Here is a 57671-nt window from a genome sequence, read left to right as displayed (position 1 = left end):
AAACCCGCCATCATCTTTCACGCCGCGGCGCTCAAGCACGTGCCGCTGCTGGAAGAGAACTGGGAAGCGGCGATCGAGACCAATGTCTTCGGCACGCTCGCCTGCGCCGAGGTCGCGGCCGAATGCGGGGTGCCGCAGTTCCTGCTGATTTCCAGCGACAAGGCCGTCGACCCGAGCTCGGTGCTTGGCGTCACCAAGCGCGCGGCCGAGCAGATCGTCTCCTCGCTGCATGAAACGCACGCCGCGCCGTCGCCTTTCCCTGCCGGCGGGCTGAACGGCCGCCATGCCGGCACCCCAACTGTGCATCGTCCCGGCACCAAGTTCATCGCCGTGCGCTTCGGCAACGTCTTCGGCTCCAACGGCTCGGTGGCGACCATCTTCCAAGCGCAGATCGAGGCCGGCGGGCCGGTCACCATCACCGACCGGCGCATGACGCGCTATTTCATGACGGTGGCCGAGGCCGTCGATCTCGTCATCATGTCGGCCGCCGATGCCGAGCGGCGCCAGGGCAGGGACGACTACGCCATCTACATGCTCGACATGGGCAAGCCCGTGCCGATCCTCGAAGTCGCCGAAACCATGATCCGCATGGCCGGCAAAAGCCCCTATACCGACATTCCGATCCGCTTCACCGGCATCAGGCCCGGCGAGAAGCTGCACGAAGCGCTGCATGGCGAAGGCGAGGAGGTCGTCAAGCTCGACATCGCCAAGATCTTCGGCCTGAGGACCGAGGTCGTGGAGTGGCCGAGGATCGAGGCCGCGCTGCCGGCGCTGGTGGCCGCCATACGGGACCAGGACAAGGCCGCGGCCCTCGCGATCCTGGCCGGGCTCAACCGGGCAGGGCAAGGCATTGGCGGCGCGCCCCAGCGGGCGGTGCCGAAAGCGGCTGGACAGATCGGTTAGGCCTGTGCCGTCCTCCCGCAATTGGCTATTGAAGCCTGTTCGAATGCCCTGCAGGTTCTGAAACAGTGACCGGGAAAGATCAGCGCGTGGCCGTTCTCATGGGCACGAGGGATGGCGCCGCCTTTATCGGCGAGCAGTTGCAGTCCTTGCTCGACCAGTCGTGGCCCCATGTCGATCTCTGGGTTTCCGACGACGGCTCGACGGACGCCACGCTTGCGATCCTCGAGGCGTGGCGGTCCCGCTGGAACAAGGGCTCCCTTACGCTGGTGCAGGGTCCGCGAAACGGCTTCGCCGCCAACTTCCGCTCGATGATCATCGAGCCGCGCGTCGATGCCGATTACTACGCCTTTTGCGACCAGGACGATGTCTGGGAGCCGGACCGGCTGGAGAGCGCCATTCGCTGGATGGAGAAAGAGGATATGGCAATGCCGCTCCTGTTCTGCTCGCGCACGGTGACCATTTCCGAGACCGGCGTCCCGGCCGGCCATTCGCCGCTGTTCCGCCGCCCGCCGTCCTTCCGCAACGCCCTTGTGCAGAGCATCGCCGGCGGCAACACCATGCTCTTCAACCGCGCGGCGCGCGACCTTCTGGCGAAGGCCTCGTCAAGAACCGAATTCGTCAGCCATGACTGGTGGGCCTATCTCGTCGTCACCGCCGCCGGCGGCACGGTCCGCTACGAGCCGCGGCCGCTGGTCAAATACCGGCAGCACGGGGCGAACCTGGTGGGCGCCAACGTCTCCTGGAGGGCAAGGCTTTCGAGGCTCGGGCGGCTGTTCCAGGGCCAGTTCGCCACCTGGACGGACAGCAATCTCAGAGGCCTTGCCGTCAACCGCGACCTCGTTACACGCGATGCAGCACGTTGCCTTCGCCTGTTCATCAGGGCGCGCAAGGGCAGTGCTCTCAGGCGCTTCAGCCTGCTCGGCAAAAGCGGCGTCTACCGGCAGACCCTGATGGGCACGCTCGGCCTCTACCTTGCCTTTCTTTGGCGGCGGATCTGAGCCGTGACGGCAAAGCGGGCTTTCGACCTGACTATCGCGGCCGTCATGCTGGCGGTTACGTCGCCCGTTGTGCTGATCGCCATGCTGGCGGTCAGGGCGACATCGCCCGGACCGGCCATCTTTTCGCAGCTGCGCGTCGGGCGGGGCGGCGCTGTCTTTGCCTGCCACAAGCTGCGCACCATGCATCGCAACACCCCGTCCTTGCCAACGCACGAGGCGCCTGCTGGGTCGGTCACCGCGGTCGGCAGGGTGCTGCGCGCGACCAAGATCGATGAGCTGCCGCAGCTCTGGAACGTGCTCAAGAGCGAGATGAGCCTTGTCGGTCCCCGTCCGTGCCTGCCGACGCAAACGGAGTTGATCGGCCACCGGCAGCGGCTGGGCGTGCTTTCGGCGCTTCCGGGCATCACCGGGCTGGCGCAGATCAAGGGCATCGACATGTCCGATCCGAAACTCTGCGCCGAGACCGACGCAGCCTATCTGAAGGCCGCTTCGATCGGCCTCGACCTCAGAATATTGCTGGGGACATTCTACCGGGCCTGAGCGGCCTTCTTTCGCGCCAGTTCCTCAAGCCGGCCGAGCGTATCGGTTTCCGGCATCCAACCTTCCGAGGCCAGCAGCGACGGATCGCAGATCTGGGTCGCGGTCAAGGCTTGCCACGATGCCTGCATGCCGAGCAGCCTTGCCGCCAGCCGCAGCGGCATCGCGGGCATGGGAAAAAGCCGCGGCGGACGGCCGAAACCACGCCGGAACGCGGCAATGATTTCCGACATCGCCAGCGGAACTGAGTTGCCCGCGACATAGGCCGGGTGGAGCGGTCCTGGACGGCTGACAAGGTGCAGCACCGCGCCCGCCGCCGTGTCGGACGCGATCAGCGAACGCACACCTGCCAGCGCGCCGGCCGGCAGCGGCAGGGCGGTGTCGGCAAGCCGCATCAGCGATGCCATGTTGCCCCTCATGCCCTCGCCATAGACGGGCGGCAGGCGCAGCGCCGTGGCATCCGGGCGACCGGCGTAAGCCTCGATCATCCTGATCTCGCCGTCGCGTTTGGAGCGGCCATAGGCGCATTGCGGAGCAGGGGGCGTCGCCTCGTTGATCGTGCCGCTGAAGCCGGGACCGGCGACGGCCCGGATCGAGGAGAGAAAGATGAAGCGCCCGCCGCAACGTGCAGCCGTGGCCTTGGCCAGCCGCGCGGTCAGCATCGCATTGGCGGCCTGGTAGTCGGCGTCGCTGGCGTTCCGATCGTTGTTCAGCGCCGCGCAGTGGACGACATGGCTCACGCCGCGCATCAGTGCCAGGAAGGCGTCGTCCGGCGCATCGGCGCCAGGCAGCGCAAAGACATCGCCCGCAGCCTGCAGTCGTTCTGGCCGGCGGGACACAATGCGTATGTCGAAGCCGGCCTGACGCAGCCGGCCGGTCATCTGGCGTCCGATCAGCCCCGTCGCCCCGGTGACCAGGACCTTCATGTTCGCCGGCCGGCGGCCGAAGGAATGGCGGCGCTCTTGCCGGTCGGCGGCACCGTTCGTCCGCAAGCCAGATAGGTTCCCGAAACCAGGAACACCATCAGCGTCGAATCGAGAAGGTCCTGGCCGACCAGGATACCGGTCAGCCCGCCTATGAGATAGGTGACGACCGTGACGATGATCATCGTTGCGCCGAACCGTTCCGCTGGGCCGGCGCTGCGGCGCAGCGCCCTTGCCGCGTTCCAGGCCGCGACGACGAAGATCGCCGCCAAGGCGAACGCCCCTAACAAACCGGCCTGCACCGCCGCGGTCAGAAAACCGTTGTGGTAATGGTTGTAGCCTGCGTCCATGCCGAATTGATCGTGAAAACCCTGTTTCATCAGCGCCCGGCTGCCTGTGATGCCATGTCCGAAAATCGGAGCCTCGTGAAACGCGTTCGTGCCGATCTCCCACATCGCCACCCGCAGCCCAAGCGCCGTCGTATGGTCGTTCTTGGTGGTCAGCGCATCCAAGTCGCTGAAAAGGAAGTCAGCGCGATTGGCAATGACGGGAAACGCGATCGCGGCGAGCAGCAGGCAGGCGCCGCCGGCAATCAGCGCAATGCGCGCCAGTTTCAACCCGCTGAGCCGGCGCCGGTTGATCGAGAGCACGGCCATGCCCGCCAGCAGCAGCGCCAGCCAGATGATGCGGGAGCCCGAATAAAGCACCGCCAAGCTGCCCGCAAGCGCAGCGAGGGTCAGCAGCTTCCAGCGCTTCTCGATCCCCGAAAGCGCGCCTGCGAGGCTCATCGCCGCGGCAAGGCAGGTCACCGTCGCGAATACGATTGCGTTCCCGGCACCGCCTTCGGCCCTGGTGCCGATCCAGTAATACTGAACGACGGCGAGCAGCAGCGCACCGAAACATGCCGCGGCGCTCGCCAGCACGACGATGCGGACAAGCACGGTCTTTTCCGTGATGCTCCAGGTCGAATAGGAGATCGGAAAGAAGAGGAAAGTGATCAGCGGCAGGAACAACCGCAGATCCGCCGCCAGCGTGCCGTTGACGATCGAAGCAAGGACGATGGCCGCGCAATAGGCACAGATCGCCACCGTCGTGGCCAGCATCGACCGGTCGATGTTGAACCGCCGCCGTTTGATGGCGAGCAGAACCACGGACCAAAGCGCGCCGCCGTTGAAAACGAAGCTGACCACCGATCCCAGCACCGGCGGCGAGAAGAAGCAGACGATCGAGAAGTAGATGTTGATCTGTGTCGGCGTGAGATGTCGCCGAAGCGATGTAAACGGGTTCAATGCCTTGCTTCGCAATCTTCCAGGTTGTGCGCAGACCCGCCGGAGTACCGAACAATTGGCCTTGACCGATCCCGTTCTGCCGCGCCTCGCCCGCTCCCGCGCCGGTATAGCGGCTGGCTCCGATCTCCGATAGGGCGACCGAAGGATGTCCAGCCAAAAATCGGCGGCGTGGACGAAAGCTCTTGGAAGTCAACCTAGCCGATCGAAGCAAATAGGTTTGTTCAGCCCCTTTCAATTGCTCGGCTTGTCTGGGAGAATTTTCCGACTTATCAAGCTCACTTGGAAAATTCATTCCCAAAGCGCTGTGCCCGGCGCGGGTCTTGCATTGTTATGGGCGATGGCGATCTGCTAGAACGCCCGCGACAAGGGTCCAGGGCTTGACGGGCTGTTTTAGCAAACCGCGCCAATCGCCTGCTGCAAGGCCTGGCCGGCACGAAAGAACGCTCAATAGCTTATGAACATCGCGCTCACCCATCTGCAGCGGCTAGAGGCCGAATCCATCCATATCTTCCGTGAGGTTGCGGCCTCTTTCGCCAAGCCGGTGATGCTCTATTCGGTCGGCAAGGATTCCTCGGTGCTGATGCATCTGGCGATGAAGGCCTTCTATCCCGCCAAGCCGCCATTTCCCTTCCTGCATGTCGACACGACCTGGAAGTTCCGTGAGATGATCGCCTTTCGCGATCAGATGGCGCAGAAGCTCGGCTTCGACCTGCTTGTTCATGTCAACGAAGACGGCGTGCGCGACGGCATCAACCCCTTCGATCACGGCTCGAACACCCACACCCATGTGATGAAGACGGTGGCGCTGCGCCAGGCGCTCGACAAATACGGCTTCGACGCAGCCTTCGGCGGCGCCCGTCGCGACGAGGAGAAGTCGCGCGCCAAGGAGCGCATCTTTTCCTTCCGCAATGCCCAGCATGCCTGGGATCCCAAGAACCAGCGGCCGGAAATGTGGAAGATCTTCAACACCCGGATCGCGCCGGGTGAATCGATCCGCGTCTTTCCCCTGTCCAACTGGACCGAGCTCGACATTTGGCAGTATATCTTGCAGGAGAACATCCCGATCGTGCCGCTCTATTTCGCCAAGGAGCGGCCGGTCGTCGAACGCGACGGCATGCTCATCATGAAGGACGATGACCGCATGCAACTGCGCCCCGGCGAGAAGATCGAGAACCGTCTCGTGCGCTTCCGCACGCTGGGCTGCTATCCGCTGACGGGCGCCATAGAATCGGATGCCGACACGCTCGAAGCCATCGTCGGCGAGATGCTGACCGCCCGCACCTCCGAGCGCCAGGGCCGCCTCATCGACCGCGACGAGGCAGGTTCCATGGAAAAGAAGAAGCGCGAGGGGTATTTCTGAGCATGCGCCACATCCTGGCCAAGAGCCTCGCCCCGACCGATTCGATCCGCGACTACATGGCCGCGCAGGAGAAGAAATCGCTGCTGCGCTTTCTCACCTGCGGCTCGGTCGACGACGGCAAGTCGACGCTCATCGGCCGGCTGCTGTCCGATACCAAGCAGATTTTCGAGGACCAGCTCGCCGCGTTGGAGAACGATTCTCGCAAGCACGGCACCACCGGCGACGACATCGACTTCGCGCTCCTCGTCGACGGCCTGGAGGCCGAGCGCGAGCAGGGCATCACAATCGACGTCGCCTACCGCTTCTTCGCCACGCCGAAGCGCAAGTTCATCGTCGCCGACACGCCCGGCCATGAGCAATACACGCGCAACATGGCGACGGGCGCTTCGACCGCCGACCTCGCCATCGTGCTGATCGATGCGCGCCAGGGGGTGCTGCGCCAGACGCGGCGCCATTCGATCATCGCCTCGCTGCTCGGCATTCGTCACATCGTCCTTGCCGTCAACAAGATCGACCTCGTCGGCTTCGACAAGACCGTGTTCGACCGGATCGTCGCCGACTACGGCGAATTCGCGCAAAGCCTGGGCTTCAACAGTATCGTGCCGATTCCGATGTCCGCGCGCTTCGGCGACAATGTCACCAGCCGCTCGGAGCGCACGCCCTGGTATTCCGGGCCGTCGCTTATCGAGCATCTGGAAACCGTGTCCGTCGACGAGGCGGCGATCGAATTGCCGTTCCGCTTTCCCGTCCAGTATGTGAACCGTCCCAACCTCGATTTTCGCGGCTTTGCCGGAACAATTGCATCCGGTTCCGTTTCCAAAGGCGACGAGGTCGTGGTCGCCAAGTCGGGCAGGGCCTCCCGGGTCAAGCGCATCGTCGCGCATGGCGGCGACCTTGAGCAGGCTGTTGCCGGCCAGGCCATCACGCTCGTCCTCGAGGACGAGGTCGAGGTTTCGCGCGGCAACATGCTGGTATCGCCGGCCGCACGTCCGCAGGTCGCCGACCAGTTCGCCGCCAATCTGGTCTGGTTCGACGAGCAGGCCCTGCTGCCCGGCCGGTCCTATATCCTGCGCACCGAAACCGATCAGGTGAGCGCGACCGTCACCGATCTGAAATACCGCGTCAACGTCAACGATTTCGCGCATGAGGCTGCGAAGTCTCTCGACCTCAACGAGGTCGGGGTGTGCAACCTGTCGACCCGGGCGCCGATCGCCTTCGATCCCTTCGCCGAGAACCGCACGACCGGCGCCTTCATCCTGATCGACCGCATCAGCAACGCCACCGTCGGCGCCGGCATGATCCTGCATTCGCTGCGCCGCGCCGAAAATATTCATTGGCAATCGCTCGACGTCGGCAAGCGCGGCCGCTCCGACCTGAAGAACCAGCGCCCGGCGGTGTTCTGGTTCACCGGTCTGTCCGGTTCCGGCAAGTCGACCATCGCAAATCTTTTCGAGAGGAAGCTGTTCGCGTCCGGCCGCCACACCTACATCCTCGACGGCGACAATGTCCGCCACGGCCTCAACCGCGATCTCGGCTTCACCGACGCGGATCGGGTCGAAAACATCCGCCGCGTCGCCGAAGTGGCCAAGCTGATGGCCGATGCGGGCCTGATCGTCATCGTCTCGTTCATTTCGCCCTTCAGCGCCGAGCGGCGCATGGCGCGCGAGCTGATGGGCGAGGGGGAATTCGTAGAGGTGTTCGTCGACACGCCGTTCGAGGAATGCGCCCGCCGCGACCCGAAGGGCCTTTACGCCCGCGCCTTGAGCGGCGAGATCAAGAACTTCACCGGCGTCGATTCTCCCTACGAGACGCCGGAGAACCCCGAGATCCACCTCAAGACTCTCGGCAGGACGCCCGAGGAGATGGCGGAAGCGTTGGAACACTGGCTGACGGAGCGCGACGTTGCCGAAGAGCAGTATGACGATGGCGGCGGCATCTGACGACGCGGCAATGCTTGGCGTGTTCGAGCGCCTCGCGCTCGATGCCGGCCGCGCGGTGATGCGCGTTTTCCACGAAGGCTGCGCCGTCGACAGCAAGTCCGACTCTTCGCCGGTGACGGAAGCCGATCGCGAAAGCGAAAAGATCATCCTGGCCGGCCTGCGCACCGCTTATCCGGAGATCCCCTGCGTGGCCGAGGAGGAGGTTGCGGCGGGTGTTGCCACGCCCGACCTCGACGGCGCCTTCTTCCTCGTCGATCCGCTCGACGGCACCAAGGAATTCGTCAACCGCCGCACCGATTTTACCGTCAACATTGCGCTGGTGCGCCACGGCGTGCCGGAAGTCGGCGTCGTGTTCGCGCCTTGCACAGGACGTTTCTTCTCCGGTCGGCCGGGGACGGCGGAAGCGATCGACGTTGACGGCGACTATCGTGTCGCCGGCCGTCGGCCAATCACCGTGCGGGCAGGCGGCACGCCGCTCGCCGTCGTCGCCAGCCGCTCGCACAACACGCCGGAAACCGAAGCCTTCATTCGCGATCTCGGCGCCACCGACATCGTCTCGATAGGCTCGTCGCTGAAATTCTGCCTGCTCGCCGCCGCCGAGGCCGACGTTTATCCGCGCTTCGGTCGCACCATGGAATGGGATACGGCGGCCGGCGATGCGGTGCTGCGCGCCGCCGGCGGCATGACCCGTACGCTGGACGGCCAGCCGCTCCTCTACGGCAAACGCAACCAGGCCACTGACACGGATTTCGCCAACCCGTACTTCATTGCGACGGGGAAGGGCGTGGAGGCTTAATCTCCTCCTGAAGGGGGGAGATCAGGCAGCCGCGACCTGCGCCGAGTTCGAGCCGATATAATTGCGGATCGTCTCGATGATCTTGTCCTGGTCGGCTTCGCTGAGGTAGGCGTGCATCGGCAGACAGAGGATCTGCTTCGGCAGCTTTTCCGAAACCGTAAGACCGGTCGGCGTACGCGGATAATCGCGGTAGGCGATTTGTTCGTGCAGCGGCTTCACGTAATAGATGACCGACGGGATGCCTTTTTCGCCGAGATGCGCCTTCAACCCGTCGCGCTTCGGCGTCTCGATGGCATATTGTGCCCAGGCCGAGCGGCCGTGGCCGAGATTGCGTGATGCCTTGACGATGTCGCCAAGCCCGTTGGCGTAACGGTCGGCGACCGCCTGGCGGGCCACCATCTCTTCCTCGAGGATGGCGAGCTTCTCGATCAGGATCGCCGCCTGCAGCGTATCGAGGCGCGAATTGATGCCGACGCGGATGTTGTCGTACTGCGTCTCGCCCTTGCCGTGGAAGGCGAAGGAGCGCAGCTTGTCGGCGAGCGCAGCATCGTTGGTGAACATCGCGCCGCCGTCGCCGTAGCAGCCGAGCGGCTTGGCCGGATAGAAGCTGGTCGAGCCGACATGGCCGAAGGCGCCGCACATCGTGCCGTCGGCCGAGCCGCCCATCGACTGGGCGGCGTCCTCGATCACCAGCAGGCTCTCGCGCTTTGCGATCGCCATGATCGCCTCGTAGTCGGCGGCGAGTCCGAACAGGTCGACCGGGATGATCGCCTTCGGCTTCAGCCTTCCTTGCTTCTTGATCATGTCGATCGCCGCCTCCAGGCTGGCGATATCGATGTTGTAAGTGTCGGGATCGACGTCGACGAAGACAGGTTCGGCCTTGGCGAGCGCCGCCACCTCGGCCGTCGCGGCGAAGGTGAAGCTTGGTACGAACACGGCATCGCCCGGACCGATGCCGGCCGCAAACAGCGGCAGAAGCAGCGCATCGGTGCCGTTGGCGCAGGCCACCACGTGCTTGACGCCGACATAAGCCGCGAGCTTGTTCTCGAATTCTGCGACTTGCGGGCCGAGGATGTAACGGCCGTCTTCGACCACCGTGTCGATCGCGGCCTTCAGCCGGTCGCGGATTCGTTCGCGCTGCGCGCCAAGATCGATGAACTGCATGTCGGCCTCAGATGCTGCCAGTAAACCGGCCCGCTGGTACCAGACTTGCTACGGCTGAAAAAGCCGCCCATGGCCAAGGCGAATTGCGCAAGTGTCGCAGTATGTTACCGTTTTTTGCCTGCGCATTGCCAGAAGAAGCCGGAAATCCGGGCTTCCAAGCGTATTCGAAGCGGCTCTTGTCGCGCTGTTTCCGGCCCTTCGAAACATAAAGTGATCGCTCCGGCGGGGACCGCCGGCGAGACCGGGCAGCCGATCAGGCTATTTCGTGCCGCCATGGCGGGTTGGCGCCGGCCCGAGATACCGTCACGGCGGCGGCCCTGGCGCCAAGCTCCAGCGCGCTGCGGATGGCTTCCTCCGAGAGGCCGCCGATCGCTGCCTTGGTGAGTAGACCCTGCTCGTGCAGCGAGGCAAGGATGCCGGCATTGAAGGTGTCGCCGGCGCCGACCGTGTCGACCACCTTCACCTTCCGCGGCACCACCGTGACCTTGTGCTCCCTGCTGTAGCCGACGGCGCCTTCGCTGCCATGGGTGACGACGATCAGCCTGGGGCCGCGGTCAAGCCAGTTGCGCACGACCTCCTCGTGCGAGCCCGCTTCGTCGAACCAGTTGAGGTCTTCGTCCGACAGTTTGACGATGTCGGCCATCGCCATCATCTCGCGGATGCGCCTCAGATGCTTGGCCTTGTCCGGAATGAAGTTCGGCCGGATGTTGGGGTCGAGCATCATCACCCGGCTGTTGTGCTCGCGCCGCATGAACTCCTCATAGGCCGATCCCGCCGGTTCCGAGATGAGGCTGATCGCGCCGAACAGCATCGCCTCGATCTCGGCCCCGAGCTTCGGCAGGTCCTCGATGGCGAGCATGCGCCCGGCGGTGTTCTCGTCGTAGAACGTGTAGGTCGCCTGGCCATCGGTGAGCCGCACGAAGGCGAGCGTGGTGGGCCTGGGCGAGGTGTGCGCATAGGTCGAGCTCACCTTGCTTGCTCCCAGCGCCTCGCGGAACTGGCCGCCGAACAGGTCGGAGGAGAGACCTGAGAAGAAGCCTGCCGGAGCGCCGAGCCGCCCGAGCGCGATCGCCGTGTTGAACACCGCCCCGCCGACATAAGGCGCGAAGGCCGCTTCGCCTTCCGTCGTCGTGCGCGGCAGCATATCGATCAGGGCTTCGCCACAGCAGAGGATCATTGTGTCTCGGTCTCCGGCGGATGGATCACGCCCTTACGGATGATGATGTTGGCATAAAGCCTGGGTTCGCTGGTCGCGACGATCGCATGCGCGGCCTTGACGCGTGCATAGAAGTCGGCCCCCGCCAGCGCAATCAGCTTGTGCCCCGGCGCGCGTTTGGCGCAGACCGCTTCCATCTCGTGATGCACGGGATCGGCGAGCGCCGGATCGCCTTTGACCGAGGCGCGGAACAGGGCCTCCGGCACCGCCTCATCCACCGGCAGCACGCTCAAAACGGCGTCCAGCACCGGAATGACGGCATGGCCGTCGGCGCGGATCAGCCTGCGCGCCTGTTCCTCGGCCGGATAATTGCCGTCGACGATGGCGATCTCGTCGCCATGGCCCATGGCCCTGAGCGTCGCCAGAAGCTGCGGGCCGAGCAGCGACGGAATGCCGATCAGCATGGTCAGGCGCTCCTGGAAATCGTCGTCGGTCCGATCAGGAAGCGTTCGGAAAGCGGCAGGCTGGCGCCGCCAAGCGCCCGCGCATGGATGCCGACCGTTCCTTCGCGTACGACCGGCAGCTTCAGCCCCTCGGCGTCGATACCGGTGATCGCGTCCGTCACCGCATCGACAAGCCTCCGCCGCACGTCGAGCGGCATCCAGCCGTCGATCACCGCGGCCTCGAAATCGATGACCGACGAGGCGGCAACGATCGCATAGGCCAAAGCCTGTGCAGCACTTGCGATCCAGTCGTCGAGCTCGGCGCCGATCTCGCCCCATTCCTGCGGCGAGGTCCACAGATAGGAGCCGTCGATGCCCTTGGCGCTCAGCGCCTTTTCCAGCATGGCGATCGAGGCGACGTCGATAAGCTGTGTCGGCTTGCCGTCCGGTCCGGGCACCGGCATCGAACCCAGCGCGCCGGCATTGCCGGTCGGCCCGCCGAACAGGCGGCCGTTGAGCACGATGCCGCCGCCGGCAAAGGCGCCGATATAGAAATAGACGAAGTCGCGCGCCGCACCCGCCTGGCCGAAGACGAGCTCTGCCCCGCAAGCGGACGTGGCGTCGTTCTGCAGATAGACCGGAAAGTCGCATTGGGACTGGATGTCGGCGCGGATGTCGCGATGGCGCCATTCGTCCATGATCTCGCGTGGCGCGCCGGCTGTGTCGGCCCAGCTCCAGAGCTCGAACGGCATGGCGATCCCGAGCCCGGCGATGCGCTTGTCCTGCGCCGGTGTCAGCTCGCCGCGCATTTGTTTGATCCCAGCGCCGACGAACTCCACCGTCTCGCGCGGCGCCGGATAACGATAGGAATTCTGCAGCATCGATCGCACATTGCCGAGGAAGTCGATCAGCACCAGCTCGGCGCTGCGGCGGCCGATCTTGAGACCGATGAAGAAAGCTCCTTCCGGATTGAGCGCCATCGGGATCGACGGCTGGCCGATCTTGCCGCGCAGCGGCGCCTGGCGCACGAGCAGCTTGTCCTCTTCCAGCTCGCGCATGATGACGGATACCGTCTGAGCCGACAGCCCCGTCATGCGCGCGATGTCGGATTTGGCGAGGCTGCCATGCTGGCGCACCAGTGACAGCACCAGCCTTTCATTGTGGTCGCGCATGCCGCTCTGGTTCGTGCCGCGATGCAGCCGGCTCTCCAGAGCCTCGGGCGAACCGTGCCTCGCAATGCCGGTCTCCACCCTGTTCCTCCCGTCGGTTTCCCCACACTGGCTTTTCGTTCAGAATGAGTGAACAGCGCAAGTCTGTCAATAATAAATAAGAGTGATTTAATTATTGACAGATGATGCGGACTGGTGTCTTTTGGGGTGGCGTCCACGCTGGGAAAAATGGTTGGATGCGCTCGAGGCGCCGGGTTGGCCGGCGTCCGGAATGGTTCCATTGGGAGGAAATCGTGACCAAGAAATCGCTGCTGAAGTCCACCGTATTCGCGGCGGCCGGGCTGGGCCTGCTCGCATTCGCCTCGTCCGCATCCGCTGCGGGCGTCGGCGCCTGCCTGATCACCAAGACCGATACCAATCCCTTCTTCGTCAAGATGAAGGAAGGCGCGACCGCCAAGGCCAAGGAACTCGGCGTCGACCTGAAGACCTATGCCGGCAAGATCGACGGCGACAGCGAGAGCCAGGTCGCGGCGATCGAGAGCTGCATTGCCGACGGCGCCAAGGGCATCCTGATCACCGCCTCTGACACCAAGGGCATCGTGCCGACGGTGAAGAAGGCGCGTGACGCCGGCCTGCTGGTGATCGCCCTCGACACGCCGCTCGATCCGATCGACGCTGCCGACGCGACCTTCGCCACCGACAATCTGGAGGCCGGCAAGCTGATCGGCGCCTGGGCCGCCGCCACGCTCGGCGACAAGGCCAAGGACGCCAAGATCGGCTTCCTCGACCTCACTCCCTCGCAGCCGACCGTCGACGTTCTGCGCGACCAGGGCTTCATGATGGGCTACGGCATCGACGTGAAGGATCCCAACAAGATCGGCGACGAGGACGATCCGCGCATCGTCGGCCACGACGTGACCAACGGCAACGAGGAAGGCGGCCGCAAGGCGATGGAGAACCTCCTGCAAAAGGACAACACCATCAACGTCATCCACACCATCAACGAGCCGGCCGCTGTCGGTGCCTACCAGGCGCTCAAGGCCGTCGGTCTGGAAAAGCAGGTGCTGATCGTTTCGGTCGACGGCGGCTGCCCGGGCGTCAAGTCGGTTGCCGAGGGCGTTATCGGCGCCACCTCGCAGCAGTACCCGCTGCAGATGGCGGCGCTCGGCATCGAGGCGATCGCCAAATTTGCCAAGGACGGAACGAAGCCGAAGCCGACCGAAGGGAAGAACTTCTTCGACACCGGCGTCAATCTCGTCACCGACAAGCCGGCCAACGGCGTCAAGTCGATCGACACCAAGGAAGGCCTCGCCAAGTGCTGGGGCTGACGCTCTGACGGTTCACAAAGCTTGCGGCTGGGGGCTTGATCCCCGGCCGCATCGGGTGGACGATGCGCCTTCGTCAAGCGCGGACAATCCTGGCGACAGACCGGAAGAGGCGTCGACGGCGCGCGCAGCAATGAGAAGGCTGTGCGCATACGGGAGGATACATGTCTCAGATTCAGGAATTCGAGAAGGTACTTTCGGGCAGCGACAGCAGCGTCGCGGCCTTCGACGAGCACGGCAAGTCGTTCGTCAAGCGCGCCCAGCATTTCCTGCACTCCACGCCGGCGGCGGTGCCGCTGATCGTGCTGGTGCTGTCGGTCATCATCTTCGGCGTTGCCATCGGTGGCCGCTTCTTTTCGTCCTACACGCTGACGCTGATCCTGCAGCAGATCGCCATCGTCGGCATCCTGGGCGCTGCCCAGACGCTGGTCATCCTGACCGCCGGCATCGATCTTTCGATCGGCGTGGTGATGGTCATCTCGGCGGTGGTCATGGGCAATTGCGCCATCACTTATGGCATGCCGACAATCCTGGCCGTGTTGCTCGGGCTTGGCGCAGGCGCGGTTTGCGGCATGCTCAACGGCTTGCTGGTCGCCTATATGAAATTGCCGCCGTTCATCGTGACGCTGGGCACCTGGAACATCGTCATGGCCACCAATTTCATCTACTCGGCCAATGAGACGATCCGCGACGCCGATGTCGACGCTCAGGCGCCGCTGCTGCATCTCTTCGCGCTGAGCTTCAGGGTCGGCTCCGCCGTGCTGACGGCCGGCGTCATCGCCATGGTGCTGTTGGTGCTGCTCTTGTGGTATGTACTCAACCACACGGCGTGGGGCCGCCATGTCTATGCCGTCGGCGACGACCCGGAAGCGGCGAAACTCTCCGGTATCCAGACCAAGTCTGTGCTGATGGCCGTCTATACGCTTGCCGGTCTGATCGCCGCCTTCGCTGCCTGGGTGTCGATCGGCCGCAACGGCTCGATCTCGCCGTCCGCCGCCGTCACCGACTATAATCTGCAAGCGATCACCGCGACCGTGATCGGGGGCATCTCGCTCTTTGGCGGCCGCGGCTCCATCCTCGGCACGCTGTTCGGCGCCATGATCGTCGGCGTCGTCTCGATGGGCCTCAACATGCTGGGCGCTGACCCGCAATGGAAAGTGCTGCTCACCGGTGTCCTGATTATCGGCGCCGTGGCGATCGACCAGTGGATCAGAAAGGTTTCGGTGTAACCATGACCCAGCAGGCTGTTCTCACCGCGCGCGGTCTGACCAAGCGCTACGGCCGCGTGACCGCGCTCAACAACTGCGACTTCGATCTCTACCCGGGAGAAATCCTGGCCGTGATCGGCGACAACGGCGCCGGTAAGTCGACGCTCATCAAGGCGATCTCCGGCGCCGTGCATCCCGATGAAGGGGTGATTGAGCTGGACGGCAAGCAGGTCCAGTTCAAATCGCCCATCGAGGCCCGCGAGGCGGGGATCGAGACCGTCTACCAGAACCTGGCATTGTCGCCGGCACTGTCGATCGCCGACAACATGTTCCTCGGCCGCGAGATCCGCAAACCGGGTCCGCTCGGCAGTTGGTTCCGCATGCTGGATCGTCCGGCGATGGAAAAGCGCGCCCGTGACAAGCTGACCGAACTCGGCCTGATGACCATCCAGAACATCAGCCAGGCGGTGGAGACGCTCTCGGGCGGCCAGCGCCAGGGCGTCGCCGTGGCTCGCGCCGCCGCCTTCGGATCGAAGGTGGTGATCATGGACGAACCGACGGCGGCGCTCGGCGTCAAGGAAAGCCGCCGCGTCCTCGAGCTAATCCTCGACGTCAAGAAGCGCGGCCTGCCGATCGTGCTCATCTCGCACAACATGCCGCATGTCTTCGAGGTCGCGGATCGCATCCACATCCACAGGCTTGGACGGCGTCTATGCGTCGTCGATCCGAAGCAGATTTCAATGTCGGATGCCGTCGCGCTCATGACCGGCGCCAAGAAGCCGCCGGAGGACGCGCTGGCGGCCTGATCTCCGCCCCACCATGGTAATTGGCCCCAGGTGCATCGGATGGACACTCCGTCCTAAATCGATTTAACATTATATGCTGCAGCGCGGCAAACTGGGGTAGGAGAAACGGTGAAAGCCGCTATGATCAGGCCAACCGAACGAGAGGCGATATGAAACCCGCCATGACGATCGAAGCCCCCGCTCTCGACCACCCCGATCCCAGGACGCTCGCCGAGGAAGTCCTGATGTCGCTCAAGTACCGGGTCGGCAAGGACACCACCGTCGCAACGCCCTACGACTGGCTGACCGCCTCGATCAAGGTGGTGCGCGACCGCGTCGTCGATCACTGGATCCAGGCGACCAAGGAAGCCTACGACCAGCAGGAAAAGCGCGTCTACTATCTCTCGCTCGAATTCCTCATCGGGCGCCTGATGCGCGACGCCTTCTCCAATCTCGGCCTGATGGAGAACATGCGCGAGGCGCTGGCTTCGCTCGGCGTGGATCTCGACTTGATCGCCGGCCTTGAACCGGACGCAGCCCTCGGCAATGGCGGCCTCGGCCGGCTTGCCGCCTGCTTCATGGAAAGCATGGCGACGGTCGATATCCCCGCCCACGGCTACGGCATCCGCTATGCCAATGGCATGTTCCGGCAGGAGATCCATGACGGCTGGCAGGTCGAGCTGCCGGAGACCTGGCTCGACCACGGCAACCCGTGGGAGTTCGAGCGGCGCGAACGTTCCTTCGAGGTCGGCTTCGGCGGCTCCGTGGAATCGATCACCTCAAAGGACGGCCGCCTGGAGCGCCATGTCTGGAGGCCCAATGAGCATGTGCTGGCAGTCGCCTATGACACGCCGGTGGCGGGCTGGCGCGCCAAGCGCGTCAACACGCTGCGGCTCTGGTCCGGCATGCCGATCGACCCGATTCTGCTCGACAAGTTCAATGCCGGCGACCACATCGGCGCGCTCGCCGAAAGCAACAAGGCGGACGCGCTGTCGCGCGTTCTCTATCCGGCCGACTCGCACATGGCCGGGCAGGAGCTCCGGCTGCGCCAGGAATATTTCTTCTCGACTGCTTCGCTGCAGGACATCGTCCAGCGGCATCTCAGCCAGTACGGCGACCTGAGATCGTTGCCCGACAAGGCCGCGATCCACCTGAACGACACCCATCCGGCCGTCGCCGTGCCGGAGCTGATGCGGCTTCTGATGGACGTTCACGGCATGGATTTCGACCTTGCCTGGGACATCACCAAGCGTACCTTCGCCTACACCAACCACACGTTGCTGCCGGAGGCGTTGGAAAGCTGGCCGGTGCCGCTGTTCGAGCGTCTCTTGCCGCGCCACATGCAGATCGTCTACGCCATCAACGCCCAGGTGCTCCTGGAGGCGCGGGCCACCGGAAAATTCTCGGGCGAGCAGATCGCCCGCATCTCGCTGATCCAGGAAAATGGCGACCGCCGCGTGCGCATGGGCAACCTCGCTTTCGTCGGCTCGCATTCGATCAACGGCGTCTCGGCGCTGCACACCGAACTGATGAAGGAGACGGTGTTTGCCGATCTCCACAAGCTCTATCCCGACCGCATCAACAACAAGACCAACGGCATCACGCCCAGGCGCTGGCTGATCCAGTGCAATCCGGGCCTGACCGCGCTTGCCCGCGAAGCGATCGGGAACCGCTTCATGGACGACATCGAAGCGATCAAGGATCTCGATCCTCTTGCCGGCGACTCCGCCTTCCGCGAGAAGTTTGCCGCCGTGAAGCGCCAGAACAAGGTGAGGCTTGCAAACCTAGTCGCCGACCGGCTCGGCATCAGGCTCGATCCTTCGGCGCTGTTCGACATCCAGGTCAAGCGCATCCACGAATACAAGCGCCAATTGCTCAACATTCTGGAGGCGATCGCGCTCTACGACCAGATCCGCTCGCATCCCGAGCGGGACTGGATGCCGCGGGTTAAATTCTTCGGCGGCAAGGCGGCGCCGAGCTACCACAACGCCAAGCTCATCATCAAACTGGCCAACGACGTCGCCCGGGTGATCAACGGCGATCCCTCGACGCGCGGCCTGCTCAAGGTTGTGTTTGTCCCGAACTACAATGTCAGCCTCGCCGAGGTGATGATGCCGGCGGCCGACCTTTCCGAGCAGATCTCGACCGCCGGCATGGAGGCTTCCGGCACCGGCAACATGAAGTTTGCCCTCAACGGCGCCTTGACCATCGGCACGCTCGACGGCGCCAATGTCGAGATCAAGGAGCGCGTCGGCGACGACAACATCTTCATCTTCGGCCTCACCACCGCCGAGGTCGCCGAACGCCGCGACAACGGCTACAATCCGCGCGGCGTGATCGCGTCCTCGCCGGAGTTGTCGCAGGCGGTGTCGGCGATCTCCTCCGGCGTCTTCTCGCCTGACGATCCCAACCGCTACCGCGACCTCATGAACGGCCTTTATCAGAGCGACTGGTTCATGGTGGCGGCCGATTTCGACTCCTACGCCGCCTGCCAGCGCGAGGTCGACGACGTCTGGCGCAACAGTCCCGACTGGTACGCGCGCGCCATCCGCAATGTCGCCCGCGTCGGCTGGTTCTCGTCCGATCGCACCATTCGCCAATACGCGAAAGAAATCTGGAACGTACCTGTCTGATGTGATTGCATGAGGCCGCCGACAACGTGGACGTGCATGTCGCCCAAAAGTGCCTAGCCGTTTTGGGCCAACATATGCACAAACCAGAATAGTTCCCAGGGAGGGACGCCGCCTGATGAGGAAGCCGCGCGCGACCGCTGCAACAAGCGGGCCGGACGGACTGGCGCCAGCCGGCGATGTCGCGGCCATTGTCGCCGGAACGCATGGCGATCCCTTTGCCATTCTGGGTGTGCACGCGGCCGGCAAGGGCTTTGTCGCTCGCTGCTTCGTGCCCAATGCCGAATTCGTCACCGCCTATACGCTCACCGGCAAGGAAGCCGGGGAACTCGTGCGCAGCAACGATGCCGGCTTCTTCGAGGGCAAGCTGTCGATCCGCAAGCGTCAGCCGCTGCGCTATCACGCGAGGAATGCCGGCGGCGACTGGTGGCTGACCGACCCTTATTCCTTCGGCCCGGTGCTAGGCCCGATGGACGACTACTACATGGCGGAGGGCTCGCACCTGAGGCTCTTCGACAAGCTCGGCGCCCATATCATCGAGCATGAAAGCGCCACCGGCGTGCATTTCGCGGTATGGGCGCCCAACGCCCGGCGCGTCTCGGTGGTCGGCGCCTTCAACGACTGGGACGGCCGCCGGCACACCATGCGCGACCGCAAGGACACCGGTATCTGGGAGCTGTTCATTCCGGACCTCGGCGCCGGCCAGCCTTACAAGTTCGAGATCATCGGTCCCGACGGCGTGCGCCTGCCCCTCAAGGCCGATCCGTTCGCCTTCGAGTCCGAGCTGCGCCCGGCGACCGCTTCGGTGACGGCGCCGCCGATGGCGCATCAATGGGGCGACGAGGCCCATCGCAGCTTCTGGCAAAAGGCCGATCCGCGGCGCGAGGCGATCTCGATCTACGAGGTCCATGCCGGCTCGTGGCAGCGCCGCGATGACGGCACCTTTCTCAGCTGGGACGAGCTCGCCGCGCAGCTTATTCCTTACGTGGTCGAAACCGGCTTCACCCATATCGAGTTCCTGCCGATCTCGGAGCACCCCTACGATCCGTCCTGGGGCTACCAGACGACCGGCCTTTATGCGCCGACCGCGCGCTTCGGCGACCCCGACGGCTTCGCCCGCTTCGTCGACGGCGCGCATCGTGCCGGCGTCGGCGTCATCCTCGACTGGGTGCCGGCGCATTTCCCCGTCGACGAGCATGGGCTGGTGAAGTTCGACGGCACCGCGCTCTACGAGCATGCCGACCCGCGCCAGGGTTTTCACCCCGACTGGAATACCGCCATCTACAATTTCGGCCGCCGCGAGGTGGTGTCGTTCCTCGTCAACAACGCGCTGTTCTGGGCCGAAAAATACCATGTCGACGGTTTGCGCGTCGACGCTGTCGCCTCGATGCTCTACCTCGATTATTCGCGCAGGTCGGGCGAGTGGATTCCCAACGAGAAAGGTGGGCGCGAGAATTTGCAGGCGGTCAGCTTCCTGCAGAAGATGAACAAGGAGCTTTACGGCCATCATCCCTGGGTGATGACGATCGCCGAAGAATCGACCTCATGGCCGAAGGTATCGCAGCCGGTGCATGAAGGCGGGCTCGGCTTCGGCTTCAAATGGAACATGGGCTTCATGCACGACACGCTGGAGTATTTCTCCAAGGAGCCGATCTACCGCAAGCACCATCACAACGACATCACCTTCGGCCTGGTCTACGCTTTTTCCGAGAATTTCGTGCTGCCGCTCTCTCATGACGAGGTCGTGCACGGCAAGGGCACGCTGCTCCACAAGATGGCAGGCGACGACTGGCAGAAATTCGCCACTCTGCGCGCCTACTACGCCTTCATGTGGGGTTATCCCGGCAAGAAGCTCCTGTTCATGGGCCAGGAATTCGCCCAGCGCCGCGAGTGGAGCGAGGAACGCGCGCTCGACTGGAATCTGCTGGAGCACGCCCCGCACCGCGGCGTCCGGCAGGCGGTGCGGGACTTGAACTACCTCTATCGTTCGCGCCCGGCGCTGCATGCGCGCGACTGCGAGCCGGAAGGCTTCTCCTGGCTGATCGTCGACGATCGCGACAATTCGGTCTTTGCCTGGCTGCGCAGCGCGCCGGACGGCAACCCGATCGCCGTCATTTCCAACTTCACGCCGGTGCCGCGCGAGAACTATCGCGTGCCGCTGCCGAAGGCGGGCGAGTGGCGCGAGATCATCAACACTGACGCCGCCGAGTATGGCGGCTCCGGCACGGGCAATGGCGGCATGATCGTGGCGAGCAGGGAAGGGGGCGGCACGTCGGCGACGATGCTCTTGCCGCCGCTGTCGACGATCATGCTGGAATTCGTCGCGGACGAAGCAAAGGTCCGGACAGCTTAGGAGGGAGGCAAACGATGGCAGAGATCAAGAGAACCCAGCCGCTGGCGCGCGATGCCATGGCCTATGTGCTGGCCGGCGGCCGCGGCAGCCGCCTCAAGGAGCTGACCGACCGGCGCGCCAAGCCCGCCGTCTATTTCGGCGGCAAGACGCGCATCATCGATTTTGCGCTGTCCAATGCGCTCAACTCCGGCATTCGCCGTCTCGGCGTCGCCACCCAATACAAGGCGCACTCGCTGATCCGCCACCTGCAGCGTGGCTGGAACTTCCTGCGCCCCGAACGAAACGAGAGCTTCGACATCCTGCCCGCCTCGCAGCGCGTCTCGGAAACGCAGTGGTACGAGGGCACGGCGGATGCGGTCTACCAGAACATCGATATCATCGAGGCCTATGGCCCCGAATACATGGTCATCCTAGCCGGCGACCACATCTACAAGATGGATTACGAGCTGATGCTGCGCCAGCACGTCGATGCCGGCGCCGATGTCACCGTCGGCTGCCTCGAAGTGCCGCGCATGGAGGCGACCGGCTTCGGCGTCATGCATGTCGACAAGAAGGACACCATCATCTCCTTCGTCGAGAAACCCGCCGACCCGCCCGGCATACCGGACAAGCCGGACCATGCGCTGGCCTCGATGGGCATCTATGTCTTCAAGACCAAGTTCCTGATGGAGCAGTTGCGCCGCGACGCGGCCGAGCCAGGATCCAGCCGCGACTTCGGCAAGGACATCATCCCCTACATCGTCCAGCACGGTAAGGCGATCGCCCACCGCTTCGCCAAATCCTGCGTCCGCTCCTCGCACGAGTCGGAGCCTTACTGGCGCGACGTCGGGACGGTGGACGCCTATTGGGAAGCCAATATCGACCTGACCGATGTCACGCCCGAACTCGATCTCTACGACCGGGATTGGCCGATCTGGACCTATGCCGAATTGAAGCCGCCGGCCAAATTCGTGCATGACGAGGACGGCCGTCGCGGCGAGGCGATCTCCTCGCTGGTGTCCGGCGACTGCATCGTTTCCGGCGCATCGCTGCGCCGCAGCCTGATCTTCACCGGCGCGCGCATCAATTCCTATTCGAAGCTCGAGGAAGTGGTGATGCTGCCCGACGTTCAGGTTGGGCGCAACGCGCGCCTCAAGCGCGTCGTCATCGACCATGGCGTCCACATCCCGGAGGGACTGGTGGTCGGCGAGGATGCGGCACTCGACGCCAAGCGCTTCCGCGTTTCGGAAAAGGGCATATGCCTGATCACTCAGGATATGATCAACAAGCTGTCAACCTGATAGGGTTGATCGGCAAGTTGTCAGCCTGATCAACAAGCTGTCACTTTAGCCGTGGATCTTAGGCGCATGCAGGTTCTGTCCGTCACGCCCGAAATCTTCCCGCTGATCAAGACCGGCGGGCTTGCCGACGTGACCGGTGCCCTGCCGATCGCGCTCGCCAGCAAGGGCGTGGCGATGCGCACGCTCATCCCCGGCTACCCGGTGGTGATGGACGCCTTCAAGAAAAAGAAGGCCGTCTACCAGTACCCGCTGCTGCAGGGCGGCAAGGCTTCGGTTCATGCGGTCAAGATCGGCGAGCTCGAGCTCTTCGTGCTCGACGCGCCGCATCTTTTCGACCGCCAGGGCGGGCCCTATGGTACCGCCTCCGGCTCCGACTGGCCCGACAACTGGCGGCGCTTCGCGGCGCTGAGCCAGGTCGGCGGCGACATCGCCGGCGGCGCGATCTCCGGCTACCAGCCAGATATCGTGCATGCCCATGACTGGCAGTCGGCAATGACGCTCGCCTATATGCGCTACGGCAACGCGATCGGCGTGCCGTCGCTGATCACCGTGCACAACCTTGCTTTTCAGGGACAGTTCGGCTCCGGCATTTTCGGCGAGCTCGGCCTGCCGGGCGTGGCGATGCAGCTCGATGGCGTCGAATACTATGGCGGCGTCGGCTTCCTCAAGGCCGGCCTGCAGGCCGCCTGGGCGATCACCACGGTGAGCCCGACCTACGCGCAGGAAATCCGCTCGCCGGAATTCGGCATGGGCCTCGACGGCCTGATCAACATGCGCGCCGTCGACCTCTACGGCATCGTCAACGGCATCGATGTCGACATCTGGAACCCGGCGACCGACAAGCACCTGGTAGCCAACTACTCGGCCGAGACGCTGGAAGCGCGCGCCCTGAACCGCAAGGCCGTGGAGGACCGTTTCAGTCTCGAGCCTGACGACAGCCCGATCGTCTGCGTGATCAGCCGTCTGACCTGGCAGAAGGGCATGGACATATTGGCCGCGGTCGTCGACGGCGTCGTTCAGCGCGGAGCACGGCTGGCGGTTCTGGGCTCGGGCGATGCCGGCCTCGAAGGCTCGCTGCTCGCCGCGGCCGCGCGGCATCGCGGCCGCGTCGGCGTCGTCATCGGCTATGACGAGGCGCTCTCCCACATCATGCAGGGCGGTTGCGACGCCATCGTCATCCCTTCACGCTTCGAGCCCTGCGGCCTGACCCAGCTCTATGGATTGCGCTATGGCTGCGTGCCGGTCGTCGCCCGCACCGGCGGCCTCGCCGACACCATCATCGACGCCAACGAGGCGGCACTTTCGGCCGGCGTCGCCACCGGTTTCCAATTCGCGCCGAACAATGGCGGCGCCCTCCTGCACGCCATCCGTCGCCTGGTCGAAGCGCATGCCAGACCAGCCGCCTGGGCCTCGCTCCAGCGCCAGGGCATGAAGGCCGACGTTTCCTGGGACAAGAGCGCCGAGAAATATGTCGAACTCTATCGCTTGCTGCTTTCAAAAAGGGCTGCCTGAAGCATGATACGGACCGTCCCCACCAAACCCTATACCGACCAGAAGCCCGGCACCTCCGGCCTGCGCAAGAAGGTGCCCGTCTTCCAGCAGGAGCACTATGCCGAGAACTTCATCCAGTCGATCTTCGACGCTCTGGAGGGTTTTCAGGGCAAGACGCTGGTGATCGGCGGCGACGGCCGTTTCTACAACCGCGAGGTCATCCAGACGGCCATCGCCATGGCCGCTGCGAACGGCTTCGGCAAGGTGATGGTCGGGCAGGGCGGCATCCTGTCGACGCCAGCCGCGTCCAACATCATCCGCAAATACAAGACCTTTGGCGGCATCATCCTGTCGGCCAGCCACAATCCGGGTGGCCCGCACGAGGATTTCGGCATCAAATACAATGCCGGCAATGGCGGCCCTGCGCCGGAGAAGATCACCGACGCGATCTTCGAAAAGACCAAGACGATCTCGAGCTTCAAGATCGCCGACATCGGCACCGTCGACATCGACACAATCGGCACCTTCCAAGCCGGCGGCATGACGGTCGAGGTGTTCGACCCGGTCAAGGACTATGCCGAGCTGATGGAGAGCCTGTTCGACTTCGACGCCATCCGCGCCAATTTCAAATATGGCTTCCGCATGCGCTTCGACGCCATGCACGCGGTGACCGGCCCCTATGCCAAGGAGATCCTCGAGCGTAGGCTCGGCGCCCCGAACGGGACCTGCCGCAATTTCAAGCCGCTGCCCGATTTCGGCGGCCATCACCCCGATCCGAACCTGGTCCATGCCAAACATCTCTATGACGAGATGATGGGGCCGGACGCGCCGGATTTCGGCGCCGCTTCCGACGGTGACGGCGACCGCAACCTGATCATCGGCAAGGGCATCTTCGTCACGCCCTCGGATTCTCTGGCGATGCTGGCCGCCAATGCGCATCTGGCGCCCGGCTACAAGGAAGCCCTGAAGGGCATCGCCCGCTCGATGCCGACCAGCGGAGCGGCCGATCGCGTCGCCGAGAAGCTCGGCGTCGGCATCTACGAGACGCCGACCGGCTGGAAGTTTTTCGGCAATCTGCTCGACGCCGGCATGGCGACGATCTGCGGCGAGGAAAGCGCCGGCACCGGTTCCAACCATGTGCGCGAGAAGGACGGGCTGTGGGCCGTGCTTCTGTGGCTCAACATCCTCGCTGTGCGGGGCGAGAGCTGCAAGGACATCGTCACCAAGCACTGGGAAACCTACGGCCGCAACTATTATTCGCGCCACGACTATGAGGAGGTCGAGACAGACCGCGCCAATGCACTGGTCGACGAATTGCGCGCCAAGCTCGGCTCGCTGCCCGGCACCAGCGTGCGCGGCATGAAGATCGCCAGCGCCGACGACTTCGCCTATCACGACCCGGTCGACGGCTCGGTGAGCAAAAACCAGGGCATCAGGATCCTGTTCGAGGGCGGCTCGCGCGTCGTGCTCCGGCTCTCCGGCACCGGCACTTCCGGCGCCACGCTGCGCGTCTATATCGAGCGTTACGAGCCCGACAAGGCGAGGCATGACCTCGACACGCAGGAAGCGCTCGCCGACCTCATCGCCGCCGCCGACGACATCGCCGGCATCAAGAGCCACACCGGTCGCAACAAGCCGAGCGTGATTACTTGAAAGTGGTGAGGATTTCCCCTTCTCCCCTTGTCGGAGAAGGTGGCCGAGCGAAGTTCGGACGGTTGAGGGGTGCTCCAGCTTGGCGCAAACCCGTGTCCAGAACATCGACGCCTCATTCCTTCCAACGCCCCTCATCCGTCTCGGCGCTGCGCGCCGATCCACCTTCTCTCACAAGGGGAGAAGGGGAGACGCCCGCATGACCCTCGGCGCCATCATCACGCCTGAAGGCATCCGCTTTGCCGTTTGGTCCTCATCGGCCAGGCGTCTTTGGGTCTCGCTCTTCGACGACAGCGGCGCGCGCGAGATCGACCGGCTGGAACTCAAACCGGAAGGCGAGGGCGTGCATGCACTCCTTGTCCCCGGCCTTGGGAACGGCACGCGTTACGGATTTCGCGCCGACGGTGACTACGTGCCGGAGCGCGGCTTATGGTTCGATCCGAACAAGCTTCTCGCCGACCCCTACGCCGTCGAGGTCGATCGTCCATACCAATATCACTGGAGGCTGGCCGCGCGGCGCAATGAAGGCGCCGACACTGCGCCGCTCATGCCGAAGGCCGTGGCGCGCTCTTTGCCTGAGCCTGTGCCCGCGAAGCCGCTGCTGTTCCGGCCCGGCGGCCTGATTTACGAACTCAACGTCCGCTCCTTCACCAGGCTGCATCCGGACGTCCCCGAGGCCCAGCGGGGCACCATCGCGGCGCTTGCCCATCCGGCTGTCGTCGAGCATCTGAAGCGTCTCGGCGTCTCCGCCGTCGAGTTGATGCCGATCCCGGCCTCGATCGACGAGCGCCATCTGCCGCCGCTGGGGCTGAACAATGCCTGGGGCTACAACCCCGTCACCTTCATGGCGCTCGATCCGCGCCTGGCACCGGGCGGCCTGAGCGAATTGCGCGATACCGTCGCGGCGCTGAGTGAAGCGGGTATCGGCACGATCCTCGACCTCGTCTTCAACCACACCGGCGAAAGCGACCGGCTCGGGCCGACACTGTCGCTGCGCGGCCTCGACGCCCGGACCTATTACCGGCACATGCCGGACGGCCGACTGGCCAATGACACCGGCACCGGCAACACCGTCGCCTGCGACCACCCGGTCGTGCAGAGGATGGTGCTCGATACGCTGCGCCATTTCGTCCGCCATGCCGGCGTCGACGGCTTCCGCTTCGATCTAGCGCCGGTGCTCGGCCGCGTTGACGGCACGTTCGATCCGGAGGCGCCGCTTCTCGAAGCCATCGCCGGCGACCCCGTGCTCGCCGACCGCGTGCTGATCGCCGAGCCATGGGATATTGGCGCGACCGGCTACCAACTCGGCAATTTCCGGCCGCCATACCTTGAATGGAACGACCGCTATCGCGATGACGTCCGGCGCTTTTGGCGCGGCGACGCGGGCGCGATCGGCGCTTTAGCCACGCGGCTTGCCGGTTCCTCCGATGTGTTCGGCGGGGCGGGGCAGCCGGTGAGCCGCAGCGTCAATTTCATCGCCGCGCATGACGGCATGACGCTGGCCGACATCGTTGCCTATGAGAAGAAGCACAATGCGGCCAATGGCGAGCACAATCGCGACGGCCACAATGACAATCTGTCGTGGAACAGCGGTGTCGAGGGCGAGACGGATGACGCCGAAATCGCCAAGGCCCGCTTCGATGACCAGCGCGCGCTGCTTGCGACGCTCTTTGCCTCGCGCGGCACCATCATGCTGACCGCCGGCGACGAGTTCGGCCGCACACAGAAGGGCAACAACAACGCCTATGCGCAGGACAACGCCATCACCTGGCTCGACTGGGCCGGCCGCGACCGGGCGCTGGAGCGGTACACAGCAGCGCTTGGGCAACTGCGCCGTGCCTTTCCGCCGTTATCCGACACGAATTTCCTGACCGGCAAAGCTGCAGACGGAATGGAAATCCCGGACGTCGAGTGGTTGACCGAGACCGGCGCACCGCTCGGCGAGGCCGACTGGAACGATCCCGGCCGTCACCGCCTCGTCATGATCCTCGGCGATAGCCAGCGCGGTCGCCTTGCCGTCATGGTCAATGGCGACCGCCGCCAATGCGTCTTCTCCTTGCCGCTGCGACATGGCTACGAGTGGCGTCCGGCGATCGACACGCGGGCGATCGACCTTGCGCGGCCGCTGCCCGGCCGCACCGTCAATTTCATGATCGAGCGCAGGGCGGCCGGAAAGGCCCGTGCCGGGAAGGGTTCGTAATGGCTGGTAACAATGCCGAATGGTGGCGCGGCTGCGTGATCTACCAGATCTATCCGCGCTCCTTCCAGGATACGACCGGCGACGGCAGCGGCGATCTCAAGGGAATAACGTCGCGTCTTGCCCATGTCGCTTCGCTCGGCGTCGACGCCGTCTGGCTCTCGCCCTTCTTCAAGTCGCCGATGGCCGACATGGGCTATGACGTGTCGGACTATCGCGATGTCGATCCGATGTTCGGCACACTTGGGGATTTCGACGCGCTGGTCGCCGAGGCGCACCGGCTTGGCCTCAAGCTCATCATCGACCAGGTGATCTCGCATTCGTCCGACAAGCACGAATGGTTTGTCGAGAGCCGCGCCAGCCGCGACAATGCCAAGGCGGACTGGTATGTCTGGGCCGACGCCAAGCCGGATGGCAGCGCGCCCAACAACTGGCAATCGCTGTTCGGCGGGCCGGCCTGGGAGTGGGACGCCACCCGCCGGCAATACTACATGCACAATTTTCTCACCGCGCAGCCGGATCTGAATTTCCACAATCCGGAGGTGCAGGATGCGGTCCTTGACACCGTGCGCTTCTGGCTGGAGCGCGGCGTTGACGGATTCCGGCTGGATACCGTGAACTACTATGTCCACGACCGCTGGCTGCGCGACAACCCTCCGCTGGCTTCAAGCGTCGCCGGCACCAACGTCGCCACCACCACCTACGCCTTCCAGGAGCATCTCTTCGACAAGACTCGCCCCGAGAATCTCGATTTCCTGAAGCGCTTGCGCGCGTTGCTCGACGAATATCCGGACCGTGCCGCCGTCGGCGAAGTGGGCGACGAGGAGCGCTCGCTGCAGACGCTCGCCGCCTACACCTCCGGCCGCGACAAATTGCAGATGTGCTACACCTTCGACCTGCTCGGCCCGCAATTCTCGGCCGCCCATGTGCGCGGCTGCGTCGAGGCGTTCGAGAACGCGGTTGCCGACGGCTGGGTCTGCTGGGCCTTCTCCAACCACGACGTCATGCGCCATGTCAGCCGCTGGACGCAGCCGGGCGAAAATCCTGATGCGGTAGCGAAATTCGCGATCGCGCTGCTGTCCTGCCTGCGCGGCTCGATCTGCCTCTACCAGGGCGAGGAGCTTGGGCTGGAGGAAGCCGAGCTTGCCTATGAGGACCTGCGCGATCCGCTGGGCATCCGTTTTTGGCCGGGCGTGAAGGGCAGGGACGGCTGCCGCACCCCGATGGTGTGGCAGGCCGGGGCCGAAAATGGTGGCTTCTCCGTGGGCAAGCCCTGGCTGCCGGTACCGCCGTCGCATCGCGCCCGCGCGGTCGATGTGCAGGAGGGCGAGGACGGTTCTGTCCTTGCCGCCTATCGCTCGATGCTGGCCTTTCGCAAGCGCCATCCGGCGCTGATCGCCGGCTCGATCCGGTTCCTAGAGGCGGAGGGCGATGTGCTTGCTTTCATCCGTCAGCGCGAAAACGAGAACTTGTTATGCGTCTTCAACTTCGCTGGTGAGCCGGCGAACTGGGCGCTGCCGGCCGAGATCAGCGATGTCGAGATAACGGTTCTTGCCGTAGACGTCGCCGGCGTTCTTGGCGGTGTTCTCGGAGAAATTGCGCTGGCGCTGCCGCCTGTAGGGTGCTTCGTCGGGAGAATTGGCTGACGGTCGCTACTGCACCAGCACCGAGCGTCCGCAAGTCGCGCCGGTGACCCGCACATCGGCCTCGCCGACATGCACGCCAAGCACCGCAAGCACATTGTAGACGAGGTTGTCGACCGGCGCGGTGACGCTGTTGAGCAGCGTCGTCACCGCCGGCTTCACCGTGCCGAGCAGGGTGGTCGCGTCGAGACCGAGGCCGAGCGCGTTGACCGTCAGCGACAGGTTGTTCACCAGCGAGGCGGTGAGCGACTGCGTCAGGTTCTTGGTCGACACTGTCTTGATCGCCTTGTTGGCGATCTCGGTGGCGCTGAAGGTCAGGTTCGTCGGCGCCATGCTGGTGACCGAGAAGGCCGACGATCCCTTGATCTGCAGCAGATTGAGGTTGATCAGCATCATCTTGAGGCTGACGTCGGCGATGTCGGCGTCGCTGAAGGATTGCGGCTTGCCGAAATCCGCGAAGCCGCTGGCGTTGCTGTCGGCGAGATGGGCCGCGACGACGCCCGGCTGCGCGGCGATGGAGACCTTGATGCTGGAGCGGCCGGTCGGGCAGCTGATGTCGGTCAGCTTGGCTTCGGCATAAGCGACCTCGATATTGAGCGGCAGGTTGACGGCAAGCAGTTTGACGCCGCCGCCCAGATTAATGCCGGCTGTGCCATTTCCGGTGCCGTTGCCGAAGCCATTGCCGTTGTTCCCGTTCCCAATCCCGACGCTGGCATTGAGCTTGATGCGCGTCTGCGCCGTGCGCACCACCGTGCCCAATTCTCCCACCGCCAGCCATGGCGAGGACTGCATGGGTTCGCCGATGGCGACCTGGAGCGTCGTCGATGTCAGTCCCGGTATCGTCGCCCCGAGGTCGACCGTAACCTTGTTCGTGCCGTTGGCGAGCGCCGCGGCTGCGCTCAGCATGCTCATGGCGCTGGCGCTGACCGAAAGCCCGGCGGGCTTCTGTCCGAGCCCCAGACTGCCCACCGAACCGAGGTCGACGAGATGGCTAAGCGGGATCTTGACCGAGTTGGTGGCGCTCAAGGCCAGAGTCTGCAGCGCGAGCTTGGCGGTGCGGTCGAGCCCGGGCACGTTGGCCATCGCGGTGGCGATCTGGCCGACCGTTGCCTTCGAGCCGAGCACATCCGAATAGGTAACACCGGTCAGACGCAGCTGCGTCGCCAGCGCATCGGTGAAGGAAAGCACGTCGACATCGGCCGAGATCAGCGAATTGTAGTCCATCACGCTGAGCGAGAGGTTGCCGCCCAGAAGCGCGCCGAGCAGCGCGTTGAGGATGCCGCCATTGACGCTGGCGAGCCGCGATCCGACCGAGAATGCTGCTGCGGGCTGGGCGCTTGCGGTGGCTGTCGTGCCGATCACCGGCGGGGCCATCACCGAAGCGGCGAAATAGAGCGTGCCGAGCTTCTTCATCGACACCTGGACGGCATTGTAGGGCAGCTTGCCCGCTTCGAAGCGGCTGCCGGCCGCGATGGAACTGACCCCCGAATAGCGTCCGGGCACGACCTCGACGACCGCCTTGCTGGCGGTCGGCACGATGTTGGTGCCCTGCTGCTGCACGGCGACGGACGTGATTCCGTTGTCCTTCAACGTCGTCAGTACGGCTTGCTGGGCTTTGTTGATGTTGGCGGCGGCGGTGATCGCGGCGAGGTCGACGATCGACTGCGCGGCGCGGCGTTCGTTATAGAGCGAGCCCTCATCGATCGCGAACGCGGTCAGCGTCAGCGCCACTGGCGTGCAGAGCGCGGTCATAACCGCGAAATTGGCGCGCCCATCGGCGATCAGCCGTCGCGCAGCGTCCATCACTCCCCCCGCGGAGTAGCGCATCATATGCCTCCGACCCGGATCGTCGACTGGCGCTGGATCGTGGTCCCCGCCAACGGCAGTGTCCGGAACAGGCTCCAGATCGGCAGGTCGCGCGCGTCATAGCTGACTGAGACGATGAACTGGCTGCCGTCGACGGTACTGTCCTTGGCGTCCACCGTCAGCTTTTTCGGGTCGACAAAAGCATAGCCCGCGACGTCATGGCTGATGAAATCGGTGACCAGCGCTTGGCGCTCCGTCTGGTTGAGGCCGGCGATCGCCGTTCGCGCCGCGTCCGCGGCGATCTGCTGGACCGAATGGCTGGCGCCGAAATAGATTCCGTATGCAACCATTCCGAGCAACAGCAGGATGAAGATCGGCGCCAGCATGGCGAACTCGACCGCCGATGTGCCCGCGGCGTCAGCCCGGAAACGGAACCAAGGAGCAAGGAAATTTCGGTTCTTCAGCATGGGCCGGAGAATGCCAAAACCTGCTTGCAAAAACAGAAAACGGCTGGAACAACCGAAAGGTGCACACAGTTGAACGGGGCGCCTAAGCTTTAGATATCGCTGTTTTAGCGAAACGCTGCTCACTCAACGTCAAGCAGCGGGCAGTTGAAATAAGATATTCCTCTGTCTAGTCTCCCGCCACCAGCCGCCGGAAGGGAACCGGGGGCGCGCTCAAAAGGGACCCGTTGACGGTTCCGGGGCGTCAACACTCAAGGCGTGGTTGAGGGGCCGCGCCCAAAGGGAGAAACTTCATGCTGAAAAACCTGCTGAAGGCGACCGTGTTCGCCACCACGATGGCTTTGGCGACCGGTGCCTTCTACACGCCTGCCTTTGCCGAGACCGTCTACAATCGCGGATCCGCTGCCGAGGCGGAGACGGTCGATCCGCACAAGACGTCGACGGTCTACGAGGCCGATATTATACGCGACCTGTTCCAGGGCCTCGTCATGCATGACCCGAAGACGAACCTCATTCCGGGCGCCGCCGAAAGCTGGACGGTGTCCGACGACGGCACTGTCTACACCTTCAAGCTGCGCAAGGACGGCCTGTGGTCGGATGGCAGCCCGGTGACGGCGGACGACTTCGTCTACTCGTTCCATCGGCTGGAAGACCCGGCCACCGCTGCAGAATACGCCTCGATGCTCTATCCGGTGAAAGGCGCCGAGGACTTCAACACTAAGAAAGGCAAGGCCGAGGATATGGGCGTGAAGGCGATCGACGCCAACACGCTGCAAGTCACGCTGAAGGCTCCGACGCCCTACTTCCTGGAGATGCTGACCCACCAGGCGACCTATCCGGTCAACAAGGCTTCGATCGACAAGCTCGGCGCCGACTGGATCAAACCGGGCAAGCTGGTCTCCAACGGCGCCTATACGCTGGCGGAGTGGGTTCCCAACGACCACATGAAACTGGTCAAGAACCCGAAGTTCTGGGACGCCGCGAGCGTCAAGCTCGACGTGGTCAACTACATCCCGACCGAGGATCGCTCGTCCGCGATGAAGCGCTTCGAGGCCGGCGAACTCGACAGCTATGGCGACCTGCCGACCGAACAGCTCGCCGATCTCAAAACCAAATTCGGTGACCAGATCCGTGTGGGGCCATATCTCGGCACCTATTATTATGCGGTCAAGACCGACAAGGCGCCTTGGGACAACGTCGAGCTGCGCAACGCCATCTCGATGGCGATCGATCGCGACTTCCTCGCCGAGAAGGTCTGGCAGAACTCGATGCTGCCCGGCTATTCGATGGTTCCTCCGGGCATCGACGGCTACACGCCGGCACTGGCAAAATACGCCGACATGTCTCAGATCGACCGCGAGGATGCGGCCAAGAAAGTGCTGGAAAAGCTGGGCTATACACCCGAGCATCCGTTGAAGATGGAGATCCGCTACAACACCTCGGAGAACCACAAGAACACGGCGGTCGCCATCCAGGAACAGCTGAAGCCGCTCGGCATCGAGGTGACGCTGCTCAACACCGACACCAAGACCCACTATGGCTTCCTCGAGCAGAAGGGCAACTACGACGTCGCCCGCGCAGCCTGGATCGCCGACTATAAGGATCCGGAGACCTTCCTCGGCATCTCGCGCAAGGCGAGCGGTAACAACTACTCGAACTACAACAGCCCTGCCTATGAAGCCGCCATGGACAAGGCAGCCGCCGCCGGCGGCAAGCCTGAGGAGCGCATGAAGGACCTCGCCGCAGCGGAGCGCATCCTCGTCGACGATGTCGGCCAGATCCCGCTGCTCTACTACAGCTACCACGATATCGTTTCCTCCAAGCTGCATGGCTTCGAGGACAATGTCATGGACATTCATCCGTCTCGCTTCATCTCCAAGGACTGACAAGGAACCTTGGCCGTGCCGCCGCTCTCTTTTAGGGAACGGCGGCCGCGGTCTGTCGTCGTGCCGGGCCGAAAGTCGCATTGTATTTTCGGCGATCGCGGTGCGAAGATCAGAGATGCCAGCGCGCCACGATCTCGTCTGGAGAGCCGTCGCCCTGGCTGAAGCGGGGCGCCGATGCTGCGTTATGTCTTCCGGCGGCTATTGACCGCCATCCCGACGCTGTTCGTCATCGTGACGGTGGCGTTCTTCCTGATCCGCGTCGCGCCAGGCGGCCCGTTCAACCAGGAGCGGGGCTTGAGCCCCGAGATCAGGGCCAATCTCGAAGCCCAGTTCGGCCTCGACGATCCGCTCTGGCTGCAATATCTCCACTATCTCGGCAATCTTTTGCGCGGCAGTTTCGGACCGAGCTACAACCTGCCGGATTTCACCGTCACCGAACTCTTCGCCAAGGGCCTGCCGATCTCGGTGCAGATCGGTACCTCGGCGCTGGTGCTGGCGCTGCTGCTGGGCTCGATCCTCGGCACGATCGCGGCGCTCAACCAAAATAAAATAGCCGACTATTCGGTGATCGCCTTAGCCACCGCCGGCAGCACCATCCCCACCTTCGTCACCGCGCCGGTGATCCAGCTCGTCTTCGGCCTTTCCTGGAAGCTGTTGCCGATCGGCGGCTGGGGCGACGGCGCCTTAATCAACAAGGTCGGGCCGGTGCTGACGCTTGCCCTGCCGCAGATCGCCATCGTCGCCCGCCTGATGCGCGGCTCGATGATCGAGAGCCTGCGCTCGCACCACATCCGCACTGCCCGTGCGCTCGGCCTCTCCGACTGGTCGGTGGTGGTCAAGCACGCGCTGCGCGGCGCCGTGCTGCCGATCGTCTCCTTCACCGGTCCGGCGGCGGCGGCGCTGCTCACCGGCTCGATCATCGTCGAGACCATTTTCTCCATTCCAGGCGTCGGCCGCTACTTCGTAGACGCTGCGCTCAACCGCGACTACACGCTGGTCATGGGAACCGTGGTGGTGATCGCGCTCTTCACGATCGTTTTCAACCTGATCGTCGATCTTCTCTATGCGGTCGTCGATCCGAGGGTGCGCTATGACTGAGCTTGCCGTAGCCGCTCCGGAGCCGATCGTCGGCCGCTCGCTCTGGGGCAATGCCTGGGCGCGGCTGAAGCGCAACCGCGCCGCCATGTTCAGCCTCTACTATCTGGCATTCATTGCCGTCATCAGCGTATTCGGCCCTATGGTCGTGCCGCATGAATACACGACCATCTACGGCGACTATGTGCGCACGCCGCCGAGCCTGTCGGCCTATCCGAAGCCCGACATGATCCAGGGCGCGCTGAGCGACGCGATCAAACGCATGCGCGTCGACATCAAGGAGTGGCACCAGGACGGCAGCCGCGTCGTCGTCACCGTCACCTCCAAGAAGCCGATCGACGACCGCAATATCCGCTATCTCGACCGCTCCGACGCCTTCGACGACACGAAGATCGAGAGCAAGTCGCCCGATGGGCTCGAAATGACCATGAGCGCGGCCGTCAAGCAGCAGTATTTCTTCTTCGGCACCGACAACACCGGGCGCGATCTGTTGTCTCGCACGCTGATGGCCGGGCGCATTTCGCTCGCGATCGGCCTGCTTGCCGGTGTCGTCGCCGGCGTCATCGGCGTGATCTACGGCGCGACGGCCGGCTTTGCCGGCGGCAGGGTCGACGAAGTGATGATGCGCATCGTCGACGTGCTTTACTCGCTGCCCTTCATCTTCTTCGTCATCATGCTGGTGGTGTTCTTCGGCCGCAACTTCGTGCTGATGTTCCTGGCGGTAGGGGCGGTGCTGTGGCTCGACATGGCGCGCATCGTGCGCGGCCAGGCGCTGTCGATCCGCAGGCAAGAATACGTTCAGGCGGCGGAAGCGATGGGTGTCGGCCAGCGCGGCATCCTCGTGCGCCACGTCATCCCCAACCTGCTCGGGCCGGTGGTGATCTACATGACGCTGCTGGTGCCGCAGGTCATCATCCTGGAAAGCTTCCTGTCCTTCCTCGGGCTTGGCGTGCAGGAGCCGATGACCAGTTGGGGCGTGCTGATTTCGGTCGGTGCCAAGAACATCGGCTATGCCAACTGGCTGCTGTTGTTCCCGGCCTTCTTCCTCGTTTCGACGCTGTTCGCGCTGAACTTTGTCGGCGACGGCCTGCGCGACGCGCTCGACCCCAAAGATCGATAAGGATGGGGATCGCCGACATGGCTTCCGAAACGATCCTCAGCGTCAAGGACCTGCGCGTCCGCTTCCAGACCCTCGACGGCACCGTCGAGGCGGTGAAGGGCATCAGCATAAAGGTCAATGCCGGCGAGACCGTCGCCGTCGTCGGCGAATCCGGATCCGGCAAGAGCCAGACGATGATGGCCGCGATGAGCCTGCTTTCCTCCAATGGCGAAGCGACCGGCCAGGTCGACTACCGCGGCCGCAACCTCCTGGAGATGACCAAGAGCGAGCTCAACAAGGTTCGCGGCCGCAAGATCAGCATGATCTTCCAGGAGCCGATGACCTCGCTCGATCCGCTCTACACCATCGGCAACCAGCTCATCGAGCCGATCCGCCGCCATCGCGGCCTGAGCGCCCAGGCCGCGCGTGAAGAGGCGCTGAAGCTGTTGAGACTGGTGCACATCCCCGATCCCGAGCGGCGGATGAAATCCTATCCGCACGAAATGTCGGGCGGCCAGCGCCAGCGCGTCATGATCGCGATGGCTTTGGCGAACGATCCCGACATCCTGATCGCCGACGAGCCGACGACGGCGCTGGACGTCACCATTCAGGCGCAGATCCTGATGCTGCTTGCCGAACTGCAGCGCAAGCTCGGCATGGCGATCGTCTTCATCACCCATGATCTCGGCATCGTCCGCCGTTTCGCCGACCGCGTCTATGTCATGCGCCAGGGCGAGGTGGTGGAAGAGGGCGAGGCGGAAGCGCTTTTCGCCAATCCGCAGCACGCCTACACCAAGATGCTGCTCGCCGCCGAGCCGACCGGCACCAAGGCGGCCGCGCCCGCCAATTCGCCCGTGTTGCTCGAAGGCCGCAACGTCGAGGTCGTCTTCAAGATCGGCGGTGGTTTTCTCGGCGGCCAGCCGCTGATGTTGCGGGCCGTCGACAAGATATCGATCCGGCTGAAGCGCAACCAGACGATCGGCATCGTCGGCGAGTCCGGCTCCGGCAAATCGACGCTCGGCCGCGCGCTGCTGCGGCTGCTCCCCAGCGACGGCGTCATCCGCTTTGGCGACCGCGACATCTCAGAGGCCGACCGCCACGCGATGCGGCCGCTGCGGCGCGAATTGCAGCTCGTCTTCCAGGATCCGTTCGGCTCGCTGTCGCCGCGCATGACGGTTGGCCAGGTCATCACCGAAGGGCTTTTGGTGCACGAGCCTTCGCTGACGGGCAAACAGCGCGACCAGTGTGCCGTCGAGGCGTTGCGCGAGGTCGGCCTCGACCCGAACGCGCGCAACCGCTACCCGCATGAGTTCTCCGGCGGCCAGCGCCAGCGCATCGCCATTGCCCGCGCTATGATCCTGAAGCCGAAAGTGGTGGTGCTTGATGAGCCGACCTCGGCGCTCGACCGCTCGGTGCAGAAGCAGATCGTCGAGCTATTGCGCAAGCTGCAGTCGGACCACGGACTGTCCTACCTCTTCATCAGCCACGACCTCGCAGTGGTGCGCGCCATGGCCGACTACATCATCGTCATGAAGCAGGGAAAGATCGTCGAGGAAGGGCCGGCCGAGGAGATTTTCGGCAATCCGCGCGAAGCCTACACGCAGACACTGATGAAGGCGGCGATCGATACGACCAGGTTCCGCATCAGCGCTTGAGATTTCCGCCGCTCGGCGACGCCCTGCTCACTGCGAGGACGGGCAGCGGCTCTTCCTGGCAGCGATGATCGCCTGCTGCTGTTGCTGCAGCCGCTCGATCCTGGCGGTATCGCGATTGGCCACGACCGTCTTCACGCGCTCGCCGCCGAGCAGCCAAGTCGGCACGCTGGTATTGGCGACCTTGCCGCGGCTGATTGCCGTCCGCGAAATATCGGTGGCGGTGTCGCCGAGCGCGCTGTTGAGCTCGGCGCAGCTCATCCCGTCGTATTTCGCCGGATTGATCGACGCAACACTCGACGAGCAGCCTGCGATCAAGGTCAACGGCAAGAGAGCCCGCAGCGTGAACTTCATACTCTTACCCCGGTCTCGCCGTTCCAAAAATCGTCCAGCAGCTCTCGAATGGGATAGCGGCAACCATTAGGCCAAAGTGAGGGCCCATTGTCGACCATTTATCTGATCGATTGATTGACGGCAGGCTTTTGCCAGGTCGCGGCGGCGGCGGAGGGGCCGTGGCGTGATATCGATGCGGACACGCAGCCACAAAAAATCCCGGACAGAGGCCCCTCCGAATCGAGAGCCGTAAAATTGTATTGCGGTCCGTTACCGATCCTTAGGCATGGTTGAAACTGCTCTGCGGCGTTAACGCCACGGTTGCGCTGCGTCTGCGATATTGCCGGCTGCACAACGCAAGGGTGGGGCCTCCATGATCGACCAGATACGTTCGCTGCTCGAGCAGCATCCGATGATTCCGCTGAATTTCGGCGCGCTCGCCGACGACGCCAATCTCTATGACGCGGGGCTGACCTCCTTCGCCTCGGTGCAGATGATGCTGGCGCTCGAAGAGGAGTTCGACATCGAATTCCCCGAGACGATGCTGACGCGGCGCACCTTCTCTTCGCTGGCCAGCATCGCGGATGCCGTTTCGCAGTTGACGCGCAAGGCGGCGTAGCCATGAACGTGTTGAGAAAGATAGAGGCGGCCTCGCTCGCGGAGGCGCCCGAAGTCGCGACCGAGCGCATGCGCCGCGTCGCCGAGATCGCCGCCGGCCATGCCGACCCCGTCGACAAGGAGGGGCGTTTCCCGGCGGAGACGATCGAGGCGCTGAAGCGCGAGCGCCTGCTCGGCGTGGCGATCCCGATCGAACATGGCGGCGAGGGGCTCGGCACGATGCAGATCGCCGACCTCATCGTGCAGCTCGGCCAGGCCTGCGGCTCGAGCGCGATGATCTATGCCATGCATCAGATCAAGACGTCGAGCTTTGTCACTCACGGAGGCGCCAGCGATTGGCACCGCGCTTATATGCGGCGCATCGCCGACGAGCAGCTTTTGATGGCTTCCGCGACGACGGAGGCCGGCATCGGCGGCAATTTGCGCAATTCGATCTGTGCGGTCGAGGTCGCCGGCGGGCGCTTCGCGCTGACCAAGGAAGCCACCGTCATCTCCTATGGTAACTATGCCGACGCCATCCTCGCCACGGCGCGTCGCGCCCCCGATGCGGCCAGCTCCGATCAGATGATGGTGGTGATCCCGGCCGATGCCAACCGCACGCTTGAGCGCACGTCGGTGTGGGACACGCTCGGCATGCGCGGCACCTGCTCCGACGGCTTTCATCTGGTCGCCACGGGTGACGCGGCGCAGATATTCCCGAAGCCGTTCTCCGAGATCGCGGCGCAGTCGATGCTGGCCAGCTCGCACATCTTCTGGGCGGCGACCTGGTTCGGCATCGCCGCCGACGCCTTCAATCGGGCGCAGGCCTTCGTCAAGGCGGCGGCGCGCAAGCAGCCCGACTCCATGCCGCCGGGCGCGCTGAGGCTGGCCGAAGCGGCCGCCCTTTTGCAGGAGATGAAAGGCCACCTTGCGGCCGCCATCCACCGCTTCGAAGCGGCCGCGGGCGAGGACGACGCGCTGTCTTCGATCGGCTTCGCCGCCGAGATCAACGCGCTGAAGGTCGCGGCCAGCGAGAAAGCCGGCGCCGTGGTGCGTCTCGCCATGCTGGTCAACGGCATTCTTGGCTACAAGAACGGCACCCCGTTCAGCGTCGGCCGGCACCTGCGCGACGTGACCTCGGCGCCGGTGATGATCTCCAACGACCGCATCCTTTCCAATACCGCGACGCTCATGCTGATGAGCCGCTTCGACACCGGCCTGGGGAGCTGAGATGGACGCCAAGACATTCGACTCCAAGTCGCTGCTGGACAGCCTGTTCGAGAACGGCATCCTGTTCGAATCCGGCGTCGACGGCCTTTATGGCCGTTCGGGCGCATTCGAGGACGTGATCGAGCGGTTCGAGCGTCTCGTCACCCGCCTCGGCGCGCCCGACAAGGCCACCCGCATCCATTTTCCGCCGGGCATGAGCCGCGCGACGCTGGAGAAGAGCGGCTACATGAAGAGCTTTCCGCAGCTTGCCGGCTGCGTGCATTCCTTCATGGGCGGCGAGCGGGAGCATGCGCAGCTGCTCGGCATGATGGCTGACGGCGGAGACTGGACGGAGCTGCAGAAGGCGACGGACCTCGCGCTGACACCCGCCGCCTGCTATCCGCTCTATCCCACAATAGCTGCGCGCGGCCCGGTGCCGGCGCAGGGCCTTCTTTTCGAACTCTCCTCCTACTGCTTCCGCCACGAGCCGTCGAAGGACCCGGCGCGCATGCAGCTCTTCCGCATGCGCGAGTTCGTCAAGATCGGCACGGCCGAGCAGGTGCGCTCGTTCCGCGAAAGCTGGCTGAAGCGCGGCAGGGCCATGATCGAGTCGCTCGACCTGCCCTGCGAGGTCGATCTTGCCAACGATCCGTTCTTCGGCCGAGGCGGCAGGATGATGGCCAACAACCAGCGCGATCAGGGCTTGAAATTCGAGCTGCTGATTCCGGTGACCAGCATCGAGAAGCCGACCGCCTGTTTGAGCTTCAATTATCACCAGGACCATTTTGGCCAGACCTGGGGCCTGAAGTTCGCCGACGGGGAGTTCTGCCATTCGGCCTGCGTCGGCTTCGGGCTGGAGCGCGTGGCGCTGGCGCTGTTCCGCCACCACGGGCCGGACGCTGAAGCCTGGCCGGCGGCGGTCCGCGACGTGCTGTGGGGCGTGTGAGATGCTGAGAGCGATCGCCGGCCTCGATCCGGCCACCTACCGGCCGCACTGGCTGCACGATCCGCAAAGGCGGTGGCCGCAGACCAACTGCTATGTCGACCTTCTGATCGAGGTTCTGCACGCGACCGGGCACGATCCGGTCGCAGCGCTCGGTTTCACCGCGGCGCAGGATTTCGAAGGTGATCAGTTCACGTTTTTCAAGTTCCCGACCGCCGACCTGCAGAGGCTGGCGGGGCTGGACATCCAGGAGCTGGCGGTCTTCGACCGGCTGGAGACGCATGTGCTGACGCAAGTCGAGCTCGGCCGGCTGCCGCTGGTCGAGGTCGATGCCTTCTACCTGCCCGACACCAAAGGCATCACCTACCGCAGCGGCCATTCCAAGACCACAGTCGGCATCAATGCGCTCGATCCCGAGGCGCGGCACATGCGCTACTTCCACAATGACGGCTACTTCGCGCTCGAGGGCCAAGACTATGACGGCATCTTCGGCCAATGGGATGGTGTGTCGGCAGGCGACCTGCCCCTGTTTCCTTACGCGGAATTCGTGAAGCTCGACGCCGCGCGCCCGGTCCGCGACGCGGTCGGGACCGCGGCGGCGCTGCTCGCACATCACCTGAAGCGGCGGCCGAAGCGCAATCCGCTCGGCGCCTATGCGGCCGCGTTCGGCCGCCACGCTGAAAGGCTGGCGACAAAGTCGCCTGCCTATTTCCACACCTATGCCTTCAACACGCTGCGGCAGGTCGGCGCGAATTTCGAACTTCTTGGCAGTCATCTCGAATGGCTGGGGCAGCACGGCGAAACCTGTCTGGCAGAGGCGGTGCAAGCCGCCGGTAACATTGCCGAGGGCGCCAAGGTCATGCAGTTCAAGCTCGCCCGCGCGATGGCGCGGCAGCGCTTCGACGGCTTGACCGAAGCAATCGCGCCGATGGCGCAGGCTTACGAAACGGTGATGGACGTGCTGGACGCCCGCATGGCCGGTGTCGCCTCCAAGGCGGCCTAGCGGGCCGGCCGAGGCGCATTTGATGATGGGTGGGGGAATGGACGCCACGGTGTCGATCGCCGGCACTGCCGGATTGCTGGATCGTGGGTGGCGGATGGCTATCTCGGCGGCCGGTGCCTGGGCTTCGCCGAATGACATCGACGCAAACGCCGAATGGCTGGGCGCGGCCTGTCCCGGCACGGCGGCCGCCACGCTGGAAAAGCATGGCCGCTGGGACCGCAAGCAGCCAACCCGGCTGCACGACCGCGATGTCTGGTACAGCCGCAGGCTCGACGCGACCGGTCCGGTGCGGCTGGTGTTCGAGGGGCTGGCGACTGTCGCCGAGGTCTGGCTTGGCGAGCGGCTGCTGCTCACCTCGACCTCGATGTTCGAGCGCCATGAGGCTGCGGTAAGCCTTTCAGGGGGCGAGCAGCTCGCCATCGTCTTTCGCAGTCTCGACCGCCATCTGGAAACGGCGATCGGTCCGCGCGCCCGCTGGCGCCCTCGCATGATCGACGATCAGCGGCTGCGGCTGGTGCGCACGACCCTGATCGGCCATATGCCGGGCTGGTGTCCGAGCTTCGATGTCGTCGGGCCGTGGCGTCCCATCAAGCTGATTCGGGAAGTTGGCGGGCCGCGCATCCTCGATGCCCATATGCGCGCCAGGCTCGACGGCGCCACCGGGCATCTTGCCGTTGCGATCACCCTCGCCGAACCCTTCGACAATGCGCAAAGGGCGCATGTCAGCTGTGCCGGAGTGCGCGCGCCCCTCAAGTTCGAGACACCCACCCGGCTGACCGCGGAATTGGCCATTGCCGATGTCGCCCCATGGTGGCCGAACAGTCATGGCGAGCCGGCGCTGCACGAAGTGATGGCGACGCTGGGCACGGTGCGCAGCCGGCTGGGCCGGGTCGGATTCCGCCGCATTGAGATCGATCGCGGTGCCGACGGACGCGATTTTCGCCTGGTCGTCAACGGCGTGCCGGTGTTCTGCCGCGGCGCGGTCTGGACGCCCTCCGATCCCGTGCGACTGCCCTGCGAGCGAGCCGAAATCGAGCCCGACCTCGATCTCGCGCGCCAAGCCGGCGTCAACATGCTGCGGGTCGGCGGCACCTTCGCCTATGAAAGCGATGCCTTCCACGAGCTGTGCGATGAGATGGGCATTCTGGTCTGGCAGGACCTGATGCTCGCCAATTTCGACTATCCGGCGAAGAGCGCGGCCTGGCGGGCGGCGCTGTCGCGCGAGGTGGAGAACCTGTTGAGGCGGCTTCGGCATTCGCCGTCGCTGGCGGTGCTGTGCGGCGGCAGCGAGGTGGCGCAGCAGGCCGCGATGCTCGGCATGCCGGTGGCGATGGATCCGACACCCTGGTTCGACGATGTCGTGCGTCCGGCCGCGCAGGCGATCCTGCCCGATCTGGCGCTGGTGTCCTCCTCGCCCTCCGGCGGCAGCCTGCCCTTTGCCGCGGATGGCGGCCCGACGCACTACTATGGCGTCGGCGCCTATTGCCGGCCGCTGGAGGACGCGCGCCGCGCGGAGGTGCGTTTCGCCAGCGAATGCCTCGCCTTCGCCAACGTGCCGGAACAGGCGACGCTCGATGAGCATCTGCCCGTTCCGCCCGGCCACGACCCGCGCTGGAAGGCCGGCGTGCCGCGCGATGCAGGTGCGTCGTGGGATTTCGAGGACGTGCGCGAGCATTATCTGGAGACGCTGTTCGGCGTCGATGCTCGCCGGCTGCGCATGGAGGATCCAGCGCGCTACCTCGACCTCTCGCGCGCCGTCATTGCCGAGGTGGTTGAGCGCACGATCGACGAATGGCGCAGACCGGCCTCCCCGACGGCGGGCGCGCTGGTGTTCTTTTGGAAGGATCTGCGCCCGGGAGCAGGGTGGGGCGTCGTCGATTCTGCCGGTCGGCCGAAATCGGTCTGGCATGCGCTGAGACGCGCCTTCGCGCCGCTCCGGCTGACGCTGAGCGACGAGGGCGTCAACGGGCTGGGCGTCCATCTCGTCAATGACACGGCAAGGGCAGTCGAGGCGACGCTATCGCTTGCCTGCCTGCGCGACGGCGTCACCCCGGTGGTGGCGGCGCGCCGGCCGGTCACTCTGCAGGCGCGCGGGGCGCAGTCGCTGTCGGCATTCTCGCTGCTCGGCGCCTTCTTTGATCTGTCTTACGCCTATCGCTTCGGCCCAGCCGGGCACGAAGTAACGGTGGCAAGGCTGGAAGGCCACGACGGCGAGATCCTGGCCGAAGCCTTTCATGTGCTTCCAGGCGCCATGACCGCGCGACGCGATGTCGGCCTGTCCGCAGGGCTGATGCGCGGAAGCGACGGCTGGCGCCTGCGGCTCGCCTGCAGACGCGCCGCCTATCACGTCGCCATCAAGGATGGGCTGTTCTTCCCGCGCGAGAACGGCTTCCACCTGATGCCGGGCGCGGTGAAGGAAATTGGCCTGGATGGGCCGGCCTATGCCACTCCGGCCGGCGTCGTGACGGCGCTGAATGGCGATCGCGAGGTGGCCTACGATGCGCCGCAAGCCGACACTGTCGAGACCAGGGTGGAGAGCATGCGGTCGTTGCGGCCTGCCGGGAGCGTGGCATGAAGGGGGTCGTCTTCGCCGACACGATCGGCTGGCTTCATGAAGGCAGGGGCACCGGGCGGCGCGGCCGGGGTGTCGTGATCGCTGGGGCGCATGGCCACGAGGACCTGTGCAGCCGGCGTTTCCTGCGGCTTCTGGCTGACAAGTCGGCCGAAAACGGTCTGCCGGCGCTGCAATTCGACTATCCCGGCTGCGGCAATGCCGCCGGGGACCATTCAACGCCCGGTCAGGTGCAACGGTGGACGGCGAGCATAGGCGCGGCGATCGATCGGCTGAAGCAGGATTGCGGCGTGGCGGACGTCATTTTGGTCGGCTTCCGGCTTGGTGCCCTGCTGGCCCCGCTGGCGGCGGCCGGACGCGACGACGTGGCGGGTCTCGTGCTGCTCGCGCCGCCGTCCTCCGGCAAGGCCTATGTTCGCGAGATCACAGCCATGTCGCGCATGATCGACGCGCCGCTGGCCAGCCGCTCGGCGGGCGAAGGGGTTTTCACCGAGGGGCGCGAGGCCGCCGGCTTCCGAATTTCGCATGAAACGCTGGCTGATCTCTCAGCGCTCGATTGGCGGCATGCCGCGGCTGGCCTTCCATCCCTGCCGATGCTGGTGCTTACAAACGGCAAGCCGCTGGCTGCCGAAGAGGTGCTCGGCGACACGGCTGGCGCTGCGGAAATCGCGACGGCCGAGTTCGATGGCTATCCTCTCTTGATGTGCGACCCGACCGCTAACCGGATTCCGGCCGCCGCTCTCGATCGCTGCGCCGCCTGGATCGCCGACCAGGCTGCCGAAGCGGCAGCGGGAAAGGCCATGCCGCGCGATGTGTCGCAGATTCTGGACGGTCCGCATTACACGGAAAGCCCGGTGCTGATTGGACCGGCGCCGTTGATCTGCGGTGTGCTTTGCCGACCGCGCGAACGCCAGACCGAGGCCGAGCCGGTGATCTTCCTCAATGCCGGTGGCGTGCCGCATGTCGGCTGGGCGCGCGGCACGGTGGAAGCGGCGCGAGCCCTGGCCGCGGAAGGCGTAGCCTCGCTGCGCGTCGACCTGCCCGGACTTGGCCTCAGCGATCCGACCGAGGAAGGGCGCCTGTTCCTTTATGACCGGCGCACGCGCCATGATGTAAGTCGTGCGATCAACTGGATGGAGCGAGCCGGCTACCCCGGGGTCGGCCTGGTCGGCACCTGCGCTGGCGCATTTCAGGCTTTTCACGCCGCGCGGGCCGATCGGCGGGTACGGATGCTGACCATGATCAACCCGCTCTGCTTCGCCTGGAACGGTTCCTACGCGCTGGAGATGGCGGTCTGGAAGACTTACGAGACGTCCAAGGCCGTGCTCGGGCAGAACGCTGCCGCCAGGCAGGAGAGCCGCGAGCCGGCCGACGCCGCATGGCGCGGGATCGCTTCGCGATGCGCCCGGCTGATCGTCCGGCGCGGGCTTGAGGCGATCAAGTCCACATTGTCGATGCTGCATCCGGCCGCGCTGCTTGGACAGCGGCGGGTGGAACGCTGGATGCGCGACCTATGCGGCCGCGGCGTGCGGGTCCTCCTCGTAACCTCGGAAGGCGATCTGAGCCTCAAGGAGATCGCCCGCCATTTTGGCTCGGAGGAAGAGCGGCTCGATAGCATTCGCGGCGTGACCAGGGTCTCGCTGCCGAATGCCGACCACACGCTGACGCCGTATCACGCACGGCGCGCCGTGATCGCTCGCCTGATCGACCATGGCGGCATCAGGCGTGACGGTTATGCTCGTTCCGAGCCGGTGCGCGCGACGGCAAGCCCTTCCTTCCTGGCGCCGTAGGGGGATCATCAGTTCGGCTTGAGTATTGACATGCGGCAAGCGCGTCGCGTCTTGAAGCGTCACGCAGCGATACGGTTCTCTGCGCGACGCCGAAAGGTTTGAATAAATCAGGGAAACTAAAGACTTTCGGGAGATTTCGTTCTGGTCGGAGTGGCAGGATTTGAACCTGCGACCCCATCGTCCCGAACAAGCTGTCTTGCCAGAAGAAGCCCGGAATTCCGGGCTTTTGCGATTACTGAACGGCCGCTTTTGGGGCTTTTGTTCACGTTTGTTTCCGGGGTTTCAGGTGGGTTTCAGGTGGGAGACGCCCGATCGGACGATGTTGCTCTTCTGGCGCGGCGCCGGCGCCTTGGCGGTGATCGCCGCGGCGGCGTCGGCCTGGAAATCGGGGTGATGGTGGTAATAGTGCTTGCGCAGCACGGCTTCCGTCATGCCGCAGAAGTCGGCGGCCTTCGAGAGCTCGACGCCGTTCTGCATCAGCCACGTCGCAGCAGTGTGACGCAGCGTGTGAGGGGTGACATCTGTGACGAAGACTTTGCTCTCGACGCCTTTGAGGATCCGCGTCTCATACCAGCCGAGGCCGGCGATCTCGCAGGCCGACTTGAACGCCTTGCGAACGGAGCGAACCGGGCCGCCTTCCCATTCAACGATGAAATCGTGTGCGATCATGCGGCCGATCGTGCGGCTTTTTCCGCGTCCCTTGGTCTTGATGTCAACCGGGGTACGCGCCCAGCGGCGCATGTGCGCCAGCAGCCGGTCCGGCAGCCTGACCGGCGGCTGTCGCTTCCTGGTCTCGACCATGTCGGCGGCTCGCCTGAAGAAGACGCCGCGCTCAAGGTCGACGAAGCCGCGCCCCACTGTGGGCCGTGTCGCGGCCCCGCAGATGGCGGCGGATCGCGTGCCGGTGTAGAGCCCGGTCAGGATGAAGCGCGCCACGTGCCGGCCGGTCCGGCGATCGCTCTCTTGTCCCTTCCAGGTCTGCCGCATCTGCCAGGCTGCCCAGAGCAGCCTCGCCGCCTCAGATCGCGTCAGCGCGCGCTTGGCCTTCTCGGATCGCGCCGGCAACACGATCTTCGGCACGGCCGTGATGTATTTTTCGGCGTGATAGTGGTTGATCGCCGCGCGCAGATCCTCCAGCTGCCGGCGTCCCATCGCTGGCGTCGGCAGGATCCGGCCGTTCTTGGCCGGGCCGCTGACATATTCCCGGCAGAGTGCGCCTGAGATGTCGGCGACCGTACCGGTGAAGAAGGTTAAAATGGCGAGCAGGCGCGCGGCCGTTTCCTTGCGATAGCTCTGCGACGGATTGAGCGCGACGACGTCTTCCGCATAGACGTTGACGACGTCGGCGATCTTTACTTGGTCGGGGTCGCGGTTGCGCTGGCGCGTCGGCTGATGTTTTTCGCTGATGTAGTCGGCGAGCTGCCTTTGAGCTTCAACAAGCTCGCTCTTGCCGCAGCCAGTGGGATGTCGTCGTCCGGCGTCCTCGATGTACCAGCCGGCCTTGCTGCGCAGGCTGCCGTCGGCCTTTCGGCTCTCGGATCGCCAGACGAGTCGGATTCCCTTGCTTGGACGCGGCATAGCTTCCTCATTCTCCCGATTGCTGCGAGTGTGGTGTATTCCTTGCCGGCGATGATTTCCGTCTCTAGCCGCCCGCGGTCGCGCTCCTTGCGCAAACCGGCTGGGCCCATCGAGCCATCAGGGAAAGCAATCCGGGCCGCGATGTCCAGCCGCAGCGGCGCGTTTTCCGTGTACTCATCGGACCCGTTCATTGAGTGCCGTTGCCGCTGGTGTTCATGGCGAAAACTGCACGTTCAGCACGTCCGCGCCGCGATGCCGAGATAGCGCTGCAGGCGGTCGATGAAGGCAAGCTCTGCTTTCATCGCGCCCCACGGCTCGATCGCGCCGACAAGCTTTGGCGGAGGCAGCGAAACGCGCGGCAGACAAGCGCTGGTCGGCCTGGCTCCGAACAGGGCGGCGGCCTCGGCAACCAGCATGCGATTATCCATATCGCGGATCTGACGGGCATAGGCCGGCACTGTGTCGATGTTGGGCAATTCAGCCGCCTGGTAGATCGCAAGGTCGATGCTGCGCTTGACCGACGCGATCGCGCGGTGGGCGAGCTGGTCGACGAATCCTGCACAATTTAGCCCGGCAGCTGTGGCCAACTGTGCAATGTGATGCTGGATCAGGTCGACTGCCGGCCTGGTGATGTCGCCGAGCGCGTATTCATGTCCGTCATGAAGAAGGAAATAGCCGGCGGCCACGCCGTCGCCGGCTTCGCGGAACAGCGCGTCGGCACCCATCACGCAATGCTGCGCCACAGAGTAGGCCGGGCAGCGATAGAGACCATTGAACCGCGCCAGCTTGGACAGCGTGTTGGCCATATCGGCGAAGCTGATGTCGGACGCCTTCGGCTCGAGGAGGTCGAAGGCCGACCCGTCCGGCTTGAAGGTTGGGATCATGGCGGGTCTATCGCTCGGCGCGTGGCTGGCGGACCTCATTGGTGCACCTGCGGCATGGCTGCTTCGACGGCGGTGAGAACGCTCGAGCGAATGGCCGGGAAGATCGGCAGCCGGTCGAGATAGCCCGACAGCACCGAAATGCAGCGTTCGCGTTGACCCGACCAGGGATCGAGCAGCAGCGCGCCGCGGGCCGCACAATACTGGCCCCAGGCCAGGATGAGACTCTGTGTAGGCTGCGCGCCGCCGGGCAGCGGTGGCCGATTGGGCGCTGCGTGCCGGGCCTTCTCAATCATATCTGCAAGCAGATCCGGACGGATGGTGATCTGCTTGGTGCTGGCGAGCAAAGCCAGACGTGCGGCGCTGTCCTGAAACTCGATGATCTCGGCGCTTGTGAAGCCGGCGCCGACCAGGTCTTCAAGCCGAACGCCGCCGCCAACAGCAAACAGATCTCGCATAGCCTCTGCCATTTCCAGGCAGCGCGGATGGGTGTCGAACCCAGCTTCCGGAAACTCTCGGCGGGTTTGCGATGAACGTTGAACTTTATCGAGCAAGACGGGTCTCCTTGATCAGAGCGCGCCGACTGTCACGGCGGCGCAGAAAAGGGTGGCAGCAATGAAAGCAGCCGCAGCGAGCCGGTTCGCGACGGCTTCGTCCTTGTGATAGCGTTCAAACCGCGCATTGCGGGCAGGGGGTATCGGATGCGAAAGTTGGTGCGAGCTGCCGTCTCGCTGTTCGTCATGCCCGGTTCGGCCTTTGCCTACAGCGATGGGCAAATGGCGGTTATGTCCCATGTCGGGCAGGCGATCGCCGGCACCAAGATCTGTCCGAAGCTGGAAATCAATGAAGGCGCCATGGCGCTGATGCTGGCCGCCGAGGACGTCAAGCTCGACGACCCGACGGTTGCCGCGGTCATTCGGAGCAAGGTCAAAGAAACCGTCCGGGCTTGGGAGGGCAAAAGCGAAGACCTCGCCTGCGCGGCAGTGCTGATGCTCTACGGGCCGAGCGGAAAGATCGCGGGAGTGCTGCGCTTCAGAGATTGATTTCACCGCCCGGCTCCAAATGGTAATTCCCAATGGTAGGCAATACCTACCTACTCTGTCAAGACAGGTAGGTTTGCTGTGCACCCCTGGGCTTGTGGATTTGTCGCATCGGCCCGCTGCATCTGTACTTGTTTTGTTCTGCAGGCTGAGTCAGATTGACGCGGCTAAGGAGGCGGCATTGCTGACATATTTCGTGGTTCAGAGTTTCAATTTCACGCCCAAAGGAGCGATCGCCGCTGGAGCGGCGGTGGAAGTACAGGACATCGAGCATGCTTTGCGACTGGCAGAGAAACTGGCGGAATGTTCGGCCGGCGTCGTGGCGTTCAGCCGTACGGGCGATCCTTCGACCGGCGAGTTCGAAGAGGCCATCATTCTCTACGCCAACGGGATCGTTCCAGCGCTTGAGGCTGAAATGCCGGTAGCCTGTTGAACGTTGAGCCACCCTCAGCCCCGGCCGCTTTGCGCCGCATCTCGGTCATTAAAGTTAGCGGTGCCACTGCCTTAAAGCGGACATTGCCGGCGACTGCGCTGGGGGTCGCAGGTGCGCCAGGAGCCGCCATTTGGCTGAAGTGGGGTTCAGCGTCAGCTAACGCCTCAAAGGCCGACATTTGCACGCGCTATAGTTCTGCTCCGCGAACACGGTCGACGCCAGTCGACCGATTGGCGATGAGCCAGTTCGGCGGGGGTTAGCCGCACAAGCTCGTAGGGGTCGATGGACGCAGTCGCCAGGCCAGCAAGGTGGAGGGTCGCACCGCTGACCATCACCAGCGCGTCGACCCCTGCACCATTCTCCCTCTTGCCAGCCTGCTCGACGCGGCGGGCGAAATTTACCTCCGAACCGACCACAAAAGAGAAATCCCACTGGCGATCGTTGACGAACATCACCTCGCCGGAGTGTAAGCCGATCCTGATGCGACGCGACAGGGAGCCCGTAGAACGCTTCCAAGCGTTGCCGAGCGAGATTTGCGGTACCAGTTCCGCGACGGCGGCCAGCGCCTTTAGTGCCGTTTCGCTAGGCGTCATTTCGCTCCCCGGCCAGAGCGCTAGCACGCCGTCGCCGGTAAAGTTTTGAACGGTCCCCTCATGGGCCACCACGACCTGGCGGGTCAACGCGAAGTGCTCGATCATGAACCGCGTGGTTTCGACCAGGCCAAGCGCGTTCGCCAAGCCGGTCGAGTCCTCCACGTCGGTAAACATGATGGTGGCGATGGCGCGCTGGAATTTCGTTTCACCGATGCCGAATGACGGGAGCACGCGGTCAGTCTGTGAATTCGTATAGGCAGTGATCGGATGCATTGGAGTCCGGCCCCGAGCGATTTCAAACGTCGCTCGAATATGACTGGACGGCGTAGGCGGATCGTAAGCCTGCCGTGGGGGGCACGTCAGAATTACGTCAGAAATCCATTCAGCCCGGATTTAGCGGCTTGCAGCCGACCTTTTCAGTCAAATTCGGCGGGACCCTCAGCTCAACAACTTACGGAGGTCAAGCAGCCCCGCTCCAAACTGCTGATCGAACGAAGGCACCCTTCTCTCGCAATTAGGGCTGTCTGGTAAAATCGGAACGTTAGCTTTTTCAAGCCAAGGCCATGAAACCTCCTTTGCGCCCGACTGGATCATCTTCGCCTTAACTTCTATGCCGTTGAGCGGCCTACCGGTGGACCGATGTTTCGACTGCAACAAAGCGGCTGCTCCCGCGACGATGGCCGAGGCGGCAGATGTTCCGCCAAACACCGTGTACAGCCCGGCGCGGTCTCTGCTTTCGACGCTCGGTGGCTGGATCCCTTCCAACTGTCCGCCGGAATAGCCGTGGTAGCCCGGGATGTCGGTGGTGAGCACACCCTGCGGCGCGTATTCAACCTGGGGGAGCTTCCCATAGATATCGAAATTGTGGTCACGTGAACGCGGCGACTCCCTGTCCAGTCGTATTTGGCAGCGCGTGCACACCTCCTGGTCGTCGGATGGCGCGGAAATGGTGACGGAATTGTCGGTCGGATCGCCGCTGTAGTTGGAATATGCTGAACGTCTCGCCCGATAAGTGACGGCCGCTACCGCAATCACGCCGTTGCTTTCGCCGGCCTTGCTCGCCGGGTAAATCAGATGGTCGCAGCCATCGTTGCCGGCTGCGCAGATGATGGGGATTTCCTCGCTGATCGCCTCAAAAAGCTTCTCGAAATAATCCCAAATTGGCTTTGCCTGTTCGACCGAAGTATATCTGCTGTCGCCATATCCAGGATAGGAACGGTGCGCTCGCCATGGATCGGGTACTTCCCGGGGAAAGTGTATGACTGAAACCTTCTGGTCGCGGGCATAGAGGAACGCCAGAATGAGCTGCGCTGCGTCGGGCCGTGCGGAAATCTCGATCGGCAGGAGTTCAGCGCCCGGGGCGGCGCCCCAATAAGGTATCGCGCCTTCACCGTTGCCAAATTGCCTCAACTTCGCAGGCGAGGCCTCAGGGGCGCCGACCATCAGCCCGGCGCAGGCGGTCCCGTGCGCTGAGTAGCGCATACGCGAGGTCTCAGCAGTCTCCTGAATTACGCCGCGCCCATCTTTCAGTGCTCGAAGCAGCGATTTCTGAACCTCGACTTCCTGCGCATTGTTTCTCGATTTGATCAGGCCTGCCGCCCATGCCCAGGTATCGTCGCCCACAAAGCTCTTGCTCTGCTGTTTTTCCGGCCCTCGCAAGACGGCCGGTTGCTGCTTGGGTGTGACGTAACTCAACCCGAATGGGTGAGCGGCGAAGCTGACCGCAGGACGGATACGAGGGTCGAGATTGGGATGGCTTGAGTTCACCCCCGTATCAATCTGGGCAATGACCTCGCCGTAACCGGGCTTGTCAGTAGCCAACAAATCCCAGGCGTCGGCCTCCAGCAGGTATGCGGCCTCGTGCGGCAACCGCGTTTCAGGGATGCGCGCACGATCGCGTAAGGCGCCGATTGCGATCAGGTGCCAGAGGTAGTGATACCAGTCATAACAAAGATGGCCTTCGCCCTTCTTGATGTCGTCCGTCATGGCACCCTCCTACCATTCGCTCTGAGCACGTCGGATCGTTTCATCCATCGCGTCCACCAAGTACGGAGAAATGCGCGCAGCCAGTTCCTCGCCGGCATCGGTGTCGCTGGCGTAGTGCAGCCCTGCCCATTCCCTGTTCTCGGCCACCCGGCGGGCGCGCGCATAAAGCGCGGTTACGCCTGCGTGCTCGGGCAACATGCGTTGCAGAACGTTCGCCACCGCAAATGACTGAAATGAATGGTTGGACGGGTAGGAAGCGTGCGAAGGAACCGGAAGCGCCGGCCGCAGCCTCTGCTCAATGATGTTGGGCCGCGGCCGATTGAATCGATCTTTGTAGTTGAGCCCGATCTCCTCTGTGAGTTCGAGGATCGCAACAATCAATGCGCATGTCCCCTCGAAGCCCGCGAGAGTGTCTATTCCGAGCGGTGCCGTGTAGTCCAAAATCCCGAACGATGCCTGGCGGACGATCTCCTCGCGCCGCACCGGGTCACCTTCCCTCCTGTTCTGCAGATCGAGAAGCGCTTCTGTCTCTCTGAGGCTCTCTGAAGGTCCGGGCGGGGGATCGATAAGAATGTCCTCCCAGATCGCGCCGAGATATTTGTTGGCGACGCTTAGTCCGATCGTGTGCAGGGCACGCTTGTCGTGCCACGCCGGCAAAGCCTCCTCGCCAGTTTCGAAAGCCGTCTGCCCTCTGCCGCGTCCCCGTCCTCGTCCGCGCCCTCTGCCCCTGCCTCGACCTCGACCTGCGCTCGGCCCCGCCCGGAAGGCTGGCGAAAGGCGCATGACACCCTCCACAGGGTCATCGGAAATCGTTATCACGATCTGCTCATCTTGAATCGACAGAACGCTGCTCTTGGCCATCATGGCCACGAAAGGATGCAGTTTTTCGCCGCCTCTATTTTTGATGTATTCCTCAAGAGCTTTTTCAGGTTTTGCGTCACCCAATATCAACGGATATTGTCGTATGTCCGATCCTCTGACCAGGAAGCGAGCGTTAAACAACTTGTTGTTAAGATCAATTATCGCCATCATGTCCACCCCTCAACTAAAGCTTGCAAATTCGATCCGCGCGACTTGGTGGTCGGGGCCTCGACGTAAGTGCGGTGCGCAACCCTAGGGCGCGTACCTTGGCAGCGTTATCCGCGACAGCCCGCTCTGGATAACCGAAACTCCGAGTACGCCTGCAATTGGATAATTCTCGTCCGAAAGCAGCTCGAGCGAGAAATCCGGCTCCGAGGCGCGCAGGCGTTCGACAGTTCTAACTGCTTCCAGAGTCTGCCCCAGATGCCCGTGGCAGGCAGCCGAGTATCTCAAAGCGGGTAGGTATGTAGGTTGCTGCGCAAGGACACGCTCGCCGTGACGTATCCCCTCCTCGAAGCGCCCGTTCAGAGTTGCCAAGATGCAGCACGTGGTATCGATGCAGTAACGATAAAGAGGAGGCCCGCCCAGTGCACGTGCGCGCATCGCATCCTCATATCCACGCTTCACCTCGCCGAGATAGCCGAGCGTCAGGGCCCGCATGTCCCAGCAAATGGCTTGCAGCGGGTTAGCGGCTATCGCTCGATCGGCGAGTTCCAGTGCCTGTGCGTATTCACGAAAGACGAACGAATGGGCATGAGCGGCCAACGCCAGCGTGATAGGATTGAAGGGGGCCGCTTCGACGGCGCGACTGGCGCAATCCCGAACCTGATCGTGAAAGGTGCCCGAACGGCCGACCCGTCTTTCGCCGAAGCGGGTGACAAACACAAACAGCTGCCACCCCAGATATGTGCTACGCGGGTCGAGCTCATATGCTTCGGCGAGCATGCGCTCCGCCGAATCCAGGTCCGTATCGCGCATGCGGAACACCTGTCGCAGCGCTGTCAATGCAAGCCGAGACGCCCGGTGTCGGGGCTCGTCGCGAATGGACTTAGGATTGAGAACGAATTCGAGGATCGAAAACACGATCTGATTGACCAGCGACATCAGCTTCTGGCTCGCCGGGCCAGTCAGCTCGGCAAGCTCGAGAAAATCCGTATGCGACCACAAGAGCCGGCTGTCACCGGGCGCAATCAATCCAAATGTCAGGCCCACTCTGTTGCCCACCACCGTTGCCCTGGTTTGCAACAGCCAGTCCGGTAACGCAGTGCCAGGCGCTTGGGTCAGCGGTCCCTGCGCTTGAAAATCCACGACGTCGACCACTTCGAAATTCAGGATCGATCGAACCACAAGATCCAGGACAAGGTCACCGACGGCCCTGTTAGCGGAGCCCTCCGTCCACCTGGCATCGCGAACTAGGCCCAAGCATAGCCGCGACGAATTCAGAGGTGAGGCGATTTGCTGTCCGGACAATGGATCTGCCGCGCCAACAGGACAGGTGTTTGCTGGCACTGTGCGAGGTCGGGGCCATTGGCTTCTTTGCTCACGAAGCCAATCCTCGAACTCTGGGTCGCGAATATCGAGGCCCTCAAGCAGATCACGCGTGGCAGAGCCTTCGGGCGGATCCTTCAAATCGATGCCGATCGAAGCGACGTCGAGTCGAACCACATCACGATCGGTCGAGATTAGATCAAGGCCGGCGTTGCGGAGCGACTTCCGAACCTCGGACAGTTCCTGACGCAAGCTTGCTGCACCCTGCTCCTCGCCGCGAGTGCTCCAGAGCTTGCTTTGCAGCCATTTTCGGCTCCGCGTACCGTTGGGTGCCAGGGCAAGCATGGCCAAGAGCGCTTTGGACCGTCTGCCATGCGGCGTAACGTCCGCGCCATCCGCGCGCTCAATCGCGAATGGCCCAATCAATCTAAGGAAAGGACGGCCATCCGAGTACACTAGCGGTCCCTCGCGTCCATTGTCCCTAATATATGATCCACTAATATAAATCTATCTGTAGCTCTCGGCTTCCGTAAGGTCAAACCTAGACGTGGCAAGGATTCGAGATGGCATTTCTGCTGTGACGGAAGGACTCTTTGGCGACGTCAAACGGTCGTTCGATGTCGTGCAACTGTGGAAAGTGGGACGCACAGTTCACCATTCCCGCTTCTATCGTCGGCATTTCAAGCTGCCTGACCGGCACCGGCCCAAAATCGGCTTCCCCGGACCGAGGCTAACAGCGCTTCTTCGCGAATGCCCACACCATCACCGGGTACTCCTCGTCGTTGCTGAGATCCCGCCACAGGCCGTAGGCCCGCACGGGCCCGCCGATATGCGCCCTCGCGCAGGCCTTGTTGCCCCAGCCGAAGACCTGCACGTCATTTTCTGCGAAGCCGCCCTCGATCATGACCTGCTTCAATCCCGCCGGCGTCCAGCGGTTGTAATCGTGCGGCCGGGCATGCACCCGGAACAGGAAAGGCGTCGCGACCATTGCCCAGCCGCCTTGTTTGGTCATTGCATGGATGTTGGCGGCGGCCGCGAGCGGCCGCTGCACGTGCTCGAGCACCTGGTCGGCAATGACAATCGAAAATTGCTCGTCGGTGCGGTCGCGGCAGATGTCGAACTCGGGGAAATCGACCGAGCGGTAGTTCGGGCACATCGCCCGCCAGTAGCGGTTCCAGCCGGGTGAGATTTCGATGACGTCGCGGGATTTGCGATTGGCCGCTTCGAGGAAGGCCGTGAAAGCCTCGATCTGGCGAATGCGCAGCCAGTTGCGGGAATCGTACCCGATCAGCCGTTTCACCGCGCGCTTGCCACGGTCCTTCAGCGCGCCGGCAAGGGTCGTCGTCATCTCGACCTCCTCCTTAGCCCGCCGCAAAATGGTGCTACATCGCAAAGAGTACAAAAGAATGACGCAAGCGAACGCAGCGTCTCCGTGCATCGCGGGCTGACGATGAGGTGCCAGCGCCTAGTTGCGATATCGGAGCGGGAGCTACTTCACACTTGTCGTTCGTCAGCTTGGGGGTATGGTTGCAACGTTGGGACAGACAGGGGACGCGAGTTTGCCTCGTCGATCGGCACGAGCCCATCTGCTTGGACTAATCGCGGCCGCCGTGTTGCCGGTCTGGCTGTTTGCTGCCTACCTGTTCGTCGCCTACGCCCTGCATGAGCGGCACCGGATCGAGCAGGAGGCGCTTTGGACTGCTCGTCAGATATCGCTCGTCGTTGATGGCGAGCTCGCAAACATTAAGACCCTTCTGGAAGGGCTTTCCAAGTCGCCTGCTCTCGCCGATGGTGATCTGCAGGCTTTTGGCACCGAGGCGAGCCGCCTCGTCCAGGGTACGGATCAGGTAATCACGCTGCGTGATTTGGGCGGGCGCGCGTTGGTGAGCACCCAATCCGCGAAGGGCTCCGAGCCTTCGGCCGAACCGCTGACGCCCGATGAGCGCGAACACCTGGATCTTGCTGGCGTGCTGGTCAGCAACGTGTTCGCCGCGCCGGGATCGAACGCATACCGGATCGCAGTCACCAGACAAGTGTCGGGCTCGAAAGGCCAGCCGTTGCTGCTTTCGATGTCGGTCCCGACTGAGCGTATTCGCCTCGTCCTGCTGCCAGCTGTACCGCAAGGATGGACGGTCGGTGTCGGTGATCGTGAGGGCAATTATGTTGCGAGATCAAAGTTGCACGATCAGTGGACCGGCAGGCCCGGTTTGCCGGAATATCTAGCAAAGGTCGTCGGCCGCTCCGGTACGTTCCGGTCTCGCAATTTCGAAGGCACCACGCTGCTGGCCGGGTACTACCGGTCACCCTATTCCGACTGGTTCTACACCGCCAATGTTCCGCTCTCGGATGTTCAGGCGCCTCTCTGGTGGTCGCTCGCGCAGATTGGCGCAACAGGTTTCACGGCGCTGCTTGTTTCGCTGGCTCTGGGCTACGTGGTCGGCACAAGGTTCACCAAGGCCACGGTCGACCTTGCCGCGCGCGCCGATGCGCTCGGCTCTGGAAGCCAGGTCGAACCTATGTCGACGTCTGTCACCGAGTTCGACACGATTGCCCAGGCTATGATCAAAGCCGGCCATGCAATCGCGGAACGCACGCGCGAGTTGGAAACGGTTCTGGAAACGGTGCCCGCGGCCGTTTGGTTCACCTATGACCCGGAGGCCCGCCAGGTGATACGCAATCGGTTTGCTGCCGAATTGATGGGGCTGCCGACGGAGTCTCGGAAAACATTCGGCAGGCCTGAACTCGTGATCGACACGCTGGCCTACAAGAACGGCCAACCGGTCAGCCGGGAGGATCGCCCGCTGAGCAGGGCGATGCGCGGCGAGGAAATCCAAAGCGAAGAATTCGCCTACAAGCTGCCGTCGGGGGAGCAACGCTACCTCCTTTCTAGCGCGCGGCCCATCCGCAGCGCGGAAGGCTCAGTCGTAGGCGCGGTGCAGATCAGCCTTGATATCTCCGAACGCAAGCGCGGCGAGGAGCAGCGTCAACTGCTGGTCAAGGAGCTGAACCATCGGGTCAAGAACACGTTGGCTGTGGTTCAGGCGATAGCGGGGCAGACCATCCGCAACGCCTCCAGCCTTGCCCAGGCGGGAGCGGCACTTTCCAGCCGGCTGATCTCACTG

Annotated in this window: 46 protein-coding genes (2 of these 46 running past the window's edge); 29 read left to right on the top strand and 17 right to left on the bottom strand. The window is 63.9% G+C overall.

Annotated elements, in window-relative coordinates; genetic code table 11:
- The 3 genes from CK224_RS10105 to CK224_RS10095 form a co-directional block, all read left to right on the top strand.
- Positions 1 to 903 carry the 3' portion of a nucleoside-diphosphate sugar epimerase/dehydratase gene (locus tag CK224_RS10105; protein WP_176477900.1) on the top strand. Its footprint begins 1134 nt before the window's first position, so the window shows 903 of its 2037 coding nt (coding positions 1135-2037); its start codon lies beyond the left edge, outside the window; the stop codon is at positions 901 to 903.
- 86 nt (positions 904 to 989) lie between these two features.
- Positions 990 to 1901, top strand: coding sequence for a glycosyltransferase family 2 protein (locus CK224_RS10100; RefSeq protein WP_245425868.1), 912 nt, complete (start codon positions 990 to 992; stop codon positions 1899 to 1901).
- A gap of 45 nt (positions 1902 to 1946) precedes the next feature.
- On the top strand, positions 1947 to 2441 hold the full coding sequence (locus CK224_RS10095; protein ID WP_095781959.1) for a sugar transferase: 495 nt from the start codon (positions 1947 to 1949) through the stop codon (positions 2439 to 2441).
- On the opposite strand, the gene CK224_RS10090 is transcribed toward CK224_RS10095, so the two are convergent.
- Positions 2429 to 3364, bottom strand: coding sequence for an NAD-dependent epimerase/dehydratase family protein (locus CK224_RS10090; protein WP_095781958.1), 936 nt, complete (start codon positions 3362 to 3364; stop codon positions 2429 to 2431). The two genes, CK224_RS10095 and CK224_RS10090, sit on opposite strands and share 13 nt — an antisense overlap.
- Positions 3361 to 4650, bottom strand: a complete 1290-nt coding sequence (locus tag CK224_RS10085) for an O-antigen ligase (protein ID WP_095781665.1) — start codon at positions 4648 to 4650, stop codon at positions 3361 to 3363. The genes CK224_RS10090 and CK224_RS10085 overlap by 4 nt, the downstream gene beginning before the upstream one ends.
- A gap of 454 nt (positions 4651 to 5104) precedes the next feature.
- Here CK224_RS10085 and cysD point away from each other — a divergent pair, with 454 nt between their 5' ends.
- Genes cysD through cysQ form a run of 3 tightly spaced genes read left to right on the top strand, consistent with a single transcriptional unit; the run spans position 5105 to position 8746 of the window.
- A complete protein-coding gene (gene cysD, locus CK224_RS10080) occupies positions 5105 to 6010 on the top strand; it encodes a sulfate adenylyltransferase subunit CysD (protein WP_066997810.1) in 906 nt (301 codons plus the stop codon).
- 2 nt (positions 6011 to 6012) lie between these two features.
- Entirely contained in the window at positions 6013 to 7950 is a 1938-nt protein-coding gene (gene cysN / locus CK224_RS10075) for a sulfate adenylyltransferase subunit CysN (RefSeq protein WP_164747371.1), read from the top strand.
- A 10-nt stretch (positions 7951 to 7960) separates the two neighbouring features.
- On the top strand, positions 7961 to 8746 hold the full coding sequence (gene cysQ, locus CK224_RS10070; RefSeq protein ID WP_176477912.1) for a 3'(2'),5'-bisphosphate nucleotidase CysQ: 786 nt from the start codon (positions 7961 to 7963) through the stop codon (positions 8744 to 8746).
- Positions 8747 to 8767: 21 nt separating this feature from the next.
- Here cysQ and CK224_RS10065 read toward each other — a convergent pair whose 3' ends face one another.
- From CK224_RS10065 to CK224_RS10050, 4 genes are all read right to left on the bottom strand, one after another.
- Positions 8768 to 9910 (bottom strand): DegT/DnrJ/EryC1/StrS aminotransferase family protein, encoded by a 1143-nt coding sequence (locus tag CK224_RS10065; protein WP_095781662.1) that lies wholly within the window; start codon positions 9908 to 9910, stop codon positions 8768 to 8770.
- 253 nt (positions 9911 to 10163) lie between these two features.
- Positions 10164 to 11087 carry a carbohydrate kinase gene (locus tag CK224_RS10060; protein ID WP_095781661.1) on the bottom strand — a complete coding sequence of 308 codons (924 nt, stop codon included), beginning with the start codon at positions 11085 to 11087 and terminating at the stop codon, positions 10164 to 10166.
- Positions 11084 to 11530, bottom strand: coding sequence for an RbsD/FucU domain-containing protein (locus tag CK224_RS10055; RefSeq protein WP_095781660.1), 447 nt, complete (start codon positions 11528 to 11530; stop codon positions 11084 to 11086). Before CK224_RS10055 ends, CK224_RS10060 begins: the two co-directional genes overlap by 4 nt.
- Before the next feature lie 2 nt (positions 11531 to 11532).
- Positions 11533 to 12759, bottom strand: coding sequence for an ROK family transcriptional regulator (locus CK224_RS10050; protein WP_095781659.1), 1227 nt, complete (start codon positions 12757 to 12759; stop codon positions 11533 to 11535).
- A gap of 212 nt (positions 12760 to 12971) precedes the next feature.
- On the opposite strand from CK224_RS10050, the gene CK224_RS10045 reads away from it, so the two are divergent.
- The 10 genes from CK224_RS10045 (at position 12972) to CK224_RS10000 (ending at position 29243) form a co-directional block, all read left to right on the top strand.
- On the top strand, positions 12972 to 14006 hold the full coding sequence (locus CK224_RS10045; protein ID WP_066998169.1) for a sugar ABC transporter substrate-binding protein: 1035 nt from the start codon (positions 12972 to 12974) through the stop codon (positions 14004 to 14006).
- 161 nt (positions 14007 to 14167) lie between these two features.
- On the top strand, positions 14168 to 15232 hold the full coding sequence (locus CK224_RS10040) for an ABC transporter permease (RefSeq protein WP_095781658.1): 1065 nt from the start codon (positions 14168 to 14170) through the stop codon (positions 15230 to 15232).
- 2 nt (positions 15233 to 15234) lie between these two features.
- Positions 15235 to 16017 (top strand): ATP-binding cassette domain-containing protein, encoded by a 783-nt coding sequence (locus CK224_RS10035; RefSeq protein ID WP_066997791.1) that lies wholly within the window; start codon positions 15235 to 15237, stop codon positions 16015 to 16017.
- Between the two features lie 149 nt (positions 16018 to 16166).
- The gene (locus CK224_RS10030) at positions 16167 to 18629 is read left to right on the top strand and encodes a glycogen/starch/alpha-glucan phosphorylase (protein ID WP_095781657.1); all 2463 of its coding nucleotides are present in this window, start codon (positions 16167 to 16169) and stop codon (positions 18627 to 18629) included.
- A 115-nt stretch (positions 18630 to 18744) separates the two neighbouring features.
- Positions 18745 to 20979, top strand: coding sequence for a 1,4-alpha-glucan branching protein GlgB (gene glgB, locus CK224_RS10025; RefSeq protein WP_095781656.1), 2235 nt, complete (start codon positions 18745 to 18747; stop codon positions 20977 to 20979).
- 14 nt (positions 20980 to 20993) lie between these two features.
- Positions 20994 to 22259, top strand: a complete 1266-nt coding sequence (gene glgC / locus CK224_RS10020; RefSeq protein WP_095781655.1) for a glucose-1-phosphate adenylyltransferase — start codon at positions 20994 to 20996, stop codon at positions 22257 to 22259.
- Between the two features lie 66 nt (positions 22260 to 22325).
- The gene (gene glgA / locus CK224_RS10015) at positions 22326 to 23771 is read left to right on the top strand and encodes a glycogen synthase GlgA (protein ID WP_095781654.1); all 1446 of its coding nucleotides are present in this window, start codon (positions 22326 to 22328) and stop codon (positions 23769 to 23771) included.
- Between the two features lie 3 nt (positions 23772 to 23774).
- Positions 23775 to 25403, top strand: a complete 1629-nt coding sequence (locus CK224_RS10010) for an alpha-D-glucose phosphate-specific phosphoglucomutase (protein WP_095781653.1) — start codon at positions 23775 to 23777, stop codon at positions 25401 to 25403.
- A 196-nt stretch (positions 25404 to 25599) separates the two neighbouring features.
- Positions 25600 to 27600 carry a glycogen debranching protein GlgX gene (glgX, locus tag CK224_RS10005; RefSeq protein ID WP_095781652.1) on the top strand — a complete coding sequence of 667 codons (2001 nt, stop codon included), beginning with the start codon at positions 25600 to 25602 and terminating at the stop codon, positions 27598 to 27600.
- Positions 27600 to 29243, top strand: a complete 1644-nt coding sequence (locus tag CK224_RS10000; RefSeq protein ID WP_066997768.1) for an alpha-glucosidase family protein — start codon at positions 27600 to 27602, stop codon at positions 29241 to 29243. The genes glgX and CK224_RS10000 overlap by 1 nt, the downstream gene beginning before the upstream one ends.
- A 6-nt stretch (positions 29244 to 29249) precedes the next feature.
- Here the strand turns inward: CK224_RS10000 and CK224_RS09995 are convergent, their stop codons facing one another.
- Positions 29250 to 31070, bottom strand: coding sequence for a pilus assembly protein TadG-related protein (locus tag CK224_RS09995; RefSeq protein ID WP_095781651.1), 1821 nt, complete (start codon positions 31068 to 31070; stop codon positions 29250 to 29252).
- Positions 31067 to 31636 (bottom strand): TadE/TadG family type IV pilus assembly protein, encoded by a 570-nt coding sequence (locus CK224_RS09990; RefSeq protein ID WP_245425866.1) that lies wholly within the window; start codon positions 31634 to 31636, stop codon positions 31067 to 31069. The genes CK224_RS09995 and CK224_RS09990 overlap by 4 nt, the downstream gene beginning before the upstream one ends.
- Before the next feature lie 167 nt (positions 31637 to 31803).
- Between CK224_RS09990 and CK224_RS09985 the strand changes: the two genes are divergently transcribed.
- From CK224_RS09985 to CK224_RS09970, 4 genes are all read left to right on the top strand, one after another.
- The gene (locus CK224_RS09985; protein ID WP_095777925.1) at positions 31804 to 33396 is read left to right on the top strand and encodes a peptide ABC transporter substrate-binding protein; all 1593 of its coding nucleotides are present in this window, start codon (positions 31804 to 31806) and stop codon (positions 33394 to 33396) included.
- Positions 33397 to 33570: 174 nt separating this feature from the next.
- Positions 33571 to 34494 carry an ABC transporter permease subunit gene (locus CK224_RS09980; RefSeq protein ID WP_066997760.1) on the top strand — a complete coding sequence of 308 codons (924 nt, stop codon included), beginning with the start codon at positions 33571 to 33573 and terminating at the stop codon, positions 34492 to 34494.
- Positions 34487 to 35611, top strand: coding sequence for an ABC transporter permease subunit (locus CK224_RS09975; RefSeq protein ID WP_095781650.1), 1125 nt, complete (start codon positions 34487 to 34489; stop codon positions 35609 to 35611). Before CK224_RS09980 ends, CK224_RS09975 begins: the two co-directional genes overlap by 8 nt.
- A 17-nt stretch (positions 35612 to 35628) precedes the next feature.
- Complete coding sequence (locus CK224_RS09970; protein ID WP_095781957.1) at positions 35629 to 37245, top strand: ABC transporter ATP-binding protein; 1617 nt, start codon at positions 35629 to 35631, stop codon at positions 37243 to 37245.
- Between the two features lie 27 nt (positions 37246 to 37272).
- Here CK224_RS09970 and CK224_RS09965 read toward each other — a convergent pair whose 3' ends face one another.
- Positions 37273 to 37596: a hypothetical protein gene (locus tag CK224_RS09965; protein WP_066997754.1), complete on the bottom strand. Its 324-nt coding sequence runs from the start codon at positions 37594 to 37596 to the stop codon at positions 37273 to 37275.
- A 352-nt stretch (positions 37597 to 37948) separates the two neighbouring features.
- Here CK224_RS09965 and CK224_RS09960 point away from each other — a divergent pair, with 352 nt between their 5' ends.
- The 6 genes from CK224_RS09960 (at position 37949) to CK224_RS09935 (ending at position 45689) form a co-directional block, all read left to right on the top strand.
- Positions 37949 to 38194 (top strand): acyl carrier protein, encoded by a 246-nt coding sequence (locus CK224_RS09960; protein ID WP_066997751.1) that lies wholly within the window; start codon positions 37949 to 37951, stop codon positions 38192 to 38194.
- Positions 38195 to 38262: 68 nt separating this feature from the next.
- Positions 38263 to 39402: an acyl-CoA dehydrogenase family protein gene (locus tag CK224_RS09955; RefSeq protein ID WP_095781956.1), complete on the top strand. Its 1140-nt coding sequence runs from the start codon at positions 38263 to 38265 to the stop codon at positions 39400 to 39402.
- A 1-nt stretch (position 39403) separates the two neighbouring features.
- Positions 39404 to 40327, top strand: coding sequence for an amino acid--[acyl-carrier-protein] ligase (locus tag CK224_RS09950; protein ID WP_095781649.1), 924 nt, complete (start codon positions 39404 to 39406; stop codon positions 40325 to 40327).
- Position 40328: 1 nt separating this feature from the next.
- Positions 40329 to 41327, top strand: coding sequence for a DUF1839 family protein (locus tag CK224_RS09945; protein WP_095781648.1), 999 nt, complete (start codon positions 40329 to 40331; stop codon positions 41325 to 41327).
- A 37-nt stretch (positions 41328 to 41364) separates the two neighbouring features.
- Positions 41365 to 43902, top strand: a complete 2538-nt coding sequence (locus CK224_RS09940) for a glycoside hydrolase family 2 protein (protein ID WP_245425864.1) — start codon at positions 41365 to 41367, stop codon at positions 43900 to 43902.
- Positions 43899 to 45689, top strand: coding sequence for an alpha/beta fold hydrolase (locus CK224_RS09935; RefSeq protein WP_095781647.1), 1791 nt, complete (start codon positions 43899 to 43901; stop codon positions 45687 to 45689). The genes CK224_RS09940 and CK224_RS09935 overlap by 4 nt, the downstream gene beginning before the upstream one ends.
- 282 nt (positions 45690 to 45971) lie before the next feature.
- Here the strand turns inward: CK224_RS09935 and CK224_RS09930 are convergent, their stop codons facing one another.
- The 3 genes from CK224_RS09930 to CK224_RS09920 form a co-directional block, all read right to left on the bottom strand.
- Positions 45972 to 47267, bottom strand: a complete 1296-nt coding sequence (locus CK224_RS09930; protein WP_095781646.1) for a tyrosine-type recombinase/integrase — start codon at positions 47265 to 47267, stop codon at positions 45972 to 45974.
- A 233-nt stretch (positions 47268 to 47500) separates the two neighbouring features.
- Positions 47501 to 48151 (bottom strand): hypothetical protein, encoded by a 651-nt coding sequence (locus tag CK224_RS09925; RefSeq protein ID WP_095781645.1) that lies wholly within the window; start codon positions 48149 to 48151, stop codon positions 47501 to 47503.
- A 35-nt stretch (positions 48152 to 48186) separates the two neighbouring features.
- Positions 48187 to 48702 (bottom strand): hypothetical protein, encoded by a 516-nt coding sequence (locus tag CK224_RS09920; protein ID WP_141245805.1) that lies wholly within the window; start codon positions 48700 to 48702, stop codon positions 48187 to 48189.
- 186 nt (positions 48703 to 48888) lie between these two features.
- Here CK224_RS09920 and CK224_RS09915 point away from each other — a divergent pair, with 186 nt between their 5' ends.
- Together CK224_RS09915 and CK224_RS09910 are read left to right on the top strand one after the other, a co-directional pair.
- The gene (locus tag CK224_RS09915; protein WP_141245804.1) at positions 48889 to 49191 is read left to right on the top strand and encodes a hypothetical protein; all 303 of its coding nucleotides are present in this window, start codon (positions 48889 to 48891) and stop codon (positions 49189 to 49191) included.
- A gap of 178 nt (positions 49192 to 49369) precedes the next feature.
- Positions 49370 to 49621, top strand: a complete 252-nt coding sequence (locus CK224_RS09910; RefSeq protein WP_095781642.1) for a hypothetical protein — start codon at positions 49370 to 49372, stop codon at positions 49619 to 49621.
- 164 nt (positions 49622 to 49785) lie between these two features.
- Here the strand turns inward: CK224_RS09910 and CK224_RS09905 are convergent, their stop codons facing one another.
- The 5 genes from CK224_RS09905 to CK224_RS09885 form a co-directional block, all read right to left on the bottom strand.
- Positions 49786 to 50487: an adenylate/guanylate cyclase domain-containing protein gene (locus CK224_RS09905; RefSeq protein ID WP_095781641.1), complete on the bottom strand. Its 702-nt coding sequence runs from the start codon at positions 50485 to 50487 to the stop codon at positions 49786 to 49788.
- Between the two features lie 165 nt (positions 50488 to 50652).
- Positions 50653 to 52200, bottom strand: a complete 1548-nt coding sequence (locus CK224_RS09900) for a S8 family serine peptidase (RefSeq protein WP_095781640.1) — start codon at positions 52198 to 52200, stop codon at positions 50653 to 50655.
- A gap of 9 nt (positions 52201 to 52209) precedes the next feature.
- Positions 52210 to 53232: a phosphatase PAP2 family protein gene (locus CK224_RS09895; RefSeq protein WP_095781639.1), complete on the bottom strand. Its 1023-nt coding sequence runs from the start codon at positions 53230 to 53232 to the stop codon at positions 52210 to 52212.
- Between the two features lie 81 nt (positions 53233 to 53313).
- Positions 53314 to 54900: a hypothetical protein gene (locus CK224_RS09890; protein ID WP_141245803.1), complete on the bottom strand. Its 1587-nt coding sequence runs from the start codon at positions 54898 to 54900 to the stop codon at positions 53314 to 53316.
- A 379-nt stretch (positions 54901 to 55279) separates the two neighbouring features.
- On the bottom strand, positions 55280 to 55897 hold the full coding sequence (locus CK224_RS09885) for a methyltransferase domain-containing protein (protein WP_095781637.1): 618 nt from the start codon (positions 55895 to 55897) through the stop codon (positions 55280 to 55282).
- A gap of 262 nt (positions 55898 to 56159) precedes the next feature.
- Between CK224_RS09885 and CK224_RS09880 the strand changes: the two genes are divergently transcribed.
- Positions 56160 to 57671, top strand: partial view of an HWE histidine kinase domain-containing protein gene (locus CK224_RS09880; RefSeq protein ID WP_245425863.1) — the 5' portion only. It continues 477 nt past the right edge of the window; 1512 of the gene's 1989 nt are visible here — the first part of the coding sequence; its start codon is at positions 56160 to 56162; the stop codon falls past the right edge of the window.

The sequence above is a fragment of the Mesorhizobium sp. WSM3862 genome, from assembly GCF_002294985.1.
Taxonomy (GTDB): domain Bacteria; phylum Pseudomonadota; class Alphaproteobacteria; order Rhizobiales; family Rhizobiaceae; genus Mesorhizobium.
Note: the sequence above shows the minus strand (reverse complement) of the source record. Positions and strands in the feature narration are given on the sequence as shown.

Excerpts from the sequence above, each read along its gene's own strand:
- CK224_RS10010 (WP_095781653.1), top strand. The coding sequence starts at position 23,775 with ATGATACGGACCGTCCCCACCAAACCCTATACCGACCAGAAGCCCGGC.
- CK224_RS10000 (WP_066997768.1), top strand. The coding sequence starts at position 27,600 with ATGGCTGGTAACAATGCCGAATGGTGGCGCGGCTGCGTGATCTACCAG.
- CK224_RS09900 (WP_095781640.1), bottom strand. The coding sequence starts at position 52,200 with ATGACGGACGACATCAAGAAGGGCGAAGGCCATCTTTGTTATGACTGG.
- CK224_RS09980 (WP_066997760.1), top strand. The coding sequence starts at position 33,571 with ATGCTGCGTTATGTCTTCCGGCGGCTATTGACCGCCATCCCGACGCTG.
- CK224_RS09930 (WP_095781646.1), bottom strand. The coding sequence starts at position 47,267 with ATGCCGCGTCCAAGCAAGGGAATCCGACTCGTCTGGCGATCCGAGAGC.
- CK224_RS10035 (WP_066997791.1), top strand. The coding sequence starts at position 15,235 with ATGACCCAGCAGGCTGTTCTCACCGCGCGCGGTCTGACCAAGCGCTAC.
- cysQ (WP_176477912.1), top strand. The coding sequence starts at position 7,961 with ATGCTTGGCGTGTTCGAGCGCCTCGCGCTCGATGCCGGCCGCGCGGTG.
- CK224_RS09885 (WP_095781637.1), bottom strand. The coding sequence starts at position 55,897 with ATGACGACGACCCTTGCCGGCGCGCTGAAGGACCGTGGCAAGCGCGCG.
- CK224_RS09895 (WP_095781639.1), bottom strand. The coding sequence starts at position 53,232 with ATGATGGCGATAATTGATCTTAACAACAAGTTGTTTAACGCTCGCTTC.
- CK224_RS09970 (WP_095781957.1), top strand. The coding sequence starts at position 35,629 with ATGGCTTCCGAAACGATCCTCAGCGTCAAGGACCTGCGCGTCCGCTTC.
- CK224_RS10040 (WP_095781658.1), top strand. The coding sequence starts at position 14,168 with ATGTCTCAGATTCAGGAATTCGAGAAGGTACTTTCGGGCAGCGACAGC.
- CK224_RS09950 (WP_095781649.1), top strand. The coding sequence starts at position 39,404 with ATGGACGCCAAGACATTCGACTCCAAGTCGCTGCTGGACAGCCTGTTC.
- CK224_RS09940 (WP_245425864.1), top strand. The coding sequence starts at position 41,365 with ATGGACGCCACGGTGTCGATCGCCGGCACTGCCGGATTGCTGGATCGT.
- CK224_RS09960 (WP_066997751.1), top strand. The coding sequence starts at position 37,949 with ATGATCGACCAGATACGTTCGCTGCTCGAGCAGCATCCGATGATTCCG.
- CK224_RS10060 (WP_095781661.1), bottom strand. The coding sequence starts at position 11,087 with ATGATCCTCTGCTGTGGCGAAGCCCTGATCGATATGCTGCCGCGCACG.
- cysD (WP_066997810.1), top strand. The coding sequence starts at position 5,105 with ATGAACATCGCGCTCACCCATCTGCAGCGGCTAGAGGCCGAATCCATC.
- CK224_RS10065 (WP_095781662.1), bottom strand. The coding sequence starts at position 9,910 with ATGCAGTTCATCGATCTTGGCGCGCAGCGCGAACGAATCCGCGACCGG.
- CK224_RS09945 (WP_095781648.1), top strand. The coding sequence starts at position 40,329 with ATGCTGAGAGCGATCGCCGGCCTCGATCCGGCCACCTACCGGCCGCAC.
- glgA (WP_095781654.1), top strand. The coding sequence starts at position 22,326 with ATGCAGGTTCTGTCCGTCACGCCCGAAATCTTCCCGCTGATCAAGACC.
- CK224_RS09925 (WP_095781645.1), bottom strand. The coding sequence starts at position 48,151 with ATGATCCCAACCTTCAAGCCGGACGGGTCGGCCTTCGACCTCCTCGAG.
- CK224_RS09975 (WP_095781650.1), top strand. The coding sequence starts at position 34,487 with ATGACTGAGCTTGCCGTAGCCGCTCCGGAGCCGATCGTCGGCCGCTCG.
- glgB (WP_095781656.1), top strand. The coding sequence starts at position 18,745 with ATGAGGAAGCCGCGCGCGACCGCTGCAACAAGCGGGCCGGACGGACTG.
- CK224_RS09955 (WP_095781956.1), top strand. The coding sequence starts at position 38,263 with ATGCGCCGCGTCGCCGAGATCGCCGCCGGCCATGCCGACCCCGTCGAC.
- glgX (WP_095781652.1), top strand. The coding sequence starts at position 25,600 with ATGACCCTCGGCGCCATCATCACGCCTGAAGGCATCCGCTTTGCCGTT.
- CK224_RS09985 (WP_095777925.1), top strand. The coding sequence starts at position 31,804 with ATGCTGAAAAACCTGCTGAAGGCGACCGTGTTCGCCACCACGATGGCT.
- cysN (WP_164747371.1), top strand. The coding sequence starts at position 6,013 with ATGCGCCACATCCTGGCCAAGAGCCTCGCCCCGACCGATTCGATCCGC.
- CK224_RS09905 (WP_095781641.1), bottom strand. The coding sequence starts at position 50,487 with ATGCATCCGATCACTGCCTATACGAATTCACAGACTGACCGCGTGCTC.
- CK224_RS10090 (WP_095781958.1), bottom strand. The coding sequence starts at position 3,364 with ATGAAGGTCCTGGTCACCGGGGCGACGGGGCTGATCGGACGCCAGATG.
- CK224_RS09995 (WP_095781651.1), bottom strand. The coding sequence starts at position 31,070 with ATGATGCGCTACTCCGCGGGGGGAGTGATGGACGCTGCGCGACGGCTG.
- CK224_RS10095 (WP_095781959.1), top strand. The coding sequence starts at position 1,947 with ATGCTGGCGGTTACGTCGCCCGTTGTGCTGATCGCCATGCTGGCGGTC.
- CK224_RS09935 (WP_095781647.1), top strand. The coding sequence starts at position 43,899 with ATGAAGGGGGTCGTCTTCGCCGACACGATCGGCTGGCTTCATGAAGGC.
- CK224_RS09915 (WP_141245804.1), top strand. The coding sequence starts at position 48,889 with ATGCCCGGTTCGGCCTTTGCCTACAGCGATGGGCAAATGGCGGTTATG.
- CK224_RS10030 (WP_095781657.1), top strand. The coding sequence starts at position 16,167 with ATGAAACCCGCCATGACGATCGAAGCCCCCGCTCTCGACCACCCCGAT.
- glgC (WP_095781655.1), top strand. The coding sequence starts at position 20,994 with ATGGCAGAGATCAAGAGAACCCAGCCGCTGGCGCGCGATGCCATGGCC.
- CK224_RS10055 (WP_095781660.1), bottom strand. The coding sequence starts at position 11,530 with ATGCTGATCGGCATTCCGTCGCTGCTCGGCCCGCAGCTTCTGGCGACG.
- CK224_RS09965 (WP_066997754.1), bottom strand. The coding sequence starts at position 37,596 with ATGAAGTTCACGCTGCGGGCTCTCTTGCCGTTGACCTTGATCGCAGGC.